Origin of the sequence: Microbulbifer sp. 2205BS26-8, from assembly GCF_030731025.1 — a bacterium.
Lineage (GTDB): Bacteria > Pseudomonadota > Gammaproteobacteria > Pseudomonadales > Cellvibrionaceae > Microbulbifer > Microbulbifer spongiae.
On the sequence record NZ_JAVAMR010000017.1, the window covers coordinates 1 to 57671 of the forward strand.

Here is a 57671-nt window from a genome sequence, read left to right on the forward strand (position 1 = left end):
GCAGGCCCTAGCACAGCGGATACCTGTGAGAGTTTACCTGACCAACACTCCTGCTTCCGTAAAACTTCGAGTCGGCTTTACCAACTCTGTGCTCGTGATGAGTGGTACCGCGGACGCCAGACAAGATGCAACGGTGCACACCCCCTAAGCGGGAGCATTGCGGGGCGCTGCGCCTCCCGTTACTCACCACTGTACTGGCAGTCATCGCCGGTTACGGTTGCACCCTCGGTCCGGACTACCAGCCTCCCCCGGTCAGTATCGAGCAAGAGTGGCTATACCAACACGACACACGCATAGAGAGCCTCAATGCCGTCAACCCCCTCTGGTGGCAGTCGGCCTTTTCCGATGCCGCCCTGGACGAACTGGTCGCCCTGGCGATAGATAACAATCTGGAATTGAGATCAGCCGCCTTGAGGGCATTGCAAGCCCAACAACTACTGGCCATTGCCATCGGGAATCAATACCCACAAGTACAGGAAATTGTCGGCGTCGCCGACCGTTCAAAAGGTTCATTTGAGCCCGGTGTTGTCCAGAGTGAATACACCCTGGATTTTAATCTGAGCTGGGAACTGGACATGTGGGGACAATTCAAACGCCTGGTGAAATCCGCAGCTGCGGATCTTGAAGCCAGTATGGCCGAATATGACGGTGTCCTGGTTTCCATCGTTGCCCAGGTAGCACAGACATATATCAATATCCGCACCGCCCAGAGACGCCTGGTGGTTGCGCGGGAAAATATTCGTTTACAGAGAGAGAGCCTCAGAATCGCCGAGGTAAAATTTCAAGCGGGAGAGGTCAGTGCACTCGATGCGGAACAGGCTCAGGCGCTGCTGAGCAATACCCAGGCCACTGTCCCGAGACTGGAAGTTACCCTGCAACAGCTTAAAAACACCCTCGCGGTACTGCTTGGCATGCCACCGCACAACCTCAATTATCTTTTGGGCGAATTTTCAATGATCCCCAGCGTTCCGGCCCGTATTGCGATTGGCATGCCACAGGACCTCCTGCGCCAGCGCCCCGATATCCGCCAGGCGGAGCGTCTGCTCGCTGCGCAGGGAGAACAAATTGGCGTTGCCAGAGCAGAACTCTACCCCGCTCTCTCGATCGGTGGTTCCGTTGGCACGATTAAGATACAGGACGGACCCTTTGAAGGTTCCAGCGGAGCCTGGGATTTATTTGTGCAATTTCACTGGAACATCTTCAACTATGGGCGCCTTAAAAGCAATGTGCGTTTACAGGATGCCACTTTCCAGCAGCTCCTCGCAGACTATCAACAGACAATGCTACTGGCGCAGGCCGATGTGGAAAATGCCATCGTTGCCTACCTGAAATCACAGGAGGAACTGACTTACTACGAAACCGCGGCACAGGCTTCCAAGGAATCGGTCAGACTCTCGCTGTCCCAGTACACCAATGGCCTGGTAGAATTTAATACCGTTATCAATACCCTGACTTCGGATGTCCAGCAGCAGGATCTACTGGCGTTTACACAGGGCGTAGTGGCCGCCAACCTGGTACAGGTTTATCTGTCACTGGGCGGTGGCTGGCAGATACGGGAAGATCGCCCGCCTGTTGATTTACTGCCAGAGGCCATAAAAGAGGAAATGCTCCGGCGCACGCACTATTGGGACAAGATCATCGAATAGCCTGCCCGCTCCCAACCGCACAAGTGGCGGCACTGTATTACAACAACTCAACCCTCAAGCTGCACCGCGGCACCGATCAGCGCCTGGTAACCGGTTTTGAGGGCATAGACGGGGACCGCCTCCATCCATTTGGCAACCCTTCCCTTGCTGAGAAAGCGGTGCTCGAAGGCACTCTCCGGCAGCAATTGTGCGATTCTGGGCAATATGCCCCCACCGAGGAAGACGCCACCACGGGCACCCAGGTATAACGCTGTGTCCCCGGCGGCACTGCCGAGGAAATTGAGAAAGTCCAGCAGGGTTTCCCGGCACAGGGGATCGGAGCCTTCCAGGCCTCGCGCACTCACATCCGGCGGCGTCAGATCTTCAGGGGATTGCCCATTCAGCACACACACGGCGCGATAGAGGTTGACCAACCCGCTGCCGGACAAGACCCACTCATTGAACACCGGGGTACGATTTTGCATCAGAATCTGCAGCAACTGCAGCTCCCTCTGGGTGGAAACGGTCAGGTTGGCGTGACCGCCCTCACCTGCGAGCACATGATAGCGGCCATCCGCCTCGGCGAGACCGGCTACGCCCAGACCGGTTCCCGGGCCCAGCACCGCCATTGGCGCGCCCGGTATACGGGGTACATCGCGCAGCACGGAGTAATCCGCGCAGGAGAGGCGCGGCAGGGACTGGGCCAGTGCCGCGAAATCATTGATCAGTTCCAGGTGCGTGAACGAGAACGCCTTTGCCAGCTCTCCCGCATCAATGCGCCAGCCCAGGTTGGTCATATACACACTGCTGCCGGAGGGGGTTCGCTCCAGGGGGCCGGCGGCGGCGATACAGGCTTTTTCAGGCCTGGGCTGTGCCAACCCTTCCAGCCAGTACCGCAAGGCGGCATCAAAGCCGTCAAACCGTTTGCAATCCACCACTTCAAGCGCCTCCAGGCGATAGCTTTCCGCCACGGGTTTGGCAATCGCAAAACGGGCGTTGGTGCCGCCGATGTCCGCTACGATACTCGTCATAGTTACCCCTGTGAGATCCCCAAAAAAAGGCGATATAAATTACGGTGTCTGAAACAATAATGCCAGCCCCAGGCCGGGGTGTAGGGAGAGAAGGCCATCACTGCCAGGCAGTCACGCCGGACAAGGGCGCACCCTGTGTTCACCCTGCAGGCACAATCCCCACCCGGGATACCGGGTAGGCGCCAGCGGCAATCGCCCCCCAGGGGTTCCTCACCATCAGCGCAACTGCGGGGCGATAGCCTGCAGGGTCGCAGCAAACGCCCGCATCTCCTCCCTGCTGTATTTTGAGTACACCCGTTTTTTGGCTGCAGGCTGGAAAGCAATGCTCACACCGGCACGCCTGGCTGTATGCGGGCGAATCGGACGGGGACAAAAACCGCCGCCGCAATTGGGACAGACATTCCGCAACACCTGCTCCACACAGGCACTGCAAAAAGTACATTCATAAGAGCAGATCATCGCTTCGGGCGAATTGGCCGGCAGATCCCTATCACAACACTCGCAATTTGGCCTCAGTGCCAACATCCGGAACCCTCCTTATGGCAATGTATCGGTCCTCCCGACATGCAGCCCGTTGCCGGGAGAAAGCAGTACAAGGGAGGGCCTGTCATTGCAGAGCGGCGGTGCTTATCCCGCTGCCCGCTCTCCCCTGAACCCGTTTTCGCAGGCTGCCGTGCATTAAAGGGCCACCTTACCCTGTAAATACAGTTTGCGGCGCTGCGCCAGGGCATCGATTGTGTAGAGTATGAGCCCGAGCCACACCAGCATAAAGGTGATGAGTTTGCCCTCGCGGAAGGGCTCACCCAGAACCTGGGTGGCAATCACTAGCATCAGCGTCGGGGCGATATACTGCAGAAAACCTACGGTGGACAGATTCAGCCTGCGCGCGGCAATGGTAAACAGGAGCAGGGGCATCAGAGTGACGGGGCCGGCCAACACCAGCAGACTATTCAGCGCCCAACTGTTGTGCAGCAGGTTACTGGTGGGGCTGTCGCTGCATACCAGATAAAGTAGCGCCACCGGCAGCATATACAGGGTTTCGACCGCAAGGCCAGTGAGACTCTCAACCGGGACGCGTTTGCGCACCAGCCCATACAGGGCAAAGCTTCCAGCCAGGAACAGGGCGATCACCGGTACCCGGCCAAACTGCCAGAGTTCATAGGCAATACCTGTCGTTGCCAGCGCTACCGCCAACCATTGCAGACGCCTTAACTTCTCACCCAAAAACAGCACACCAAGGATGATATTGAGCAGGGGATTGATGTAATAGCCGAGGCTGCTCTCCAGCAGATGACCGTTATTAATCGCCCAGATAAAGACCAGCCAGTTGCTGCCGATCAACAGCGCAGTCAGGGCCAGCATACGCATTTTCCCGCCATTGCGCAGAGTATTGGCCAGATCCGGCAGCCGGTGAACCAAAGCCAGAATCAGCAGGGCCAGAACCAGTGACCAGACACTGCGGTGTGCAAGGATTTCCGCTGCCGGAATCCCCTCCAACAGGTGGAAATAGAGTGGTGCCAGCCCCCAAATGAAAAAGGCAGCGACGCCGGCGAGCAGGCCGGTAGTGGCGGAATCCTGATGACGCAAGGGAACACTCGCAATGGAAAAGTGAAATGCCAAACCAGGGGATACACGGAAAGCGCAACGCCTGGTGCAGGACCAACAGAACAGGAAACCCTATTGTAGAGGTAGCTGCCAGGCGGGATCAATCACTTTGGTTGTTGGTTCACCTGGCAACCAAGTCTGGATTGTCGGGTAAACGGCTTAAAAAAGTCTTCGGCAGCGCAAGGTGCCGGGGATATTTTTCAGTTTCCCCAGGGCCAGGTTCGAGTACTCCGCATCCACGTCGATCACCACGTATCCCAGGGTCTCGTTGGTCTGCAGGAATTGGGCGGAGATATTAATGGCGTTTTCAGAAAACACCTGGTTGATGGCGCTCATTACACCGGGCACATTTTCGTGGATATGCAACAGTCGGTGCGCACCGGGATGGCTGGGCAGTGCCACTTCGGGAAAATTCACCGAACTGGTTGTGGTGCCATTGTCGGAGTAGTGTGCCAGCTTTTCCGATACTTCGGTGCCGATGTTTTCCTGGGCTTCCACGGTAGAACCACCCACATGGGGCGTCAGCAGGGCATTGTCGATGTGGCGCAGGGGAGAGATAAACTCTTCCGCATTACTGCGCGGCTCCAGCGGGAAAACATCGATGGCAGCGCCGGCCAAGTGCCTGCTGTTCAGCGCCTGCGCCAGTGCGTCAATGTCCACCACACTACCGCGGGAGGCATTGAGCAGAATAGCCCCTGGCTTCATCTGAGCGATCTGTTGTGCACCGATCATCATTCTGGTGGAAGGCAGTTCGGGCACATGCAGTGACACCACATCCGACTCCCGCAACAGCGCCTCCAGGGAAGCGACCTGAGTGGCATTGCCCAGGGGCAGCTTGGTGACGACATCGTGGAACTTCACCCGCATGCCCATGGCTTCCGCCATCACGGAAACCTGAGAACCAATGGCGCCGTAACCGATAATACCCAGCGTCTTGCCGCGGGCCTCAAAAGCGCCACTGGCAGACTTGAGCCAACCACCGCGGTGGCATACAGCGTTCTTCTCTGGAATGCCCCGCAGCATGAGAATGGCCTCAGCGATCATCAGTTCGGCCACACTGCGGGTATTGGAATAAGGGGCGTTAAATACGGCAATGCCCAGCGCCGTAGCAGCCTGCAGGTCCACCTGGTTGGTACCGATGCAGAAACAGCCAACGGCTACCAGTTTGGGAGCACCCTGCAGTACCTTGCGGGTGAGCTGGGTGCGGGAGCGGATACCGATAAAGTGCACATCGGCAATCTTTTCAATCAATTGCTCCTGGGGCAGCGCCGTTTTTACGTATTCCACATTGGTGTAGCCGCGGGAAGCGAGCAGATCCACAGCGGACTGGTGCACGCCCTCCAGCAGCAGGATACGAATCTTGTCTTTTTGCAGGGACTTTCTTTGATCGGGATTATGTGGAGCCATAAACTATCTCTTCACCGGGTGTGAATAGGGCGCGCACTCTTGTTGGGCGCTGCTTGATTGCCCGGCGCCAGGCAAAAGCGCGATCATAGCACAGGCGGCTTATATCGCTTTATTCGAAATTTCTATCCTAACTATTTTGTTTATCTATGTATCAACACCAGTTTACCTGTGGTCGCTCGATGCCATTCCCATTGGGCAAGATCGTGTGCGTAGGGCGCAATTACGCCAGCCACGCAGCGGAACTCAATAATCCTGTGCCCGAGGAACCCCTGCTGTTTATCAAGCCGGCCACCGCCGCTGTGGATATACGCCAACCTCTCCACCTGCCGGAGGGGCGCGGCAGCTGTCATTTTGAGGGGGAACTGGCGCTGCTGATCGGCCACCGGCTGTGCGGTGCCAATACCGATGAGGTCCCTGCGGCGGTGGCGGGGCTGGGGCTGGGGTTGGATCTGACACTGCGCACACTGCAGGCACAGTTGAAGAAGGCCGGGCATCCCTGGGAGAAGGCCAAGGGGTTTGATCACTCCTGCCCCCTGTCTCCCTTTGTCCGGCTGGACTCGCTACCGGACTGGGATGCACTCAACTACGCGCTCTGGCTGAACGGCGAGCTGCGCCAGCGCGGTCTGACCCGGCAAATGCTCACACCGATTCCCGACCTGGTGGCCTACATCAGCAGCCACTTTACCCTGGAGCCCGGCGATGTGGTGTTGACCGGTACCCCATCGGGGGTTGGTGCGCTGCATCGCGGTGACAGGATCACCATGCAGTTGCAGGAGAACTGGCTGCAGGTGGAAACCCGCGTGGCCTGAACCCCGGGGTGTCTGCCAGCAGATGCCCTTTGATTTGTGATCACATTTTCGATATAACCCGGACAAATTCCAACCCAAGCAAAAAGCAAGGTGTGCTGTGTCAGTGCAAAATACCAAACCCCAAAACCTGCAGGAATGGCAGGCCCTGGCGACCTCTCTGAAAATCGAGGGGCGTGCGTTTATCAATGGCCGCTATGTCGATGCCCTCTCCGGTAACACCCGCACAACCCACAATCCCGCCAATGGCGAGGCACTGGCTCAGATTGCCTGCTGTGGTCCCGAGGACGCGGATCTGGCGGTACGTGTGGCGCGCGAGACTTTTGAATCCGGTACCTGGTCGACAATGCCGCCTACAGAACGCAAGAAAGTGCTGGTGTGCTTCGCCGAACTGATCGAGGCGCACCGGGTGGAAATTGCCCTGCTGGAAAGCCTGGATGCGGGTAAACCCATTGCTGATGCCATGGCGGTGGATGTCCCCGGCGCAGCCACCACTATCCGCTGGAGTGGCGAAGCCATCGACAAACTCTACGACGAGGTGGCACCCACAGGCCCCGGTGCGCTGGGCCTGATTACCCGTATGCCCCTGGGGGTGGTGGCGGCAATTGTGCCCTGGAACTTCCCCCTGTCCACTACCGCCTGGAAGCTGGGCCCGGCACTGGCCACCGGCAATAGCGTGATCTTGAAGCCCGCCTCCAATACCCCGCTCACCGCCATCAAACTGGCCGGGCTGGCCAGGGCAGCGGGCCTGCCGGACGGCGTGCTGAATGTACTGCCGGGGTCGGGCAGCAGCCTGGGCAAGGCACTGGGCCTGCACATGGATATCGACTGCCTCACGTTTACCGGCTCCACCGCGGTGGGCAAGACCCTCACCGGGTACGCCGGCCAATCGAATCTGAAACGCACTTTTCTGGAACTGGGAGGCAAAAGCCCCAATATCGTTTTTGCCGATGCGGACCTGGACAGGGCCGCCGAAGCGGCGGCAATGGCCATCTTCTACAACCAGGGCGAAACCTGCACCGCCGGCTCGCGCCTGCTGGTGGAAAAGCGTATCGCTGAGGTGTTTACCGAAAAGGTATGCAAAGCCGCCCGGCACTTCAAACCCGGCCACCCCCAGGACCCGAATACCGCAATGGGGGCACTGATCGACCGCAGCCAGTCTGACACTGTGGCGTATTACGTTGCAAAAGGCCTGGAGCAGGGTGCCCAGTTGGTGTGTGGCGGCAGGCCCGTGGAAACGGTCGCGGGGGGGTACTATTTCGAGCCCACGGTTTTTCGCGGCGTGACTGGCGATATGACCATTGCCCGCGAGGAGATCTTCGGACCGGTGTTGTCGGTCATGGAGTTTGAGAGCGAAGCGGAAGCCCTCGCCATCGCCAATGACTCCATCTACGGACTGGCTGCGGGTATCTGGACCAACAACCTGGGCCGCGCCCACCGCCTGGCCCGCGATATCCGTGCGGGCTCCGTGTGGGTAAACAACTACTTTGGCGGCGATATCACTGTGCCCTTCGGCGGTTTCAAGCAGTCCGGCAACGGTCGCGACAAATCCCTGCACGCGCTGGACAAGTACTGCGAGCTGAAATCCACCTGGATTGATCTGGGCTGAAGCGCACCCCGATCAACCCAGTCCGGGCCGGGTTTTTGGCTATTGGCGCCACAGAGTGGTGGTGCCGCGGGCCGGTATAAGCCCGGCTTTACAGGCAAGATTGCGCCGCTGCCTCTGATAACAGAGGCGGTGCCCAACGGCCTATTGAAGGCCCGTTTCCCATCGCACGCGCAACCGGGCTCAGTCCTGTTGGCTTTTCCCGCATCCCCCCGCAAACGGCGTACGAACGCTTTTTCTGGCGTGAATTACCGAGTCAGCTATACCTAACATATTGCCCCTTGCAAAAAAGCGATGGCGACATGCCCAGTGGTGCGGGTTGTGATCCCGCGAAGTCAACTGCGTATGGGAGAACCAGGGTGAAAAGCATCCTCCTGTTTTTGATGGTCCTGAGCATCAGTGGTTTGACACCGGTACAGGCAGCGGAGACCCCAGCGCTCGGAGAGATAGCGGGTCTGCTGTTTAACGGGCAGGGCCACACGGGCACCTCCCGCACGGGTACCGCACAGATTCACCCCAGGGAGTGGGTTCAGCTATTGGTCAACCACGGCGACACCGTGGAAAAAGGCCAGCGCCTGGCGGTGTACAAAAGTTCCAAGGGCCGGGCTGTTATTGAATATATCGCCAGCCGCTCGGGCAGGGTCATGGTGCATAGCCGGGCCGCTCTCGACTCTCTGGATACCATTCTGGAAATTATCACGGTATCTCATGAGGATTACTGCGCAGTGGAGGACTGCACCCTGGCCGAACCGGAATAACAAGTCATTTTGTCTCGGTTTTCTGCCTGGCCCATCAATCTGGCAGGGTTACTTCAAGCGCCGTTTTGTTACACTGACAGCCAGACAGACAGCCGGGTTGTCAATCAGTACAGGCGGGCACCGCCCAGGGCCATGCCCCGGATGCTTCCTTAAAATACCGGTCACAGCACCTTCTGTAAGACCCTGTTTTTCGCAACAGCAATCCAGCCGTCCACACCAGCACTAGTTGATTGCCAAGGGCGCCGTGCCCTTTTTATGATGAAACTGATCTACACCCACGAAAACCGCCTGTTGGTCGAATTAGCAAAGAGCCGCCTTGAGGTGGCCGGTATCCCGGTATTCCTGAAAAACGCGTTTGCCCAGGGGGCATCCGGGGAACTGGCCCCCAACCAGGTCTGGCCGGAACTGTGGCTGGAACGGGATCGTGACTTCGAGCATGCAAGGCGTCTGCTGGAGGATGTCGAAACAGGCCAGGGCTGGCCCTGTCCGGTCTGTGGCGAAGAGAACGGAGCCGCATTTGACTTTTGCTGGCAATGTGGCGGCACCCGGCCGACAACACAAACACCACGCTAGAGGCGGGACCCTAAGCAGAGCCCCAGGTATGGGAGCCGGAAGTCACACCAGGGTCTGGCGGCGCGAGGGCGAATAGAATAACGGCGCAAACAACGCGCATGCCTATTGTTTAAATACCACCACCAAACAAGTTAAGTGCCCGCCTCTTTCTTATCGTTCCTGAAAGAGCACAGCCTCTACGCCGCGCCGCTGCCACCCCTCAGGGAATTGGGCCAACTTGTGCCTGCTGCGGCATTTCCCCCCGTTGTGCTAAGCTGGCCGCCGGCAAAATTACTAGCGATTCAGTCTCCGCATTCAAAAAAGGAACGCTTTTATGTTCGAGTGGGTAGTCAACCCGGAAGCCTGGGTTGCGTTGGGCACCCTGGCCGCGCTGGAAATAGTGCTGGGCATAGACAACATTATCTTTATCTCCATTCTCGTCGGCCGGCTGCCGGCAAGGCAGCGGGAATTTGCACGCTTTATTGGCCTGACCCTGGCTATGGTCACCCGCCTGGCACTGTTGTTCTCCATCGTTTGGATCATGGGGCTGGTGGAACCCCTGTTTAGCCTGTTTGGAATGGAAATATCCGGGCGCGATATCATTTTGGTTGGGGGTGGCCTGTTTTTGATCGGCAAGGCAACCCACGAAATCCACAACAGTCTTGAGGGAACAGAGACTGACGCCGCGGCCCTGGGCAGCGCCGGCTTTGGCATAGTGCTCTTGCAGATTGCGCTTTTGGATATTGTCTTCTCGCTGGATTCGGTCATCACCGCCGTGGGACTGGTGGATGAGATCTCCATTATGGCGATTGCCATTGTGCTGGCTGTTGCTGTGATGCTGGTTGCGGCCAAACCCATTGGCGATTTTGTCGATCGACATCCAACGGTGAAGATTCTGGCCCTGGCGTTTCTTATTATGGTAGGCCTGACCCTGGTGGTGGAAGGCTTTGATGTGCATGTACCCAAAGGGTATATTTATTTTGCCATGGCTTTTTCCATGATGGTGGAGATGCTCAACCTGCGTCTGCGCAGCAAGAAGGAGCGGCAGGCCCCGCCGGTCAGGCTACACCACAGGCTACGCAACGACAGCGGGGAATAAGGGGCAATGGTCTGCCACTGGCCATTGGGCGGGATCGCCGTTTGGCATCCCGCCCTGTGTCGGCAGCCTGGCTCTCTTTTATTTGACGAATTTACACTCCCAAATGGCAAAAAAATTGGCAGCATCCAAAAATCATGATGGTTTGGATCTGAGGTTTCTAGGAGATAGTGAGGTGTCTACTTTTTATGGGTAACTTGGAAACATAACGCCCGCGTCATTTGCCGCAGCGAAGCGGAGGTCAAATGCACGCATTTGTTAGGCCATTGTTAGATTTTTGCACGATACTTTTTAATCTGTTTAAGTATTTCTGCATCGCTTTCGGGTACCTTTTCCATACCTCTATAGATTAGATAAGCTCTCGTAGTACTTTTTAGCCTTAGCTCTATTTTATGTGGGCTAATTGGTTCAGCATAAGCATGACAAAGGTGATATTCTGATTCATATTGCCCAAGTGAAATAGCTCTTTTCCAAAACTCGATGGCTTGCTCTTTATTCTCTTTGATGCCATAGCCGAAGAACTTCAAGTAACCTAAGTTGTTTAAGACATCTATTTGAAGATCTTGAGACTCTGGGTTTACTTCCTTCATTACTACTAGGGCCTGTTAACACTAAATCTTGTATAATCGTGGGATGAAAATTTCTACACAAAAATTCAAAGTTATCGAAAAATTGCTGCCAATCCCGCGTAGCAACGTAAAAACATCTAATTTAGAAGTGCTAAACGCGATTCTCTATGTTGCCGAACATGGATGTAAGTGGCGCGGTCTTCCGCAGCGCTTTGGTCGTTGGCACAGCATTTATATGCGGGCGAATCGATGGGCCAAGCAGGGCGTATTGGATCGAGTGTTTCTCACACCGCAGGAAAATGATGTGATCAATATTCAAGTGGATCATGTATCTCTCGATTCTACCGCTGTAAAGGTGCATCCAGACGGCACAGGTGCGTTAAAAAAACGGTCCTCAACCTATCGGCAAATCACGAGGAGGCTGGGCCACCAAAATTTACATGGTTGCAGCGGGTCCCAACCAGGCCGTAGCTTTTTCCCTTTCTCCAGGGCAAGCAGGTGATGCACCTGAAGGTCGAAAGTTGCTGAAAAGCCAAGAGAACTGCGGTTGGGGGGCACTAAAGTGATCATGGACAAAGCCTATGAGGGCGATGAAACCAGACAGTTGGTATTTGATCTTGGCTTGAAACCCGTAGTGCCGCCCAAAAGTAACAGACTAAGCGCTTGGGAGTATGACCGAGAAGTGTACAAAAAACGAAATGAAGTAGAGAGGCTGTTCCGACGGCTCAAGGGTTTCAGGAGAGTATTCTCTCGTTTTGACAAACTGGATGTGATTTTCAAGTTCTTTGTTCACTTCGCACTGATTATCGATACATTAATTATGTGTGAACAGGCCCTAGTGAATAAACCAATACAATCCTTTAAAGCTTGGTGCAGCCAAGATATCAGTATGTCTGACTGACTTGGGATCTTCCAGCAAGCTTTTCTTCAGCTTACGCAGCTTGACAATACCTCTTATCGCCTGGGAAAGAATTAGCACTGCCAGTACAAAAATTACGGTATCGAACCCTATTCCAGCAAATAATGTAGATACCAGAGTAATAAGCGCAAGAGGCCCCATTAGGAAGGCGGTGATCCAGCAGCTCAGCAAGTTGGAATCGACCTCACCGTAGAGATCTACGGGCTTTTTCCTGTTTTTCCAACCTGCCATTCAAAAGGCCCTCTTATTATTGCTTGCGATAGTTCGCCATATAATCCAGGGTCAGCAGGGTCAGCGCTTCGGTGCCCTGGCGCAGTGCAGTTTCATCCACATAAAACAAGGGCGAATGATTGCTGGGGGCCTTGCTCGGGTCTTCACCTTGCGAGGTTATGCCGAGAAAATAATAAAAGCCGGGCACTGCATTGGCAAAGTAGGAAAAATCCTCCGCAACGGTAATTTTGGGGACCTCGATCACCTTTTTTTCACCAGCCACGGACCTGAGCACCGGCAGAGCCATTTGCGTGAGTTCTGTATTGTTTATCGTCACCGGATACCCTTCGAGGATATCCACTTGGGCCACGGCTCCGGAACTCTCCGCAACCAGTTCAGCGGTGGTTTTCAGGCGCTTGAAAATTTCCGCGCGGTTATTCATGTCAAAATTGCGGATGGTGCCGTTTAAGTACACGCTGTCGGGAATAATATTGTTGCGCACGCCGCCCTCGATCCGGCCATAGGAAATCACCGCCGGTTCCTTGGTGATGTCGATCTGGCGGCTGACAATAGCCTGAGTGCCCATCACCACCTGCGCGGCGGCAACAATGGGGTCAACCCCGCCCCAGGGGCGCGAACCGTGGGTCTGGCGGCCAGTAATGGTGATGCGGAACTCGTCAGTAGCGGCCATCAGCGGACCCGAACGGTAACCAAAAACCCCAGCGGGCAGAGAAGAGCTCACGTGCTGGCCGAAAGCCACATCCGGCTGGTATTTTTTGAACAGGCCCTCTTTCAGCATCAACTCGGCCCCGCCTTCCTCGCCATCCGGCGCACCCTCTTCGGCGGGCTGGAAAATAAACAATACATTACCGGCCAGCTGGTCGCGGAGATTGGCCAGGACTTCGGCGGCACCCATCAGCATCGCCACATGGGTGTCGTGACCACAGGCGTGCATAACGCCCACCTCCCTGCCCTGATAGGTGCTGCGCACCTTGGACGCGAAGGGAACATCCGTTCTCTCGGTGACCGGCAGGGCATCCATATCCGCGCGCAGCGCCACGGTAGGGCCGGGCCTGCCCCCCTTTAACAGACCAATAACGCCGGTGTGGGCCACCCCGCTCTCGGTTTCCATGCCCAGGGACTGGAGGTGCTTTTCGATGTATTTTGCCGTTTCAAATTCCCGGTTGCCCAACTCCGGGTTCCGGTGCAGATGCCGGCGCCATTCGATCACCCTGGACTCGGTCTGTTGCAACAGCTGTTGGGGATCGCTGCCTGAGGCGATCGCATGGGCGGCCAGTAGCGAAGCGCCGATGGCCAGGGGCAGAAACAGTTTTTTCACGGCATCTTTCCTTTATTCTCGTCAAGGTTATCGCCACTCATTCTACCCCCCTGCGCCCAAAGCCTCTATCCCTATTCACTGGGCCGGTCAATGGGTTGACCGGTTGATGGCCGCCTTTTCACAGCGCTGTGCGCTGATTTATCGTAGAATTTCTCTTTAGGGTCCGCTCTTCAAACATCCTGAATGGTTATTATTTAGCCATATCTTATCGAGACCCTTGGCCATTGCGGGGGGCTATCCCGATGATGGAGCCCCGTGTTGGCGATTATTCACTCCCATGAACGGACTGGGAACTTCTACAACCTGCTGATGTGCTGGCGCGACATTGTTCCTCGATCCCGGCTGTGAGATATTCGTATCCGGAACTCTGCACGCTCCACCACTAAAGACATAACGAGGATATTCACAAGCATGAGCGATATGTATAAAGCCCCCCAAGCGGAGCTGACCAACGGGGAAGAACACGACGATTTCGGTTCTGTTGAAAAGGGGATTGCCGGGGATTATTCGTTTTCCATCAGCGAGACCATCAGTGAGGGCTGGCGTCTTTCAAAGGGTAAAAAACGCACAGTCTGGCTGGGCATATTGTTGTATGTGATTGCACTCATTGCCATCACTGTGGTTGCGGGCTTTATCACCGGGGTCTTCACAGCGGAAGGTGATGCCTCCTTCACCCAAGGGCTCATTTACAACCTGATCACGACGATTATCGGGTTTCCCCTCGCCGCCGGATTGACAATGATCGGAATAAAGATTGCCCGTGGGGAAGACACCTCCGGCACAGAGGTATTGGCTTATTTCGACAAGATTGTCCCTCTGGTTATTGTCAATTTCCTGATGGCCATCTTTATTTTTATCGGACTTCTCCTGCTTGTCCTCCCGGGGATCTACCTGATGGTTGCCTATGTATTTGCCATCCCCCTGGTGGTCGATCAAAACCTGGGACCCTGGCAGGCCCTGGAAGCCTCGCGCAAGGCAGTGACAAAGCGCTGGTTTAGTTTCCTCGGCTTTTTGATCTTGCTCCTTTTGATAGGGCTTGCCGGCTTCTTAGCGGTGTTAATAGGTATGATCTGGGCCCTGCCGCTCTTATTTATCGCGATTGGCGTCGCCTATCGCAAAGTTTTTGGCAGTCCCCACAGGGCATAGTCCCTCCGACCTGACAGGAGCGCAGGCTTGCTGGATACCACCTATCACGTCGAAACCCCCGAAGGGATCGATCTGCATGCGCGGGCTGCGGGGCCTGTCCCGCGCATCCTCGCCTATGCGGTGGATGTGTTGTATCGCACCCTGGTGCTCATAGCGCTGGGCATTGGCCTGGCTGTTGCCGACACTGCCGGTATCGGCATCTGGCTGGTCTGCTCCTTCCTGCTGGAGTGGTTCTACCCGGTGTTCTTTGAAGTGCTGCGCGGCGGCCAGACACCGGGGAAAAAAGCCTTCGGCCTGATGGTGGTGAATGACAACCTGACCCCCATTTCCTGGGGAGCCTCCCTGGTGCGCAACCTGCTGCGCTTTGCCGACTTCCTGCCCTTCGCCTATGCCACCGGTGTGATCGCCATGACCCTCGGGCGGCACTTCCAGCGCCTCGGCGACCTGGCCGCAGGCACTCTGGTGGTCTACCGGGAGGCAGACAAAGCGCCGGTCACCCTGCCGGACAGCACCCCACTGCCGCCACCGCGCAACTTGAAACGACAGGACCAGCAGGCCCTGGTCAGCCTGTTTGAGCGCCACGACGACTTAAGTGAAGCGCGCCAACAGGAACTGGCCAATTTACTCGAGCCCATTACCCAAAAGAGAGACAGCGCCGCGCTGGGTTATCTGCGCTCGGTGGCCAGTTGGCTGCTGGGTGGCCGAGAATAACGAGTTATGCGACAGAGAGATTTCGAGAACCACTATCGCGATAGTTGGGCACAATTGGAGACCTGGTTAAAAGGGGGTGGAAAAAATGCGGATCCAGCCACACTGGACCTACCCGCAGCCTATCGCAACCTGTGCCAGCAGCTGGCAGTGGCCAAGGAGCGGCAATACACCAGCCGCCTGATCGATCACCTCAACCAGTTGGTGATGGCCGCCCACCACCGGGTCTATCGCCAGCAGACCCTGCGTCGCAGGGGCTGGCTGCACTACCTGCTGGCAGGCTTCCCCCAAGCGGTGCGGGCCAACGGCCGCGCTGTGGCACTGGCCAGCGCCCTGTTTTTGTTACCGGCTCTGGTGATGGGCATCGGTACCTACAACAACGATGCACTGATTTACGCCGTGATGTCGCCGGGAGACGTACTCTCACTGGAATCCATGTATGACCCCGGCAACCGCGTACTGGGCCGCGAGCGCGGCTCGGACACCGACCTGGCCATGTTCGGCTTCTATATCAAGAACAATATCGGCATCGCTTTCCGCACTTTTGCCGGTGGCATACTGTTTGGCCTCGGTTCCATTTTTTTTCTGGTTTTCAATGGCGTTTACCTCGGTGCGGTTTTTGGCCACATAACGCGGGTCGGGTTTGTCTCTACGTTTTATCCCTTTGTGATTGGCCACGGCGCTTTTGAGTTGACCGCCATTGTCCTGGCCGGTGCTGCCGGCCTATTGCTCGGGCGCTCTCTGGTGGACCCGGGGCAGCACCGGCGCTCGATAGCCCTGCGCCTGGCCAGTGTCGAGGCAATGAAAATCATGTATGGCACTTTTCTGATGCTGGTGATTGCCGCCTTCCTCGAGGCCTTCTGGTCTTCCAGCGCCGCCACTCCGATCAGTATCAAACTCGGTGTCGGCGGCCTGCTGTGGCTCGTGGTTTTCGCTTACTTCGCCCTGGCCGGGCGGCGGGAGGCCACAAGTGCACATTGAAAACCTGACCGTGCGCGCGCGCCTGCGCGCGCCCTGGGAGTCCATCGACCTGGGCACAGCCCTGGCACGACAATACTGGTTGCCCCTGTTTTTGGTGTGGCTGCTGCCTGCGGCCCTGCTGCTGGCCTCCCTCGCCTGGCTGCTGCCCGAACATCCCGGTTGGTCACTGTTTGCCGTGTGGTGGTTGAAACCGGTGTTTGACCGCCTGCCACTGTTTATGATCAGCCGCGCCCTGTTCGGGGCACCGGTATCGGCCCTGGCCGCCTTAAAGCAGTTTTTCGCACAGAACCGCCGCGACTGGCTGGCCTGGATTACCCTGCGCCGCCTGAACCCCACCCGCTCTTTCGATATGCCGGTCACCGTGTTGGAGCAATCCAGTGGCGCTGTGCGCAGCGCCCGTCTCGGCGTACTGCACCGAAAGCATGCCAGTGCCGCCACCTGGCTGACCCTGACGGGAATCCACCTGGAGGGGCTGTTCCTGATCGCTGCATTTATCCTGATCTACCTGTTTATTCCCGAGCAGGTGGCCGCCAACATCGACTGGCTGCCAATACTCAGGAACGATACCCTGGGGCTGGAGTGGCTCTCCAACGTGCTCTACCTGTTTATCATGGCGGCAGTGGCCCCGTTTTATATCGTCTCGGGTTTCTGTTTGTACATCGGCCGGCGCATTGAGTTGGAGGGCTGGGATATCGAAATCCAGTTCCGCGACCTGGCCGAGCGCCACCAGCGCAAGCAGCAGCCCCGGCGCGGCGTGGCCGGGGGCTCTGGCACCGTCTCGCTACTCCTGCTTTTTGCCCTCTTCTTCAGCCCCCTCGCCCCGGCACCGGAAAGCAGGGCGGATGCGCTGGAAACACCACAACAAGCACAGCAGCATATCGATGAAATTCTCGCGGGCGAAGACTTCCACCAAATAGAGCAGATCAACGGCTGGCGCCTGAAGGGATGGGAAAGCCAAGAGCAGAAAATTCCCGAGTGGCTGATCCAATTCATTGAGTGGTTGTTTAACCGTTCTTTCGATACCGATGATGCTTCCGATTCCAACTGGGGAGCCGTCATTGCCGGGTTAATCGAGATCCTGTTATGGATTGGAGTGATTGCAGGACTGATCTACCTGGGCTGGCGCCATCACGACACCATCCTGAAGCATCTGCGCTGGCAGCCCAGATCCAAGCCCAAAGCTGCCGTCCCGGAAACTCTGTTCGGACTTGATATACGCCAGTCGAGCCTGCCCGACGATGTGTGCGCAGAAGTACAACGCCTGTGGCAAGCTGGAGAAAAGCGCGCCAGTCTCAGCCTGCTGTATCGCGCTACCCTGTCCCACCTGATCGAGGACTTCCAGTTTCAATTCGGCGATCACCTGACTGAAAGTGAGTGTGCCCGGTTGGTGCACAGGCGCCAGCAGGAACCCGCGGAACACCTGCCCCCGGTCACGGTTCCATTGAGCCGGTTTGTACAACAGCTCACTACCGATTGGCAGCAACTGGCCTACGCCCATCGCAATCCGATCGACGCGCGGATACACGCATTGTGCCAAAAATGGCAGGAGGTATTCCGCAATGACCGTTAAACGCCTGCTGATCGGCGGCTCGCTGCTGTTCTGTGCACTGATGGTATGGGGGTTTTTGACCTTTTTCGAGCACTATACCGAAGAGCGGGATCGCGGTTGGGGCCCGGAGGCACGACGCAATTGGTTCCTGGCAGCGGAACAATACCTGGCCGCTGTGGGGCTGGAACCCCGCCGGGCGGAGAATCTTTCTGTAGTCAACGGGCTCTCTGCGGACGCCACCCTGTTTATTGCCAGTTCTTCTCTGGTCTACAATCCGCAGCGGGTGGCGGAACTGCTGGGCTGGGTACAGAGCGGTGGCCATGCCATTGTAGTGGCGCGTACCGAAGGCTTTGATGTTGAGGAGCAGCGCAGCGAGGCGCGCGACTGGCTGCTGGAAGCACTGGATGTCTCCATTATGCAGGGGCACGAGGAGTACGACTTCGCCCAACCCCTGCAGCAACTGCTCGGTGAAGATGCCGAACTGGGCCCGCAGCAGAGCCCCGGCGAGGCCCTGCGCGAGTACAACCGCAGGATTGGTAAAGGCGACTCCACACAGAAAGAGGCGCAAGCTGAGATCGCTCGGGAGAAACCTCGCAACCCGGAAGTGGAGCCACAGGATCTGGTCAGCCTGACCTCGGACAGTGGTGTGGAGTTCCAGTTGCATTTCAATGCCAGCCACCTGCTTTACCATCCCGGACTCGACGACAATACTGTCGCCGATGCACCGGTATTCTGGGCCAGGGTATGGCGCGACGACGAAGCCGTGCCCTTTATGCAATTTGAACGGGGCAGCGGTGTCATTACCCTGCTGACCGATAGCGAGATCTGGCACTCTCAGCGTATCGGACACTTCGACCATGCCTATTTCCTGCAACTGCTGGCCGGTAACGGCGAGTTTGTCTTCCTGACCCGGCCGCGTTTCGAATCGCTCAGTTACCTGGCGCGCAAATACGCCGCAGAGGGCTTCTTTGCCAGTGCTCTGGCCCTGCTCGGCTGGTTGTTGCTGCGCGCGCGCCGATTCGGTCCCCTGCAACCGGCCCCGGAAGTCAGGCGCCGATCCCTGCTGGAGCATATCTCCGCCTGCGGCCACTACTACTGGCAACAGGACCACTGCGAACAGCTACTGCGCGGCCAGCGCGCCGAACTGTTGCGCCGACTCAGCGCCACTGACGCCGACCCCGGATCCCGGCACAAGCTGGCTGAGAGGCTGAGTGCCGCAACAGGTCTCAGCGAACACGATATCATCGCCAGCCTGTGGGGAATACCGGCGGCCAGCGAAGAATCTTTTACTGAACACATGCGCACCCTGCAGCGAATCGAGGCAGTCCTATGAGCGATATCATCCTTCAACCAGAACAGCAAACCCACCACAATACGCCGGACTGGCAGGCCGCCTGTGCCCAATTGCAGTTGCTGCGCAACAATATCAACCGCCTGCTGATTGGCCAGGAACAAGTTGTCGACCAGGTTCTGGTAGCCCTGCTGGCCTCGGGCCACGTGCTCCTGGAGGGTGTGCCCGGCCTCGGCAAAACCCTGTTGGTGCGCACCCTGGCCAATTGTTTTGGTGGCAGCTTTCGCCGCATCCAGTTCACCCCGGACCTGATGCCGGCGGATGTTACCGGTCACGCCATGTACAACATGGGCGAGAGCCGTTTCGAGGTACGCCGCGGCCCGGTCTTCACCAACCTGCTGCTGGCAGACGAAATCAACCGCGCCCCGGCCAAAACCCAGGCGGCGCTGCTGGAAGTGATGCAGGAAAAGCAGGTCACTATTGACGGCGAGGCACTCTCAGTACCCAATCCCTTTATGGTGCTCGCCACCCAGAACCCTATTGAACAGGAAGGCACCTACCCGCTGCCGGAGGCGGAACTCGACCGCTTCCTGCTCAAGGTCCTGATCAACTACCCCAGCCTGGAGGCGGAGCGGCAACTGGCTGCCGCCGCCAGCAGCGGCCGCATCGAACAGCACCTGCAGGCTAAACCGGCTGGCGAAATCACCATCGAGCAGCTGCAGCAACTGCAGGCGCTGATACCCCAGGTCGCCCTGGACCAGCAGGTGCTGGACTACGCCGTGCGGCTGGTTCGAGCCACCCGCGAGGCCACCCAGCTGCGCAGCCCGGCAGGCCCGCGCGCCAGTATCGGCCTGCTGCAGGCGGCCCGTGCCAGCGCCCTGTTGCAGGACCGGGCCTTCGTTCTGCCCGACGATATCAAAGCCATGGCGATTCCGGTAATGCGCCACCGCGTGAGCCTGTCCCCGGATATGGAGATCGACGAAGAAACCGCAGACAGCGCCCTGGCACAGATTCTCGACAGTGTTGAGGCACCGCGACTGTGACCCAAAGCGCTGCCGCCACAGAGGTGCAAGCCACTCCGATCCAGAACGGCCGCCCAGGGCCCAGCCAACGCCTGGTAAAACTGCTCGGTTACTGGTGCCTGGCAACCCTGGCAATCAGCAGCGCGCGCATCTGGTTGCCCGCAGCCACAGGACTGCTCGAGACAGCCTGGTGGACAGGCGGGATTCTGCTGATCGGCGCGGCCCTGCTGGATTTCCTGACCGGTCGCCGTATTACCGACCTTGAGGGCGAACGCCGCTTGCCGGGCAACCTGGCGCTTGGTGTGCGCAACTGTGCCCGTTTAACTCTGCGCAACAGTGGTCCGCGCTTGCTGCAGCTCTCCGTCTGCGACAGTGTGCCGCAGCAACTGGCAAGCACCGGGCTACCACGCCGGGCACAGTTGCAGCCGGGGCAGGAAGTCTCTATTGAATACACCCTGGTGCCGCACCGCCGCGGCAGTGCCAATTTCGGTCGAATAGAGATCCTCACCGACTCCCCCTGGGGCCTGTGGCAAACGCGCGCCTGGCTGGGACAGGGGCAATCGGTAAAGGTCTACCCCAATTTCCTCGGCATCTCCTCACTGCAGGCGCTCTCCACCGAACAGACCCTGCGCAGGCTGGGCCTGCACCAGCAGCAGCGTCGCGGAGAGGGCATGGACTTTCGCCAGCTGCGCGAGTACCGCCGGGGTGACAGTCAACGCCAGGTAGATTGGCGTGCAAGTTCGCGCTTGCGCAAATTAATCAGCCGTGAATACCAGGACGAACGCGACCAGGAAATTCTCTATATGCTCGATTGCGGTCGACGCATGCGCGCCAAGGACGGAGAGCTGAGCCATTTCGACCACGCCCTCAACGGCCTGTTACTGTCCGCTTATGTAGCGATTAAACAGGGGGATGCTGTGGGTCTGCAGGCCTTTGCCGCCGGACAAGACAGTTCCGGCGGACAGCTGCCGCCAGTGAAAGGGGAAAGTGCCATCAACCTGCTGTTGAATAATGTCTACGACCTGCACTCCGGAACCGGCAGCGCGGACTACAGCGGTGCAGCACAGCAACTGCTGAGCCAGCACAAGCGCCGCAGCCTGGTGATCCTGATTACCAACCTGCGCGACGAAGACAGCGAGGAACTGCTCGCAGCAGTGCGCCTGCTCACCCGCAGCCACCTGGTGATGGTGGCGAGCCTGCGGGAAACAGCCGTGGACCACTTGGTACAGCAGCGGATCGGGGATTTTGCCGGTGCGGTGGATTACGCCGCGGCAAGGGATTTTTTGCACAGGCGCACGCGATTGCTGCAGCAACTGCAGGCACATAACGTGCTGGTGGTGGACTCCCGCCCGGAAAGCCTGCACCAGGCCCTGATTGAAGCCTACTGGTGCTTGAAACGCAGCGGTAGACTCTAACCGGACCACTCTCGTCGGAAGAGGACACAATTTTGATGCAATTTGTACCATCTCGGAGATAATAGAGGTGATATAAAAGAAGTGTCCCACAGTACAGGGAGAGCTGCCCGATCATGTCCCAACTTGCTATTGACCGGCTGCATGCCGCTGAGGTGCAATCCGCTCCATTCCCGCACTTTTATCTGGAGCAGTCCCTGCCCCCGGACGAGGCCACTACCCTGATTCGAAGTTTTCCTTCGCTGCACAAGGGCGGCAGCTTCAATATTGAGGATGTCAAGACCAGCGAACCGCTGCGCCGCTTTGTGGAGCAGTTCGACAGCGCGGAGGTACGACAAATTCTCGGGGAGAAGTTTCAACTGGACCTCACCGACAAACCGATGATGGCCACCCTGCGCGGTTATTCCCGGGCCAAGGATGGGCGTATCCACACCGATTCCAAAAGCAAACTGATCACCGTGCTGGTCTACCTGAATGAAACCTGGCCGGCACCCACCGGGCGGCTGCGTATCCTGCGCAGTGGTGACGACATGGAAGACTATGCCAATGAATTACTGCCCGGCCCCGGTGCACTGGTCGCTTTTAAGGTGACCAATAATTGCTGGCACGGCTACCGCAGCTTCAAAGGCAAACGGCAATCGATCCAGATCAATTTTCTCACCGGCGACCGGGCGAAAAGCAAACACCAGTTTTTCCACGGTATCAGTGCCCGCATAAAATCGCTTTTCCGGTAAGTTTTTCGACTACACTTTTTCCGCAGTGCATAGTGCGATACACCCGGAAACCTGACAGGCGCAAGGCGGTGCACAAGACATCACTGCCTGCACGGACAAGAAGACAACCCCGCAGTGAGAGTGGCACTGTTTCCTCGCCGGCCACTACTCTGGGGCCATTCTGGGTTGGCGGATAACAATGGACACCCGACAAGCAGCTGCGTAAGTTATGCGTCCCAGGCACACTATTCAAAGCTGTTCACACCTTCCCCGGTGGCAGGCATTGCTGCTTTTAGGGGTCTTTCTCAGCGTTCGCGGTCTGGTTCCCACGGGATTTATGCCTGCGTCCCTTGCCGCGGGGACACCCTACGGTCTCTGCCACGGCGACAACCGCAGTGCCCTGCTGCTCACTGTGTTAACCGGCCCTGCTGGCGAACACCATCACAGCGGACATGATCACGATACACTGACCGCCCACTCCTTTGCCGACACTCACTGTGCCTACTCCGCCGTTGCCGGTGTTGCCGGCACCCCGGCCACGGTATCGGATATCCTATCCGGTGGGGTCTCGAGCCCACCTACAATTCCCAAGGTCAGGATTGTGCTGCCCGGCCTGTTCGAGCGTCCCCTTATCCGCGCCCCACCCCACGGAGCCTTTCCCTTTAAACAACTCGCTGCACTTCTACTGTTGTAGTGATTCCCCGAGCCGCAAAGCGCGGTAAAGCTGCCCAACCGGGCAGCAGGTACTTTGTACCCATGCGCCAGCGCCTCCCAGGTACAAGTCCCCCGGCTGGCTCATGCGCTCAATCGGGAATCTCTGCACGCCATTGATTGACTGGCGACGCGCCTGCGACTGCGCCTGAAAACGCCACCCCAAAATGGATAAGTCAACATGCCAAGATCGACTAAAGACACCACAAAAGAAGAAATTGCCAACACATTGAAGGGTAAAGCCAGCCTGCGGATTCCCCTAAGCCTCATCATGCTTGCCGGCTGGGCCTGCCCCGCCAGCCTCCTCGCCAACGGAGGTGAAATGGAGGAGATGGTTGTCACGGGTGTAAGGACCGAACTGCCCCTCAACCTGGTCACCGATCCCAAACTGCCGCGCCAGCCGCTACCCGCCAATGACGGTGCTGACTATTTGAAAACCATCCCCGGGTTTTCGGTGGTGCGCAAAGGCGGCACCAGCGGCGATCCGCTGTTGCGCGGTATGGGCGGCTCGCGCCTGGGGCTGTTGCTGGACGGCGAGTCCATCGTGGGCAGCGGCTCCGGCCGTATGGACCCGCCCACAGCCTATTTATTTCCCGAGAGCCTGGATGAGATCGAAGTGATCAAGGGCCCTCAGACAGTGCTGTACGGACCGGGCAATTCCACGGGTGTGGCGTTGTTCAAGCAGCTGCGGGAACGCCCCACCGAGAGTGCATGGGATATGCATGCGAGCCTGCTTGGCGGCAACGCCGAGCGCACAGACGGTCTGTTCGATATCGCTTACAAATCACCGGTATTTTCCCTGCGCAGCTCGGCGGCCAGCGCCACTGCAAACGACTATAAGGATGGCGACGGCAATCACATCCACTCCCAATACTCACGCTGGAACGGTAAGGCCAGCCTGGCCTGGACACCGGATAGTGATACCCGCCTGGAGCTGGGCAGCACTTTCAGCGATGGCGAAGCCGCTTTTGCCGATCGCGGGCTCGACGGTACGAAATTTGCCCGGGAGAGTTACAGGGCAAGCTATTTCCGCAGGAGTCTCGGCGATTTGCTCAATACCATCGAGTTGCAGGGCTACTTCACTTACATCGACCACGTGATGGACAACAACAGTCTGCGCGCACTCTCCGCGATGCCCGGTAGGCCAATCGCCATGAACCTGGACAGTGAAACCTACGGCGCAAAGCTGAGCCTGCTGTTCACACCCCTGGACACTGTGGAATTGACGACCGGCCTGGACACCCGCAACAGCCGCCACAGCAGCCGCATGAGCATGAATCAGAATCAGGTGGACTACCGCCGGTTGCCCAGGAGAGAGGATGCGGAGTTTTCACAGGTGGGGATTTTTTCTGAAGCCCGATGGCAGTGGTCCTCTGGCCAACGCTGGATCGCCGGCGCCAGGCTGGACGACTGGAAAGTACGCGACCTGCGCAAGGCGATTTCGCTGGCTGGGATGTCTTCGGTGGATAATCCCACCGCCGGTGTCACCCGCAAGGAACTGCTGCACAGTGGCTTTTTGCGCTACGAACACTCATGGCAAAACGCTCCCGCATCATCGACCACCGTGTTTGCGGGACTGGGCTACAGCGAGCGCTCGCCGGATTACTGGGAAATCTTCGTACGGGAAGCCGAGGACTCCTTCAGTGCCCTGGATATCAATGCAGAAAAAACCACCCAGTTGGATGTCGGCGTTATCTATGACGGCGAAAACGCCTCCGCCAGCCTCTCCATTTTTGCCAACGATATCCGCGACTATCTGATAGTCCAGACCGGTTACCGGAAACCAGCAATCCCCTCTGATAGCCACTCCATGTCATCCATGGGCGAATCAGTGCCCATGGGAGCCCCCATGGACACCACCCGCACCACCATGGTGGTGCGCAATATCCAGGCGCGTTCCTGGGGGCTGGAACTGGATGCCAGCTATCAACTGGCAGACAGCTGGCGCACCATCTTCACTCTCACATCAGTACGCGGAGCCAACGACAGCGACAACACCACCCTGGCACAACTGCCTCCCCTGGAAGCGCGCCTGGGTCTCTATTACGAGATCCCCCAATGGTCGGCAGGTTTTCTGTGGCGGGCCATCGCCAGCCAGGATCGCGTGGATATCGGCAAAGGCACTATTATCGGTCAGGATTTTGGCCCAACCGACTCTGCCGATGTCGTGTCGATCAATGCCGGGTGGCGCCCCAACACCAACCTGCTGCTTACCGCCGGCATCGACAACCTGCTGAATAAAAGCTACGCAGAACATGTCAGCCGCGCCGGCGCGGGGATTGCGAATTTTCCACAGTTAACCCGTGTCAATGAACCCGGCCGCACCCTGTGGCTCAAAGGTATTTACCGCCTTTAGGCTACCCGCACGCCCGCCAGTGCAACCACTGGCGGGCACCTATGCCGACACACCTAAAACCGGTAGGAGAAGTTGACGGTGAGTGTACGCAGGTGGCCCAAATCCACCCGGTGAACGGAGCCGATATTGTTATAGTTGTATTCAATAGAGGTATCAAAATCCCGCGTCCACATAAAGCGGTAACCGATTCCCAAATTCCAGAAACTGTCACTGCCGCTGGGGTTGAGCAGATGGATATAGCGGCCATCGTAATACCAGTTTTCCACAGGATAGAGCCAGTCCTTCTTCCTGTGGTACCAGTAGCCGTGCTTGCGGACATCGTTGAGGTCGATATCAGCATAGTTCCAGCCGACCATCCAGTAGAGGCACTGTACATAGCAATTCAGGGTAAAATCCACCTTGAAGTTCAGCCCTACCTGGTTGACCCTTATGTGGCTGTCGTCAAAGCGCGAACCGCGCAACTCCACCTGCCAGACACCCACTGCCGGGGTAATGCCCACGCTGGCATAAGCGAAAAAATCCCGGTTGTTATTGATCTGTAGTTCCCCATTGCCCAGACCGAGAGTCGCGATAACCCGGTACTCACCGGTGCGTATACCCTCGAAGGGATTATTCCACTCCAGGGCATTCACCGTGGCGGGCAGCAACAGGGCCAGGGCTCCCAAAGTTCTCTTCATCACAGTCGCCCTTGCACAGATCCCATCCATTGCCCGCCGGCCCACAAACCCTAGGCACTCGCCACATCGATAATGGCCCAGATACCACCGGCAAATGCCGGGTTTTCCCGCAGGGTATCCACCGCCTGTGGCCTGGGCACTGGCTGCCCGGCCAGGCGCAGGTCCTCCAGGCGCTGAAACATGGTTTCCGCCATTTTTTGCAAGGTGTCATCCAGAGTTTCAGCATGGCAGTGACAATGCGGCAGGTCCGGTGCTATGGCACCAAAGCCGGCATGTTCAATATTGTGGAGCACGACCGGATAGCGCATTGAAAAATACCCTTGTATATTCACTTTCCAAAGGGTAGACGGGTTTCAATTGCGGGGACACAATCTGGTAAGAAAATCCACAGGTTCGCCGCAGGGATACATTCCCCCGGGTGCTTACAGGCATCCGCTCACTTTCACCGCTCTATCGACTGCACAGATCCCCGGTAGAAAATGTTTACGCGCACAGGTCCTGCAAATACCTTTAAAAAACCTCCGGCGATGATAAATCATGGTCAACACAGGCTTTGGAAAGGCAATGGCCACACTGTTGGGCAGCTTGGTTTCCCGACGCTTTCCAATGACAGATGGCGGCAATCACCACCGTGTGCTCCCGCCAGCAGACGGTATGACAATCCCCCTCGCCTGCGTCCGTTGCATGATCGCACTCTCGCGTTTTGGGTCGCCGATGCACACCGGCAGGCACCATCCCCGTGCAGCGATCGGGGAGACAGCGGATTCACGGATTTGGGTATCGTCAGAGAGTGCAGAGCAGCCAGACCGCTGTTGGGACTTTTACCGGCACAACGGGGGGTTCGCGGTGGACACCCCGCCGCCAACGGGCGGGGCTGGGCAACCCTAGTGCACCGGGGGGTCGGTCACGAGCAAATCCCGCCAGTCGAAAGACGTATCGCCGATCACAAAGAAAAACGGGTTGAGCAGTGAGTCCTTGCGATTGTAGCGCAGCAGTCGGAACTGGTCGTCGACTACAACACCACCGGCGGCCTCGACCACTGCCTGGGCTGCGGCGGTATCCCACTCGCAAGTGGGCGCCAGTCGCGGGTAGAGGTCCGCGGCACCTTCTGCCACCAGGCACAATTTCAGGGAGCTGCCCATATTTTTACACTCGACAGTGCCCAGCCTGGACTCGATACGCTCCACCAGTTGATCTACAACACCGGCGCCATGGCTGCGGCTGGCCACCAGCGCCACGGGCTCACCGGACTCCAGGCGAGGCCTAAGCGAGCGCACATGGATTGCCACATCACCGGACGCCGTGCGCTTAAAGGCGCCAATGTCACTGCAACCAGCATAGGTGATCCCCAGAACCGGCACATGTACCACACCCATCACCGGCTTGCCATTTTCAACAAGGGCCACATTCACGGTAAATTCCCCAGTGCGGCGAATAAACTCCTTGGTACCGTCGAGAGGGTCGACAATCCAATAGCGTTGCCACTGGCTGCGCTCTGCAAAAGGGGGGATGGCCTGCTCCTCCGACAGTACCGGCACGCCTTCGCGGATCTGTGCCAGGGCCGGGGCCAGGACCTTATGTGCGGCCAGGTCTGCCGCTGTTACCGGTGAATCATCCGGCTTGGTGTCCACTTGCAGCTCGGCACTGCTGTGATAGATATCCAGGATTGCCGCACCAGCATCGGTGCAGATAGCAATCACCTGTTCCAATATCGCCTTGTCCATGCAAGCTCCTTACTCTGACTGCGCGCTATTATAGGCCTCAGGCGGAGAAAAGATCTTTAACGGACAGGTAGCGCTCGCCACTATCGTAACTGAACACCAATACGCGGCTGCCGGGAGCAAACTCCCCTTCGCGCCGTTTCAACGCGGCCAAGCTGGCGCCGGAGGAGATGCCCACAAAAATGCCCTCCTTTACAGCACACTGGCGTGTCAGTTCGAAGCTTTCCTCCTCACTCACCAGAATGGTGCCGTCGAGAACTTCGGTGTTGAGTACCTCCGGAATAAAGCCGGCACCAATTCCCTGCAAACGATGCAACCCCTTCTCACCCCCACTGATCACCGGGGATTTTTCCGGCTCCACCGCATACACCTGCAATTTGGGAAAGGCCATCTTCAGCACTTCGCCACAACCGGTGATATGCCCGCCGGTACCGACCCCAGTGATCAGATAGTCGAGCCCTTCGGGAAAATCCGCCAGAATTTCCCTGGCGGTGGTTTCCCGGTGTACCTGGGCATTGGCGCGATTACTAAACTGCTGGGGCATCCAGCTATTATCATGCTGCGCTCTGAGCGCTTCGGCCTGCTCAATAGCGCCACCCATGCCCCGTTCCCTGGGTGTAAGCACCAGCTCCGCACCCATCGCCTTCATCACCTGGCGGCGCTCCAGAGACATGGACTCCGGCATGGTGAGAATCAGGCGGTAGCCCTTTACCGCTGCCACCATCGCCAGGCCGATCCCGGTGTTGCCGGAGGTCGGCTCAATAATAATGCCACCGGGGCGCAGGGCACCGCGACGCTCCGCATCCTCGATCATGGCGAGGGCAATACGATCCTTGATACTGCTGCCCGGGTTAAAACGCTCCACTTTCATCCACACCTCGATATCGGGGCGGAACAGATGGTTGATTCTTACATGCGGGGTATTGCCAATGGTTTCGAGAATATTCGCTGCTTTCATCGATAAAGCTCTCCGTCAATTGGGTGTCCGCAGGCGAGCGGCCTGTCTGGACAAGGGTTTTCTGTTGGGGAATAGTAACCCAGGAGGGTAATTGACCGGGGCGCGCGGGCCAGAATCCAAACCTGGCGGTAAAGCAGACCAGCGCCCCGGACAACAGCACAAATGCGAGATAACAATCACAACCAGGGTATCACCATGCCATCCAAAGTTCTCCCCACCACCCCTGCGGCACAACCGCAGCACTTTTTGCCCGCCGCGTTTATCGGCACTGCTGCGCTTTTTATATTGCTGGAGGGCCTCGGTATCCAAGGACTGTGGATGGCCTCCCTCAAAGCTTTGCCCATCGCCATCCTGGGGGCCTTCGCCCTGCGCCAGCTGCGGGGACCTACCCGCGCCCTGACCCTGGCGGCACTGGCGTTCTCGGCACTCGGTGATGTCCTGCTGGAGATGGATTTTCCCAACCAGTTTATTGCTGGACTCGGTGCCTTTTTGCTGGCTCAGCTGATTTATGCCGGCAACTTCCTGCGCAGCGCCGACTTTCGCAACCGGCGCAGTCTGTTGCGTGCCGTCCCTGTACTGGTCGCCGCATTCCTGCTGGCACGCCTGATCCTTCCCGCAAGTGCGGATCTGGCGCCGGCAGTGCTGTTGTACCTGCTGGCCATCGTGGTTATGGCACTGGGGGCCGCTGCCCACCGTGGGGATTCCGCCCTGCTTTTTGGCGGAGCCGTCACCTTTATGGTGTCCGATACCCTGATTGCACTGAACAGGTTTATTGCCCCCATGCCCTTTGCCGATACAGCGATTATGCTCACCTATTACAGTGCACAATTTTTCATCCTGTACGGCATCCGCCGCACCCAGGCATAATGTAACCCTTGGCAGACAGGGACAGCGAAGGACAACGACACCTTGGCTTCCCATACCTACCGCTGATAGTAGATAGGCTTCATGCTCGACTGGCGAAGTATCGATACCGTATTGCTGGATATGGACGGCACCCTGCTGGATTTACACTACGACAACCACTTCTGGTTCGACCACCTGCCCAAGCGCTATGCGCAGGTGCACGGTCTGGATTTACAGCGCGCGAGATACCAACTACAGCGGGAAATCGACGCGCGCCGCGGCACCCTAGAGTGGTACTGCCTGGATTTCTGGGCCAAGACTCTGGAGCTCGACATCCTGGCAATTCTGCGCGAGATCGAAGAGCGCATTGCCCTGCGCCCCCATACAGAAGCCTTTCTGCACTGCCTGCAGCAGTTGCACAAGCCCACCTTTCTGGTCACCAACGCCCACCGCCAGGGCCTCAGCCACAAGCTGGAAATTACCGGCATTGGCAGCTGGTTTGACGGCATCATCTCCTCCCACGACTACGGGTACGCCAAAGAGAGCAGCCGCTTCTGGCATACACTGCACAGAGCCCTGGACTTCGATCCACTGCGTACCCTGCTTGTGGATGATAACCAGAGTGTGCTGGCTGCCGCGCAGGCCTACGGTATCGCTCACTTGTTGTGTATCCGCCAGCCCGACAGCCGCAGACCCAGTCGGGAAATTACCGATTTTGAAGCCATTCACCACTTTGACGAGATTATGGCGGTGAGGCACAGCGCACAGCCCCGACAGCCAAAGTGCACGAAATACTGAACCTTCAAGCATACACTGCGATGGAAAAACTCCGCATCGACAAGTGGCTCTGGGCCGCGCGTTTTTTCAAGACACGCACTCTTGCCAAACAGGCCATTGAAGGCGGCAAGATCCACATCGGTGGCCAGCGAGTCAAGGCCAGCAGGGAAATTACCGTCGGCACCAGCCTGAGTATTCGTCAGGGTTGGGACCTGGTTGAAGTCGCCGTGACCGCCCTCTGCGACCGGCGTCGCGACGCTGAATTCGCCCGCACGCTGTACCGGGAAACCGAGCACAGCATCGCTCGACGCGGGCGGGAGCGCGCTGAACGCCAGGCCGCCAACGCGGATGTCCAGCGCCAGCGCCCCAATAAAAAACAGCGCCGCCAAATCCACCGTTTCCTGCGGGAGCAGGAATAGGTGCGGACAAACAAATTAGTGAAAATTCCGCCACCGCCCCCGATTGTTGCTACACTGGCCCCACTCAACCTGTTAGAAAACAGCCATGATGAAACAACTGATCGCCATCTCTCTGCTGATTCTGTCCGGCGTGCAGCCTGCAGCAGCCGACAGCCGCGAACACGAGCAGCTCAAACGTTCAATCATCAAAATCTACACCACGGCCGCTGCGCCGGATTACTTCAACCCCTGGGCCCTGCTCAACCCCAAGCAACTGTCCGGGTCCGGTGCGGTGATCCGCAACCAGCAGATCCTCACCAATGCCCACGTCGTAGCCAATGGCAGTTTTATACAAGTGCAGCGCCACGGTGACGCGAAGAAATACCGCGCTCGCGTGAAATTCGTCTCCCACGATGCAGACCTGGCCCTGCTCACCGTAGACAATGAGCATTTCTTTGCGGATACCCGCCCCCTGGCGCTGGGCAAATTGCCCGACCTGCAAGAGGAAGTCACAGTCTATGGCTATCCCATCGGCGGCAAATCCCTGTCCATCACTCGCGGCGTCCTGTCACGGGTAGAGCACCAGTACTACGCCCACGCAGAGAGTTACCTGATGGCCGGGCAAATAGACGCCGCGATCAATCCCGGTAACAGTGGCGGCCCGGTGATTTCCAACGGGCACATCGTCGGTGTGGCCATGCAAACCAACCAGAGTGCGGAAAACCTCGGCTACTTTGTACCGCCCAGTGTGATCACCCATGTCCTCGAAGACGCAGAAGATGGCATACACCAGGGTTTTCCTGAACTGGGCGCGGTGACACAGAGCCTGGAAAGCCCATCCATGAAAAAGGCCGCCGGTCTCAGTGAGGCTCAGGATGGCGCCATGATTGTGAAGGTATTCAGCGACTCCCCCGCAGCCAGGGTTTTCCGGCCCGGCGATGTATTGCTGGAAGTGGATGGCTTCAAGGTAGCCGAGGATCGCACCGTAGAGTGGCGTGAAAACCAACGCACTAACTACCATTACGCCGTGGACCGCCACCATGTGGGTGATCGCTTGCCGGTGCGTTTCTCCCGTAACGGCGAGGAGAAAACCGCCCGGGTTACCCTGGCCGCAGCGCCGCCCTCACGGGCACTGGTGTTGGGGGAACAGTTTGACCAGCAGCCGCGCTACTACATTTACGGCGGCGTAGTATTTGTGCCCCTCAATATGAACCTGATCAAGCGCTGGGGCAACAACTGGCATTCCAAGGCTCCTATTGACTACCTGTATGCGCGCAATCAGTGGAGTGAGGAGGGCCGCCGCGAATTGGTCGTGGCCCTGAAAGTGCTGCCGGCCAACGTCAACCTCGGCTATCACGACTGGAAAAACTGGATTATTGATTCGGTGAATGGCCACAGTGTCGAGGACTTCGATGGATTTGCCCAACTGATGGAGACCAACAAAGCCGATTTTATCGAACTGCGCGACCGCTCGGGCTACCGAATGGTGCTGGATGCCGCTGAAGCCCGGGAACAGGAACCCCTGATTCTGCAGACCTACCAAATTCCCCAGCGCCACTCGCGGGGGTTATTCAGCCAGTTGGCCAACAAGGTAGAATAAGGCTCCAAGCCTGTGAATCCGCAAGGCACCATGAACACTGCGCAATGGGGCATGGCCTGCGCCAGCCTGCTGCTGGCCATGGGTGCCGCTGCCGGTGAACTGTATCGCTGGGTCGACGAGGATGGCCGTGTGTATTTTAGCGACCAGCCACCAGTGGAGACACAGGCTCAGGATATCTCCGACAAACTCGAGCCCATCAACTCCATCGACGGCACCAGGACTCAGAGATCTGCCGAGGGCCGCCGGCCCCATGATATTGAGCGCGAGTACACACAGCGCCGACAGCAGCAACAGCAAGCGCGGCAGCGTGCACTCAAGCGTTTCTGCCAGCAGGCGCGCCAGCGCCTGAATGCCCTCAACGGGCGCGTGGCCTTTATCGATGAAAACGGTCGAGAAGTGCGCTACAGCGAGCGCGAACGCCAGCAAATGGCACAGAAACTCAGCCATGAGATCACGCACCGCTGCGACTAGAACCCGGAGGGTACACCCTCCACTCCTATCCGGCGTCTACCATTCAAGCAGGCCCGCCGCTAAAATCCCTCGGTTTTATACCGAGGCACTCGACCTATGTCCGACCAACTGGAGCGCTTTATCTTCTCCCAACACGATATTCGCGGGCAGGTGGTGACCCTTTCTGAGGCCTACCGAGCGGTACTGGAAAACAACCCCCTGCCGGCGCCGGTGGCAGGCCTGTTGGGGGAATTTCTCGCAGCCGCCTGCCTGCTCTCCACCACCCTGAAATTTGAGGGCTTGCTGAGCCTGCAGGCCCGCGGCAAGGGGCGAGTTTCACTGATCATGGCGGAGTGCACCCATCACAGCGATCTGCGCGGCATAGCGCGCATCACTGAGGGTGCACAGATCGGCGGTCAGGCCGACCTGCGGGAACTGATCGGTGCGCACAGCGCCCTGACCATAACTCTGGAACCCAAGCGTGGTGAGTGCTACCAGGGCGTGGTGCCCGTAGAGCAAGGGGATCTGGCCGGATGCCTGCAAGACTACTTCACCCAGTCGGAGCAACTGGACACGCGCTTCTGGCTGGAATGCGACGGAAACCAAGCAGGTGGTATTATGCTACAGGTACTGCCAGGTAATAATGCCGCCTCCGCCGAGGAGAACCGTGACGCTTGGGAAACCGCCCAGCATCTGGCCGACTCCGTGACTGCCCGTGAACTGTACACGCTCCCACACCGCGAACTGATCCACCGCCTGTTCCACCAATTAAAGCCCGCGAGCCTGGGCACGGACACAATTCGCTTCAAATGCAGCTGCTCACGGGAACGCAGCGCCCGGGCACTGGTATCTCTGGGCGCCGGGGATCTGTACAAGCTGTTGGATGAGCAGAACGGAGAAATTGTTACAAATTGTCAGTTTTGCAATGCCCGCTACCATTTTGACCGAGACCAGATCGAAGTGCTGCTCAATGCGCCACCCCATACCCTGCACTGAACGGGCCGGCCTTTACAGGAAGGCCACCCACAATGGGGTGGCATGTGCTGCAAGCGCGCCATCAAAATTCAAAAAACAAATAATGGGCAAGAAACTCATAAATAACAAGAATAGAAAGTGCTCATTTTTAGACAACAGCACCGCGAATCCGCAGAAAATACTGGCATTTGCTACCCGCCTATTTTGAATTTTGCCATAATGCGCCCCCCAAATTTTGCCTGGCTGTCCAAAATTCCTGGCGGCCCTTGTTTTTTAGTCTCCAACTTTCATGGGTAATCGACGCATGGCACAGATCGACGACACCGCGCTGGTTTTCAAGAACCTTTCGCCAGCACAACTGGTAGAGCAGGCTCTGACACGCGGCGAGGGCAAGCTATCCGACACAGGCGCACTGGTCACTGAAACCGGCACCCGCACCGGTCGCTCACCGGCGGACCGCTTTGTGGTGGAAGAGCCCTCCACTGCCGAGAGCATCGCCTGGGGCAATATCAACCGCCCTTTCCCTCAGGACAAATTCGACGCCCTCTGGGATCGTGTAGAGGCATTTGTTGCCGGCGGCAGCAGCTTTGTACAGCAGTTGCATGTGGGCCAGGACGAGGACCACTATCTGCCGGTTGTGGTCACCACCCAGACCGCCTGGCACAACCTGTTCGGCCGCAATATGTTTATCCGTACGCAGAAGTACAACCCCAAAGGCAAGGAAGAGTGGCTCATCCTGCACGCCCCCCATTTTTCCTGCGACCCCGAGCGCGACGGTACCAACTCAGAGGGCTGCGTGATCATCAACTTCGGTCAGCGCAAAGTGCTGCTGGCGGGCATGCGTTACGCAGGTGAAATGAAGAAAGCCATGTTTTCCGTACAGAATTTCCTGTTGCCGGAAAAAGACGTGATGCCCATGCACTGCGCCGCCAATGTGGGCAAAAACGGTGATACCTGCCTGTTCTTCGGTCTGTCCGGTACCGGCAAAACCACACTCTCCGCCGATCCGGCGCGCTACCTGATCGGCGACGATGAACACGGCTGGGCCAAGGGCGCCGTCTTCAATATGGAGGGAGGCTGCTACGCCAAGACTATCGACCTGAGCCGCAAAAACGAACCGGTCATCTGGAATGCCATCCGCTTCGGCGCCATTGTTGAGAATGTGGTCACCAACACGTCTGGCACCGCTGATTACAGCGACACCAGCCTTACTGAAAACGGCCGCTGTTCCTATCCGTTGGAGCATGTGGAAATGCGCCAGCTGGAAAACCGCGCCGGCGAGCCAGAGAATGTGATCTTCCTGACCTGCGATGTATCCGGCGTGCTGCCCCCTGTCGCTATCCTGTCCAAAGAGGCAGCGGCCTACCATTTCCTGTCCGGTTACACCGCTCGCGTCGGCTCTACCGAACTCGGTGCGGAAGCCGGGATCCACCCGACATTCTCCACCTGCTTTGGCGCCCCCTTTATGCCGCGCCCGCCGCGGGAATATGCCGATCTGTTGATGAAGCGCATCGAGGATTCCGGCGCCAGAGTATACCTGGTGAATACTGGTTGGACCGGCGGTTCTGGTGACAATGGTAAACGCTTCCCAATCCCCGTAACCCGTGCCGTCGTGGCCGCTATCCAGAGCGGTGCACTGGAAGGTGTCGCCACCGAGCACCTGGATATCCTGAATCTGGATATTCCGCTGGAAGTATCCGGTGTGGACAACGCCTACCTGAACCCACGCAAAGCCTGGGACGACTGGGCGGCCTACGACGACCAGGCGGGTAAACTGGCTCGGCTGTTCGCCGAAAACATCGAGAAATTCAGTGTCAGTGAGGAAGTCAAAAACGCCGGCCCCAAAGCCTGATCCCTCACCCTTAGGACCCCTCCAAACCACTGAGTGCGCAACACAGCCCCTGACTGCAAGGTCCGGGGCTTTTTTTGCCTGCCCCAATACCCCGGGTTGTTGAATTTTACGGCTATAGTGAGTAAAGAGGCGCCGAAGAGACGGGCGCCATTACCACTGACTCTGCCCCCTGGCACCGGAGCAGACACCAACTCCATGTCTACTGACAATGCTGTAACCCGTGTAAGGGCAACCTATCCATACCAGTCTCCGGGAAGACGGGTACACCCCGCAGTAGTGGGCTGCCTGAGTCTGGTGTTGGCCGCGGTTCTACTGGCCCTGTGGCTGTTCTTATATTTGAAATCCCAGGAGAAACCCTATGAACAGCTGAAAGGGCACCGTATCGCCACCTTGAAAAGCTTCAACAGCTTTCTGCAGAGCGGCAATAACCGGGAGCGGGTGAATGCCCTGGAGCATTTCCTCGCAACCCATGGCGTTGGCGATATTACCCCGATACACAATCTGTTGCGCCAGGGCAGTGGCTGGCTCGAGCTCAGGGAGCCGCCCTACGCCATACCCCCGCGGGAACAATGGCACAATATAGTGGGTACCCTGGCGCTGCTGCGAGACAAAGTGCAGCCTCTGATCGGCCCGGTGCACGTGATATCTGCCTTTCGCACCGATGACTACAATCGCAAACTGGAACACAGCGACAAAGCCCGACACCGGAACTTTTGCGGCCTCGACCTGATACCGAAATCCCATATCGGCCACCGTGAACTGGTGGAAGAGTTACGTACCCTGCACGCGCAGCTCGGGCCGGAAAGCCTTTTCGGTCTGGGCCTCGGTGACGGTATACGTTTTCATATCGACACCTGTGGCTACCGTATCTGGTAACTGGTGAGCGCCCTCCATGAATTTCCAAGAAAATAAGGACCGCAATCCGATTAATCGTCAGAGCCGGCGGCGCCGGATCATTCTCACCGGCGCCATTCTGATTGTCGTCACTATTATCCTGTTGTTTGCCACTTTTGACAGAATGCGCGAACTGGGAGATCGGGTGATCAACCCCATAGACCTACTGCCGCTACTTGAAATCCCGAATGTGTACGATATTCAGGGTTATCCAGCAGCCTCAGAAAGGGCCTTCACCCGCTTCCTCAAGCAGGACAACAATCGGCATCTGTTTTCCAGGCTGAAAGTTTTTCTGCAGGCAAATCAGGTACACAAGGTCGTATCGCCATTTGAGCTGTTGCGCCAGGGCAGTGACTGGCGGGATTTGAACGAACCCCCCTTCGCCATCCCTCCGGAGGAATACTGGAAAACCGTAGTGGATACCCTGAAAGTCATCCGGCAGGAAATAGTACCGCGTATCGGCCCGGTGACTGTACTGTCCGGATGGCGCACCGCCAGCTACAACCGCAAGGCGGGCGGTTCAAAGGGCAGTAAACACCTGCTCTTCTGCGGTCTGGATGTAGTCCCACAGAAAAATTTCTCGCGAGAGCAACTGGTGCCGGTACTCAGGGATATCCACCGGCGCAATGGCCGACCGTGGAAGATGGGCCTTGGCATCTATAAGAGCATCCGTTTTCACGTGGATACCTGTGGTTACAGACGCTGGTAAATCCCTCCCGCTTTTGATTATATAGAATACAAATCAGGCCCTGTAACCACAGGGCAACCACACAGGCTGAGGGATTTCCGGTGCAGGAAAAGCTCGAAAAACGTTCATTCATCTTGTCTTTGCTATTGGTGACAGTGGCTTTTCTGCTGCTTGTGAAACCCTTTTTCACACCGATTTTCTGGGCCTGCGCCATTGCCCTGATTTTTTATCCGGTGTACCGCTACCTGATGAGGCGTTTTCCCAATTCCCCCAATGCCATGGCATTGTTGACTCTGCTGATGTGTGTCGTCCTGCTGGTAATACCGGTGCTTGTGGTGGCCACCTCATTTATCAACGAGGCGGTTAGCCTGTACCAAAAGGTACAGGAAGGGCAGATTGATATCTCCAAATCCCTAGAGCAGATCCGCAGTGCCTTCCCGAGGCTGAACACCACACTCGAGAGCATCGGTGTGGATATCGAAGTGGCCAAACAGCGTTTGCTTGGCGGCATTATGAATGCCGGCAGCATCGTCGCCAAAAATGCTATTGAAGTGGGACAAAACACCGTCAACTTTTTTGTCATGCTGGGGTTAATGCTCTACTTGACCTTCTTCTTAATTCGCGATGGCGAAAGGCTGGTCAATCTGATTATCCACGCGCTGCCCCTGGGCGATGCGCGCGAACACCTGTTACTGGCCAAGTTCGCCGAAGTCACACGCGCTACAATCAAAGGGAATCTGGTTGTCGCCGTCACCCAGGGCACACTGGGTGGCATTATTTTCTGGGTACTCGGTCTCCCTGCACCTTTGTTGTGGGGTGTATTGATGACCCTGCTATCCCTGTTGCCGGCTGTTGGCGCTGCTCTTATCTGGTTTCCGGCGGCCATCTATCTTTATGCCATTGGCGAGCCGGTAAAAGCTACCATATTGCTCGCCTATGGACTCACCGTTATCAGCCTGGTGGACAATCTGCTGCGCCCGATTCTTGTGGGGCGGGATACCAAGCTTCCGGACTATCTCGTACTGTTCTCAACAGTGGGTGGCCTGTTTATGTTTGGCATCAGTGGCTTTGCCATAGGCCCGCTACTCGCGGCACTGTTTCTCGCCTTCTGGGAGATCTTTATGCGGGAGTTTGTCCACCCAGAAGAGTTTTTGGAACAGCCAAAACCGAAAGCCGATTAGTGTTTCACCGGGGCGTATCACCTTTACGTATTGGCATCCAGGGATGGCGTTGCTGCGCAAATTCTCCCTGGGAGAAGCCCTTGTATTGCCAGGTGGGGGCACCCTGAGCACTACAGAGCAATCGACGCCCTTCAAACCGTCTTCATCGGAGAATTTTTTCCGCCCTCTAAAAACAATGTAACGGTATGCACCCGTCTGTCGCTCAAGCGCTCGCACGGATCTGCCGTGAGTATCAGTGCCCACAATTCGACGTTAACCCGGTAAAAATCAGCCCGCGATCCCTTGCTCCATCAACAAGTGGACGACTGCGCATTCATTTTCATGTGCTGCACTGAAATGAACCCCTACATCGACAAACAGGGCTCTCATCTATCGCTAATTTCTTACCAAAGTCAGGGCACTACAAGCTGACTCAAAAACAATTTTAGAATATAAAGACTGCGCGCTAGACAGAAACCCCGTATCACAAGCTTCCTGGTAAGGATCGTGTGAGTAGTATCAAGCCATCCTGCTCTTTTGCGGATAGAAATCTGTGGTCTTGCAAAAAGTTCTGTGCATATCCGTTTTCTATCCCTCAAAGAAACAACCTATTCCATTTCCTATTTTGACCATCCCTCCCAGCCATCTGACGCTGTTGTCCGGAGCAAACGCCGACCAGAAAGGAAGCAAGAGAGACAAAAAGGGGCGCATAGCGCCCTTATACCGATAGAGCACCACTTCCCCAGTTAGGGTCGGCATCCGGCTGTGCTGCCCGGTATTTGGAAGGCCCTAGTCTGTGGCACCCCCTAGGGTACGGCATCGATTGCAGCATTGGCATCAATAATGCCTGCACCACAGCCACCGGTACAGGGGCCGGGCAGGGGGCGGGCGGTGAGCTGCAGGATATTTTCGACCTGCACTGGTGTGAGGCCACCATTCTTAGCGTACATAAGCGCAGCAGTACCGGATACATGGGGTGCCGCCATAGAGGTGCCCTGATAGTACACATAGTTCTCATTGCCTGGGCTGGTCTGACCGTCGTTCAGGGTTGAAGCGACTCCATGGGTAGGATTGAAAACCACATCCCCCCCTGGCGCACTGACATCTACGGCGGCACCAAAGTTAGAGTAGTAAGCGCGGGCTCCAAATCGCTCGGTCGCAGCAACGGCTATCACATTGGCACAGTTTGCCGGTCGAAAACCAGATGCATTCGCATTGCTGTTGCCCACACTGACTACCACGGTGGTGCCATTGGCCACGGCTGTATTGATGGCGCTTTGATAGGTGGAACCGCAAGCGCCGCCGCCCCCAAGGCTCATATTGATCACTTGGGCGGGGTTGGCATTAGCCGGTACACCACTTACACTGCCACCAGATGCCCAGACAATACCGTCGGCAATATCCGAGAGAAAACCACCGCACTTGCCCAGTACCCGCACCGGAACCACTTCTGCATCGAAGGCGACACCAGCCACACCCTGATTGTTGTTGGTCACAGCGGCGATGGTGCCGGAAACATGGGTACCATGCCAACTGCTGGGCCGAAATTGCGGCGGATTAAAAGGACCGCACTCGTTGGCGTTCACCCAATCCCCCGGGTCGCTGGCATCTGGATCACGCCCGTTGCCATCATTGGCCACAAAAACATCACTGATAAAATCGTAGCCTGGCAATATATTGGCGTGGAGGTCTGAGTGGAAGACATAACCGGTATCCAGCACAGCTACGGTGACACCGGCCCCCGTTTGTTTATCCCACGCTGGAGGAAGGTTGATACCGCCGACGGCCTCGAAGTAATGCCACTGCACATTGTAAAAAGTGTCATTCGGTATAAATTGTGGCTGCATCAGTACATCCTCTTCAACAGCAAGGACATTTGGATCCGCCTCCAATGTCAATTCCAGCTTTTTTAACTGGCCCGGCGTCATGCGCTTATTCAGCCGGTATACTTGGCGGTCCGCCAATGCCAAACTGCGCACGTATGTCATTCCATGGCCGCCCCGCTGTGCGAGCGCAGCCGCCTGGCCGGCCCAGTCACGAACCTTGGTGTCTTTATATTGCACAATGATACGCTGCGGCATATTGGAAAAATCGGTGCCCTCATCACGCTCAACCGCATAAGCACTATAAGAAAGAAGGCCGGTTGCCACTGCAGCCATCGTCAAACCAGCCCTGAGAGACTTCTTAGAGAGAATATTCATTATTTTCTTCTCCATGATCCATATTCTTATATGGAAAGATTTATGTTGAAGCGCGCTCTCCTGTAATGAACGCGACCAACATTTTTAGGATATTTGCACTAACTTAAATATCTTATTCAATATGACAATTCGACATTTGTGCAAAAAAGGCAAAATCACGCTGCAAACTTTTTGCCTGCGAAAACTTTAATGCATTTTAAGGAGGGATTAATTAGAGATAGTTCTCGTTTACTGAATGAATTTGCAGTCTTCAATTCCGAATAAAATCAACGCTCCCATCTTGAATACTGAATTACTGATTACATCCTTGGTTATCTTGTTAATAACCAGTCAGTTCTGACCAACTATCAATTTCAGGAGGTTCAAAAAACCAAGCATTCACTGTATTCAGGGGCGTTTACCAAAAATCCGGTTCACCATGTCAGCACCTATAGCGAAACGCGATAATCACCAAATCGGAAAATATGAAAAAATGCTGATAAAAAACCCTCCGATTGATAAAATTGACGGCAACCTATATATATCCCTGTTCAGACATATGGCGCACAACCAAACTCCAAGCTGCTTACTTGCCAATTACTGTAGAAAAACCAACCACTCTCTCTGTGTATCATCGACGGCAGAAAACCCGCTGCACAGATAAACTGAGACCGATTGCTGTCAGTTTAACAAGTTGCCGGTTGTTTTCAGAATGGGAACTGGCAAGAGGTTTCACATGGTCAGAATTGACAGAAAACACAGAAAAAAGCGATCAGCATGCTTGAGTACAATCAACTTCTTCACTTTCAACCGAGTAGGCCTCAGGCACCCCTTTTCATGATTGTCGGATAAACCAAACGATTTGCGCTGCCGGGGACACCCTTTACCAGAGTTACCAGTATCAGTAACAGGTTTGGACCGCAGTAAACTGCCCGGCTATTTCAGTTGGAAAAGTTGCTGAATACTGGAGAAATCCAGTTCTCCACTCCCTGCCAGGTTATGTATCCCGTACAGGTTGCGAGCCAGTGAACCCAGTGGTGTATAGCTTTTACTATCGGTTGCAGCACGCTGTGCCAGGCCCAGGTCCTTGCACATCAATTTCACCATAAACCCTCCCGCATACTGATTACTTGCGGGTACATTTTCCATCACCCCCGGATAGGGATTATAGGTTTGCAGAGACCAATTGGCCCCGGAGCTTTTTGATATAATCTCTGTGAGCACTTTGGGGTCCAGTCCGTTGTCCACCCCCAGTTGCAGGGCCTCAGCTGTGCCGATCATATGGATAGCCAGGAGCATGTTGTTGCAGATCTTGGCAGTCTGACCAGACCCGGCGGGGCCCGCATGGAAAATATTGACTCCCATATGCCGAAGGATTTCCCGCGCCCGCTCCACATCATGACTGTCACCACCACACATAAAACTCAATGTACCGGCCACGGCCCCGGCAACGCCACCGGATACGGGCGCCTCTATGGCGTGAAGCCCCTTGTCTCTGGCTGCAGCCAGAAGGTGCCTGGCACTGGTGGCAGAAATAGTGGAACAATCGATCACCAGGGTATCCGGTGCGATCTGGTCCAGTAATTTTTCCTCATGGAGATACAGGGACTCCACCGCGGCACTGTGAGGCAGCATACTGACAATAAAGTCTGCACCCACCACAGCCTGGTGCGGGGTGGTACATACCTCCACACCTCGACTACCCGCGCTGTCGAGCGAGGCGCCGACCGGATCGTATCCCTTGACCTGAAATCCCGCTTTCAGCAGGTTGTAGGACATGGGAGCGCCCATGTGCCCAAGTCCAAAGAAAGCAACTGTCTTTGTCATTGCACTCTCCGAATGTCAGTGCCCGGTTGGCTTCCCGGCAGGTGACTATTTGAGGTTTATTGTCATGTTTGCGTGCTGTGCATGTTCGATATCTGAATCAAACCAGCGCGCCGTTACTGTCTTGGTTTCTGTGTAAAAGCGCACTGCCTGCTTGCCGTAGGCATGCAGGTCGCCATAAAAGGAAGCGCGCCAGCCAGTGAAGCTGAAAAATGGCAAGGGTACCGGAATAGGTACATTAATCCCCACTTGGCCCACCAAAATTTCATGCTGGTACTTGCGCGCGGCGGCGCCACTGGCGGTAAATATGGATGTGCCATTGCCATAGGGGCATTGATTTACGAGGTCAATCGCATCCTCCAGAGTGTCCGCATTGACAAGACATAGAACGGGGCCGAAGATTTCGTCGGTGTAAATGGACATCTCCGGAGTGACATCGGCGAACAGGGTCGGCCTCACCCAGTTGCCATCGGGATATCCATCCACGGATACAACGGAGCCGTCCAACATACAATCGGCGCCCTCTGCCTTGCCCCTGGCGATATATTCCAGTACCCGCTCCCGCGCCGCGGCGGAAATCATTGGTCCGTAGTCAGATTGCGGATTCTTCCAATGACCGGGCTGCACCTTGGCCATACCATCGCGGATTTCACTTTTCCACTGTTGTGCCTCACCAACCAAAACGGCTACGGATATCGCCATACAGCGCTGCCCCGCTGCACCAACCGAAGAACCAACTAGATGGTGGATTGCAGCGCTCCTGTTGGCATCGGGCATCACCACCATATGGTTCTTGGCGCCGGCAAATGCCTGTACCCGCTTTAGGTACTCGGTACCGGTCTGATAAATATGCCGAGCTACAGGCACCGATCCCACAAAGGAAATCGCCCGGATATCCGGTGCCTTGAGCAGGAAATCCACCTGTTCCCCACCACCATGCACCACCTGCAATAGTCCTTTGGGCGCCCCCGCTTCTTCAAACAGTGCTGCAAGCTTGCAAGGCGTGACCGGGTCCTGCTCCGATGGTTTGAGGACAAAACTATTGCCACAGGCAATGGCCATGGGAAACATCCACAGCGGAATCATTGCGGGAAAGTTAAATGGCGTGATGCCGGCACATACACCCAACGGCTGCAGGTAGGAGTAACAGTCGACAGCATTTGCGACGTTTTCCACCGTTTCCCCCATCATCAGGCTGGCGACATTCGCCGCCTGTTCTACAACTTCAATACCGCGCCAGATGTCACCTTTGGCATCCTCAATAGTCTTGCCGGTCTCCTCGCAGAGAATTTCCGCCAGGCTTTGCTGGTGCTCCTTGAGGAGGGCCTGGTATTTGAGCATGACGCGCGCGCGGGTAGGTATGGGTGTGTCCCGCCATGTTAAAAATGCGTCCCGGGCAGAGGTGACGGCGTTTTGCAGCTCTTCGTGGGAGGCACAGGGCACCTGGGTCAGGACCTCCCCGGTGGCGGGATTGGTTACATCCAGCCAATGGTCGCTCTTGGATTGTATCCATTCACCGTTAATAAAGAGGGGGAGTCTGGGGGGGATGGACGTATTCATAGTAATTGTTGTGCTTGTTCTGGCTGAAATTCCCCAACCGTTTGGGTTATTTTTGTGGTAACCAAAGCGGTGCTTCAGGATTGATTGGGTGGTCCGCGGAAAATACTAGCACAATTGCACCGGACGGCTTAAATTACAGGAACCAATGACAACGACTCTCCGGCTCAAGTTCATCGGACTGAGATTTGATTACTTGCCGAAAAAATGGCATTCCCCGGAAATGTGAGCAGAAAAACAGGCATCAGTGGACTCTCCATCCAACTACCCCCAACAAGTGATTATCGAGTTCACTCGGTGGTGTAGCCCTGCGGATTCCGGGATTGCCAGCGCCAGGCATCCTCAACCATTCTCTGCAAACCATACTCGGCTTTCCACCCCAGTTCTCTCTCGGCCAGGGCTGGATCAGCGTAGCACTGTGCGATATCGCCGGGCCTGCGCGGTACAATGGTATAGGGAATCTCCCTGCCACTTGCAATTTCAAATGCACGTACAACTTCCAGTACTGAACACCCCCGACCCGTCCCAAGGTTATGGGTATAGCAGACGGCGTTTCCTGTCTTCTGCAGCAACAGTTTCAGTGCGGCCAGATGACCGCGGACCAAGTCAACCACATGGATATAGTCTCTCACGCCAGTACCATCTGCCGTATCGTAATCATTGCCAAATATCCGCAGATAGGGGCGGCGACCGACTGCCACCTGAGACACATAAGGCAATAAATTATTGGGGATGCCCCGTGGGTCTTCACCAATCATGCCACTTTTATGGGCGCCGATGGGATTAAAATAGCGCAGCAGGCTCACCTTCCAGTGACTTTCAGGAGCAGCGCAGATATCCCGAAGTATACCCTCCACCATCAGCTTGCTGGCTCCATAGGGATTGGTGGCCCCGGTAGGAAAATCCTCCCGGATCGGCACAATCTCTGGATCACCATACACGGTAGCCGAGGAGCTGCAGACCAGGCAGTTTACGCCGAATTCTTCCATCAACTCAATCAGGACCAGCGCACCGACCAGGTTGGTTTGATAGTAACGCAGGGGTTTGGTAACAGATTCACCGACAGCTTTCAGCCCGGCAAAATGCATTACCGCAACAATTTCATATTCACAAAAGACCCGACGTAATCCCTGTTGATCGCCGATATTCAGGGGGTAAAAAGGCACCGTCCTGCCAGTGATAGAAGCCACCCTGTGCAGGGACTCTTCACAGCTGTTGGACAAATTGTCCACTACAACCGGCTGAAAACCTGCATTCAGTAATTCAATGCAGGTATGGCTACCAATATAACCCGCTCCGCCAGTCACCAGAATTGCCATAATGACACGCTCAAATTTGTTTATCCTGCCAAAAAGCAGATGGCAAAAGGTAAAATGCCGCTATTTTCAACCTATAAAGATGCTATTCCAGTATCGCAATAAGACGGAAAGCTATGCTGGAAAAGCAGGGGTTATTTAACATTCTGTAGCAAAGAGGAAGCCTGGTCACCCCAACGCACTGATCACAGGGTGAACAACACGGCACGGGAGATACCGTGGGTCGATGCCAGCCTTTGCCGTACAGGTAACATGCAGTTGTTGCGAAGGGCGGCGATTTTAACCGCGTTTCACGCCAAATACACCTCCGCGAAGGCAAAAAGTGTGCTACAGCCACCCATACAGATCGCCCCGGATGGACAGGTCGCGCTGCCACGGAGTAACCGGTGCACTGATTCCGAACGATAAGCCGGATACGGTGTTTCCCGGTAAACTACAGGGAGGTAAATATCGTGACAATTTTCAACCACTATCTGGAGAGATACGAGTCTATCCAGAACGAAGAACTCAGCATTCAGGAATACCTGGAGCTATGTAAAACGGATCGCGGCGCCTACGCCTCCCCCGCCGAGAGAATGCTCATGGCGATCGGCGATGCAGAACTGATCGACACCTCTCACGATCCCCGCCTGTCCAGAATATTCTGTAACAAGGTAATCAAGCGCTACAAGGCCTTTAGCGGATTCTTCGGTATGGAAGAGGCGATTGAACAAATCGTCTCCTTCTTTCGACATGCCGCCCAAGGACTGGAGGAGAAAAAGCAAATTCTGTACCTGTTGGGCCCAGTAGGTGGCGGCAAATCCTCTCTGGCCGAACGCCTCAAGGCACTCATGGAACAAGTGCCGATTTACGCAATAAAGGGCTCACCTGTTTTCGAATCACCCTTGAGCCTTTTTTCACCGGGGGAGGATGGACGCATTCTGGAGGAGGATTACGGCATTGCCAGGCGTTATGTCAATACCATCATGTCACCCTGGGCGGTCAAGCGGCTACACGAATTCAACGGGGACATCAGCAAGTTCCGTGTAGTGAAGATTCATCCCTCCATCCTCGATCAGATAGCGATCTCCAAGACGGAACCCGGCGATGAAAATAATCAGGATATTTCCTCTCTGGTTGGCAAGATAGATATTCGAAAACTGGAAGAATTCCCGCAAAACGATCCCGATGCCTACAGTTTTTCCGGCAGTCTGTGTCGTGCCAATCAAGGATTGATGGAATTCGTGGAAATGTTTAAAGCTCCTATCAAGGTGCTGCATCCACTACTGACAGCCACCCAAGAGGGCAATTACAACAGTACAGAGGGGCTTGGTTCAATACCATTTAACGGCACGGTACTTGCGCACTCCAACGAATCGGAGTGGCAGAGCTTTCGCAACAATCGCAACAATGAGGCATTCCTCGACCGTATTTATATTGTCAAGGTACCCTACTGTGTACGTGTCCAGGAGGAAATCAGGATCTATCGGAAGTTACTGGAAAACAGCTCCCTCTCAAAGGCACCCTGCGCACCGGATACTTTGCGCATGCTGGCGCAGTTCTCTGTATTGTCCAGGATCAAGGCTCCGGAAAATTCCAACCTCTATTCAAAAATGCGCATTTATGATGGAGAAAATCTTAAGGATACCGACCCCAAGGCAAAGACTATACAGGAGTACCGGGACAATGCCGGCGTCGATGAAGGCATGACGGGCCTGTCTACACGCTTTGCATTTAAGATACTGTCCAAGGTTTTCAATTTTGATGCAACAGAAGTGGCTGCCAACCCGGTTCATCTTTTATATGTACTGGAACAACAAATAGAACAGGAGCAGTTTCAATCGGAAATACAGGAAACCTATCTAGGTTTTATCAAAGAATATCTGGCACCGAGATATGTGGAATTTATCGGCAAGGAAATCCAGACTGCCTATCTGGAATCCTATGCAGAGTACGGCCAGAACCTCTTCGATCGCTATGTCACTTATGCTGATTTCTGGATACAGGATCAGGAGTACCGGGATCCAGAAACCGGTGAGATACTGGATCGGGGCGCGCTCAATGAAGAATTGGAAAAGACCGAGAAACCCGCCGGTATTTCCAACCCGAAAGACTTTCGCAATGAGATTGTTAACTTCGTGCTGCGGGCCAGGGCCAATAATCAGGGTAAAAACCCGGATTGGAGATCCTACGAAAAACTGCGCGCTGTGATTGAAAAGAAAATGTTCTCGAATACCGAGGATCTTCTGCCGGTTATTTCCTTCAACACCAAGGCATCCGCTGACGACAAACGCAAGCATGCGGACTTTGTAGCGCGCATGGTAGAGCGCGGCTACACCGAGAAACAGGTTCGTCTGCTGTCTGAATGGTATCTCCGTGTACGGAAGTCACAGTAACTTTCCCGCTTGCAGGGAAGGGGCAGTCTATGGGTTACTGCAATGCAGAACGCTGCCCTCCTCAATCACCCACCGGCACAAGGAATTGACATCCAAGCAGCCTCACTCTATTGGGAGAGTATTTCACAGCCATTCATTCCGTTCAGGTGAAACCTGCCTGATTGCCGGTTTGCAGGCGCAGGGATTTGCACTCTTCTCTCTCGCTCAAGCTATAAAGACTTGTATGACAAGCAGCACCGATTGAGTTTGTTCAGGGGCAGGACAGCAATATGAGCTACATCATCGACCGCCGCTTGAATGGGAAAAAGAAGAGCACTGTTAATCGCCAGCGTTTTCTCAGGCGTTACAAGGCTCATATTAAAAAAGCGGTTGGCGATGCCATGAACAGCCGTTCAATCATGGACATGGACAAAGGTGAGCGAATCAGCATCCCCACCCGTGATATCAATGAGCCCCTGTTTTCCCATGGCACCGGCGGGCATGTCGACCACATTCTGCCGGGAAACAGGGAGTTCACGACCGGCGATAGAATTCCACGCCAGAAACAAAGCAGCGGGGACAGTGGCAGTGGGGCCAGCGACAGCGGTGAGGGCGTCGACGATTTTGTTTTCCAGATCTCCCAGGAGGAATTCCTCGACTTTATGTTCGAGGGACTGCAGCTGCCCAATATGGTCAAGCAGCAACTGGCCGGTAACGAAGCCTTTCGAGTCATTCGCGCCGGTATCAGCAACGAAGGTATCCCGGGCCGCCTGAATGTGATCCGCTCCCTCAGAGCGGCCCACGCGCGCCGAATCGCCCTGACCAGCAACAAGCGGCGCAAGCTCCGCGAATTGGAAATAACCCTTGCACAAGAGGAAAACAAAGACTCCACACTGCGGGACCAACGGCAAATTGACACGTTAAAAAGTCATATCCTAGAACTGCGCAATCGCATTGGCCGCGTCCCCTTCCTGGATGATTTTGACCTGAAATATAATCTCCTGATTCGTCAGCCAAAGCCCCGCTCCCGCGCAGTGATGTTCTGTTTGATGGATGTATCTGGCTCCATGAACCAGGCCACCAAGGACATGGCCAAGCGCTTCTTCCTGCTCCTCTACCTGTTTCTCCAACGCAGCTACGAATACACCGAAGTCGTATTTATCCGCCACCACACCAGTGCCAAGGAGGTAGATGAAGAAGAATTTTTCTACTCTCGTGAAACCGGGGGTACCATCGTTTCCAGCGCACTCAAGTTGATGCGCCGGATTATGCATGAGCGCTACCCCGACAATGAATGGAATATCTATGGTGCCCAAGCGTCCGACGGAGACAATTGGAATGATGATTCCAGCACCTGCCACAAAATCCTGATTGACGACATCATGCCCCACATGCAGTACTACTCCTATGTAGAAATCACACCGCGCGATCACCAGGCCCTGTGGGACGAGTACGAAAGTGTACGCGCGCTGTTTCCAAGCCACTTTGCTATGGAACAGATTGTCGGGGTGCAGGATATTTACCCGGTCTTCCGGCAACTGTTTGGCCAGAAGGGAACAGCCCGATGCTAGACACCTATGCCAATAGCAGCGACTCACCAAAAACCGATTCACAAGACCCCATCTCCACCACCTCCGAGTGGACTTTCGAATTGATTCAACACTATGATCGCGCCATTGGCGAACTGGCGGAAGGGTTTGGCCTCGACACCTACCCCAACCAGATTGAAGTGATCAGTTCGGAACAGATGATGGATGCCTATTCCTCGGTTGGAATGCCGGTAGGGTATCACCACTGGTCCTACGGCAAACAATTCATCAGCGTCGAAAACAGCTACCAGCGCGGCCTGATGGGGCTGGCCTACGAAATAGTGATCAATGCCAACCCCTGCATCGCCTATCTCATGGAGGAAAACACCATGATGATGCAGGCGTTGGTTATCGCCCATGCCGCCTATGGGCATAATTCTTTCTTCAAGGGCAACTATCTTTTTCGCACCTGGACCGATGCCAGCAGTATTATCGATTATTTGATTTTCGCCAAGAACTACATCTCCCGCTGTGAGGAGCGTTATGGCCTGGATAAAGTAGAAGGAATCCTGGATTCCTGTCATGCCCTGATGAACTACGGAGTCGATCGCTACAAAAGACCCTATCCCATCTCGGCCGTTGAAGAAGAGCGCCAGCAGCAGGAGCGGGAGGAATACCGCCAGCGGCAGCTCAATGATTTGTGGCGAACCATTCCCAAGCTGGGCGAAAGTTCAGAGAGCACCAAGAAGAAACGTTTTCCCGATGAGCCCCAGGAAAATATCCTCTATTTTATTGAAAAGAACGCCCCATTACTGGAAAACTGGCAGCGGGAACTGGTGCGTATCGTGCGCAAACTCGCGCAGTACTTTTACCCCCAGCGCCAGACACAAGTCATGAACGAAGGCTGGGCCACTTTCTGGCACTACACTCTGCTGACCGAACTCTACCGCCGTGGTCGGGTCACCGAAGGCTTTATGATGGAATTTCTGCAAAGCCACACCAATGTGATCTACCAGCCAGGCTTTGACAACCCCCACTATAGCGGCATTAACCCCTACACGTTAGGTTTCAGTATTTTCACTGATTTAAAACGCATCTGTGAGAATCCAACAGAAGAAGACCGCCGCTGGTTTCCGGATATCGCTGGGAGCAATTGGCGGGAAACACTCCAATTCGCCATGCGCGACTTCAAAGACGAGAGTTTTATCTTGCAGTTTCTCTCGCCAAAAGTCATGCGCGATATGAAACTCTTCTGTATCAGCGACAACGACAAAGAGAAAGACATTGTTGTCAGCGCCATTCACGATGAGTGCGGTTACCAGCAGCTGAGAGAAAACCTGGCAGGCCAATACAACCTCGGCAACCGCGAGCCCAATATTCAAGTTTATGCGGTGGACACCCGCGGGGATCGTTCCCTGACTCTGCATCACACCCAGTACCGGCGCCGACCTCTGGGCAAAGACACCGCGGAGGTACTGAAACACCTACACCGGCTCTGGGGTTTTGATGTGCATCTCAATAGTCTCAATGGCAAAGAAATCACAGCCAGCTACCACTGCCCTGAGCAAGGCCGCGACCGCCAGGAGCGGGAAGAGGAGCCCATGTTAATCCCGAAGCCCATCTGAATGTCAATGCGCCAACCATTCAGCGCCGCCCGACAGGGGAGATACTGCCTGCGGATAGCTCCCCAGTGTATATCGTCGGATTAATCTTCGGCTTCCAGCAATAATTTGGCCTTTGCTGCCAACTCGCCACGTTCCTCCCGCTGTCTCAATAAAGCATCGGCACCGGCATCCAGCCAGCGGGTTGTATCACGATCTTCTCCAGAGGGGGCAACGAGAATACGCAGGTTGGCATACTCGCTACGGGACCTCAGGTAATCAAGTATCTGGAAACCACCGTCACCCACTAAATTTGCATCGATCACCAACAGAACAGGCTTGATATGGGCCAACAAAATACCGGCAGAGAAGCTGTCGCCTGTCACCTCTGTTTCACAGCCGATGTTTTCCAATGTTTGGCATCCCACAGAAGTCAGATCCGAATCCGTGGTCAGCAGCAACACCTTACGGCTGGGTACGGCCAGATTATTCGGTACCGGCATGGCGTTATCGCGCAAAAAACCCACAAAATCCTCTACACAAATGCGATGGTCGCCACGACCAGGTAACTTGTAAGCTTTGAGTTGTCCCCGCTCTATCCAGCGGATGACCGTTCGGAAGTTAACACCGCAATACCTGGCCGCTTCCCCGGTCGTTAGCACATGTATTTCACTCATATTGTTAGTCTCCCCAACAACTGCGATCTCTGATGGTCAAGTCAACTTCCCGCAACAAAACTCCATCCCCCAGAGCCCGGCGCGAAATTATCCTGCCCAGTGTAATCGCTCCTTTAAATTATGCTGTTCAATGCTGTATAGCCAGCCCGAAATTCGGTCCATGCAACTTATTAACGAACGGCACAACAACCCCCTCAAAAAATACTATAAGGTACATTTGACAGGTAAGATATCTTTGTTAATATGATCACAAATTGGCATCGACCAATCCCTGCGCCGGATCGTCGGCACGCACTCTTTGGCAGTCGCACGCATTGCCAATGCGAATACCCTAAGACCCTGAGCCCCCTTGTTTTTTCGGGGCCTTTTTTTTATCTTGCCAACATCCCAGACTTTTCCGCCCTGTCATCCTGTCCCTCATTCTGGAGATTGAACGGCGTCGGAAGCAATGGATTTATGGTAGTGCAACCCCCTGTCGGGCAACCGCTTTCCCCAGCTTTGGAGCTATCCCATTGAGGATCTATCTCGTTGGCGGCGCAGTGCGCGACAAACTGCTGCACCGCCCTGTACATGAGCGCGACTGGGTGGTTGTGGGTGCCGATGAACGGCAGATGTTAGAGCGCGGCTTCAAACCTGTTGGGCGGGATTTTCCCGTGTTTCTGCACCCCGACACAGGCGACGAGTATGCCCTTGCCCGCACAGAGCGCAAAAGCGGACATGGATATGGCGGTTTTTCTGTCAATACCGCCTCCAGTATCACCCTTGAAGAAGATCTGCTGCGCCGTGACCTGACGATCAATGCGATTGCCGAATCCAGCGACGGCAGGCTGATCGACCCTTACGGAGGCCGGCAAGACCTGCAGGCCCATATCTTGCGCCACGTATCCCCAGCTTTTGCCGAAGACCCTCTGCGCATCCTGCGCGTAGCACGCTTCGCGGCACGCTATCACCATCTGGGCTTTACCGTTGCACCGGAGACTGCGGCACTGATGCGCCGGATGGTGGAGGCCGGTGAGGTGGAATATCTGGTAGCGGAGAGAATCTGGAAGGAGGTCAGCCGTGCTCTCACGGAACCGGACCCCGATATCTTTATCCGGGTGCTGCGGGAGTGTGGTGCCCTGGCGGTACTTCTGCCTGAATTGGAGCAGCTGTTCGGGGTACCTCAGCCCCCTGTATACCACCCCGAGGTAGATACCGGCGAGCATGTATTGATGGCACTGCGCGCCGCCCCCGCCGAGCTGCCTGTGCGTTTCGCGGTCCTGCTGCACGATCTGGGCAAGGGCTTAACCCCGGAAGAGGTTTTACCCAGTCATCACGGTCACGAATCTGCCGGCGTACCCCTGGTACGCGCCGTCTGCGAACGCTGGCGCACGCCCAAGGAAATGACCGCGTTGGCTATTGGTGTCTGCGCATACCATTTGCACTGCCACAGGGCATTCGAGCTGCGCCCACAGACCATTATGAAAATGATGCGCAGTCTGGATGCATTGCGACGCCCCGAGAGGTTTGAGAACTTCCTGCGCGCCTGTGAAGCAGACGCCCGCGGCCGCCGGGGACTCGAGCACCGGGACTATCCCCAGACTCACTTCCTGCGCGCCGCCCGCGAAGCGGCAGCCGCAGTGACCGCCGACACGCTGATCGCACAGGGCTACGAGGGTACGAAGCTGGGCCGGGCACTGGACCGGGCGCGTATTGGGGCGATTGCCAAGGTAAAGGAAGCCTATCGTGCGTAATGTGTTGATCACAGGTGCTGCCGCTCGCCTCGGTCGCGCCATCGCCAAAGAACTGCACGGGGATCACCGTATTGTCATCCACTATCGCAGCTCGACCGATGCGGCACACGCCCTCGCAAACGCCTTCAACGCAGTCCGCCGGGATTCCGCCGTAGCACTGCAGAGCGCGCTGGATAGCGCCGATGCCTGTGCCGACCTCGCCCGGCGCGCGGAAGAAGCATGGGGCGGCATTGATGTCCTGGTCAATAACGCCTCGGCTTTCTACCCAACGCCAGTCGGCAGTGCCACCGAGGAGGACTGGGACCAACTGGTAGGCAGCAATCTCAAGGCGCCGTTTTTCCTCAGTCAGGCCCTGGCCGGAAGCCTCGCCCGCAATAGGGGCTGCATTGTCAATATGGCGGATATCCATGCCGAACGTCCGATGCCCGAACACACAATTTACTGCGCCGCCAAGGCCGGGCTGGTAATGCTCACCAAAAGCCTTGCCCTGGAATTATCCCCCCGGGTACGCGTCAATGCAGTCGCTCCCGGTGCCATCCTGTGGCCCGAGCAGGAGACCACTAACGCGGCCGAGAAAGCGCGCATTGTCCAGCGTATACCCCTGGCCCGTACCGGTAGCGCGAATGATATCGCCAGGACCGTGCGCTTCCTCACTTGCGACGCGCCCTACATCAACGGTCAGATCCTCGCAGTCGACGGCGGTCGCAACCTCACTATCTGAACTCAGAGTATCCTTCCATCCTGACCCAAAGCCTTCCGGCGGTGAAACTTCACTTCTATTTCACCACCACCCTGTCAGAATATTTGCCGACTTTCTCGGCCACAAGAAATACTCCCGTACACCCACTGAAAATCCTGCTGATAGAAGACAACCCTGCCATAACCCGACAGGTTGCCGAGTTTCTGCAAGCCGAAGGCTGGCAAATGGATTTTTCCCGCTGTGGCCGCCAGGGGGTGCAGCTGGCGCTTGAGCAGATCTTTGACCTGGTGCTTCTCGATCTAGGTCTTCCCGATATGGATGGCCTGGAGGTGTGTCAGAGGATTAAAGCGGAAGCGCCAGTCAATATACCGGTATTGATGCTCACCGCTCGCGATGCCATCTCTGATAAAGAGCAGGGCTTTGGACTGGGCACTGACGACTACTTATGCAAGCCGTTCGACCCGCGGGAGTTGATCCTGCGCTGCCGTGCCCTGGCCCGCAGGCACCAGTTGCATAGCAAGGATACCTTTCAGATCGGCGATCTGCAGATATGCCGTCGCCAACAAATCGCCTGCAGAGACAAAAAACCACTGGCGCTGACCGCTATCGGATTTCGCATTCTCGCCCTGCTCGCCCAGGCCTCACCGGCCCCCGTGAGCCGCTCGGCAATGATTCACCATATCTGGGGCGACGACCCGCCGGAAACTGACGCCCTTAAATCCCATATCTACAGCCTGCGCCAGGCATTGGACAAACCATTCAAGACCCCCATGCTGAAAACCATCACCAACCTGGGATACCAATTGGCAACCTCAAATGCGCAGAACCAGTAAACTGCAAAAAAAAGTCTTTGCGATATTTGGCAGTTTTACCCTGCTGCTCTGCCTGGTCTTTTTCGCCATCTGCCTGTTGGCCGCCTATGTGATTGAAGACCACATTGTCGATAATTTACTCGAAGGTGAGGTCCGTTATATTGAACAGCAGGCACAAATCACCGGTTTTCCACCGGAACCACGCCTGCCCTATCTCAAGCTGTACAGCAAAGGGCAGCCCATTCCCCTACAATTGCGCAGCGCACTGCCAGACCACGCCGAAAAAGCCGAGTGGTTTAGTGATTCAGACCATCACTTTCACCTGCAGAGAGTACATTTCCCCGATAACAGCTCCGCAATTCTCGCCGCAGAAGTCAGTGAACTGATCACTGTCACGCGACAATCTGCCCGGTTACTCTGGCTCTTTGGCAGCGCATGTGCCTTCACAGTCTTATTGGCACTTTACTGTGCCTACGGTATTTCCCGAAAAACAATCGCCCCGGTTATTGCCCTGGCGGAAGCGGTCAAACAGCAACGAAGCTGCGATGCCCAGGTATCCCTGCCCCACAGTGGTGACAAGGATGAAATTGGCTATCTGGCCTACACCCTGGAAAGCACCATCAATCAGCTCAAACAGGCACTGCAGAGGGAAGCCGAATTCACCCGCGACACCAGTCACGAATTCCGCACGGCCCTGACCATTCTCAAAGGTACCCTGACTCTGAGCCAAAACAGGACCATGACAGCTTCTGAAAAGACAGAGCTTTTACAAACGGTGACCGGGATGGAGGAAACAGTAATGACCCTGCTGGCCCTGGCCCGTTCGGAATCCCTGCAGCCGGAACCCTTTTGGTTACGCCCGTTATTGGAAGAGCGCCTCCTGAAACAGCACCAAATCCTTATTCACAAAAACTTCCAGATACAGCTTGAAGTAGAAAGCGACCGGGAGATCCTGGCCAACCGCCATCTCGTGTCATTACTATTCGACAACCTGATCGGCAATGCCCTGCAACATGCATCCAGAGCCGAACTGAGGATTCACACCAAGAGAAGTGCCATATTTTTTGAAAACCCCATAGAGACTGCACTCGATACAAAAAAGACACTGCTGTCCGGACAAAAAAGAGAGGGCAGCAAAGGCATCGGTCAGGGATTGTTTCTGGCAACAAGAATCTGTACAGCCCTGGGCTGGACAATAGCGCTTCAGTGCCAGCAAAACACTTATCAATGTGAACTACGCTTAAGAACCGAGAGATCAATTCAACAATCGATCTGTTGAGTAGCGATCTCACCCGGATTTCACCTGCCGCACTTTATGCTTTCAAGGGCTAACTGGATAACCCGCAAGGTTCACCATTTTCGCTACGTTTTTGGAGATCGGCATGTTGAAGAAACTCCTTATTGCGCTCGCTGTCATTTGTGGCACCTGCCTCACTTTTATTGTCTGGATTCAGAGCCTGGTTCCCCCACTGGAACAGGACTTTTCCAATACAACACGCAGTGAACTGCACTATTTGCAACAAAGGCCCGATATCAAACGGGGCAAAGTGCTGGCTGTAGTCACGAGCACAGGGGTGATGGGTGACTCCACCAAACCCACCGGCTATGAGTTGACCGAACTGGCCCGTCCTTACTACGTATTTACAGCCAATGGGTTTACTGTGGATATTGCCAGCCCCAAAGGGGGCAAACCACCTGCGGTCATTGATCAAGACGATATGGGGCCTTTCGATTACGCCTTTCTCAATGATCGGGAAGCACAGCAAAAGGCAAATCACAGTCTTCCCATTGATCAGGTATCCGCCGGGGACTACCAGGCCATATTTTTTGTCGGCGGCAAGGGCACCATGTTTGATTTTCCCGATAATACCGATATCCAGGCTCTGGTTCGGGACTTCCATAAAAACGGCAAGGTCATTGGTGCCGTTTGTCATGGACCGGCAGCGCTCGCCAACGTCACCCTGGACAGTGGCGAGCCACTGATTGCCGGCCGCCAAATCAGCGCTTTCACCAATGAAGAAGAGCTGTTTCTAATTCCCGACGCCGCACAGCGGTTTCCCTTTCTGCTGGAAGATCGCCTGCGCGAGCAGGGTGCAGTTTTTCAAGGCGGACCCGCCTATCTGGCGCAGGTCAGTGTGGATGGCCAACTCATTACCGGCCAGAACCCCTGGTCCACCTGGCTGGCAGCTGAGAGTATGGTAAAAGCCATGGGGTATACACCGGTTCCCCGCCAGGTAACCCCAGCGGAGCAAACTGTCTCGTTGCTGCTGGCCTATGAACAGCAGGGCTATAAAAAGGCCAGAGAAAAATTGCGGCAGCTTCGCGATAGGGGGGATCTCGACCGGCGCCTGCTGGCTATGCATGGCATGGTATCCGCCATGCGCTGGGAGCCCGGCAAGACCCTGGACATTATCCGGCTATTATCCAACAGTCAGGAATAGAAAAAACCAGCCAAGGGCGTTATGGCCAACCCTACCGATCGAGGCGAGTTGACTCGGTGCATGGACAATCAGGGTTTCGAGCGGGACGCTGTTGGCCGCGCACCACTAGACCAAAGATATTTAGGATGCCTACAAAAATAAAAAAGCACCCTGCGGCTGCTTTTTAAGTTTCTCTGGCAAGCTCACCATTCAGGCCAAGTAAACTCCACCGGCCACAGCCTCTGCGAAGCCCGATCGTATTCGTCCCATAACTGGCGAAAGGTCTTCTCCTCGATCGGGTGAACGGCTTGCGGGGCTATCTCTGCCAAAGGCTGTAATACAAAGGCATTTTTTACGATCTCACCCCGCGGCAGCTTTACCCCATCGACGGTGCCTGCGAGGTTATCGTAGGTGAGAATATCGATATCCAGGGTGCGCGCACTGAACTTCGGCCCCGCGCGCAGGCGGCCATTGGCATCCTCCATGCCGCGCAGGCAGAGTGCCAGCTGCCCCACCGGCAGACTTGTACGCAGACCCACCACCAGGTTGTAAAAGTTATC

The 57671-nt window shown here is 56.0% G+C and carries 51 protein-coding genes and 2 pseudogenes (1 of these 53 running past the window's edge); 36 read left to right on the plus strand and 17 right to left on the minus strand.

Annotated elements, in window-relative coordinates; translation table 11 throughout:
• Nucleotides 1–125 precede the first annotated feature (125 nt).
• Nucleotides 126–1646 carry an efflux transporter outer membrane subunit gene (locus Q5Y71_RS07895; RefSeq protein WP_306041425.1) on the plus strand — a complete coding sequence of 507 codons (1521 nt, stop codon included), beginning with the start codon at nucleotides 126–128 and terminating at the stop codon, nucleotides 1644–1646.
• A gap of 47 nt (nucleotides 1647–1693) precedes the next feature.
• Here the strand turns inward: Q5Y71_RS07895 and glk are convergent, their stop codons facing one another.
• The 4 genes and pseudogenes from glk to serA form a co-directional block, all read right to left on the minus strand.
• Nucleotides 1694–2656 (minus strand): glucokinase, encoded by a 963-nt coding sequence (gene glk, locus Q5Y71_RS07900; RefSeq protein ID WP_306041427.1) that lies wholly within the window; start codon nucleotides 2654–2656, stop codon nucleotides 1694–1696.
• A gap of 366 nt (nucleotides 2657–3022) precedes the next feature.
• Nucleotides 3023–3181 (minus strand): annotated as a pseudogene (locus Q5Y71_RS07905) (DUF1272 domain-containing protein); the annotation flags it as partial.
• Between the two features lie 153 nt (nucleotides 3182–3334).
• Nucleotides 3335–4243: an EamA family transporter RarD gene (rarD, locus tag Q5Y71_RS07910; protein WP_306041429.1), complete on the minus strand. Its 909-nt coding sequence runs from the start codon at nucleotides 4241–4243 to the stop codon at nucleotides 3335–3337.
• A 177-nt stretch (nucleotides 4244–4420) separates the two neighbouring features.
• Nucleotides 4421–5668 carry a phosphoglycerate dehydrogenase gene (serA, locus tag Q5Y71_RS07915; RefSeq protein WP_306041431.1) on the minus strand — a complete coding sequence of 416 codons (1248 nt, stop codon included), beginning with the start codon at nucleotides 5666–5668 and terminating at the stop codon, nucleotides 4421–4423.
• A gap of 146 nt (nucleotides 5669–5814) precedes the next feature.
• Between serA and Q5Y71_RS07920 the strand changes: the two genes are divergently transcribed.
• From Q5Y71_RS07920 to Q5Y71_RS07940, 5 genes are all read left to right on the plus strand, one after another.
• Nucleotides 5815–6477 carry a fumarylacetoacetate hydrolase family protein gene (locus Q5Y71_RS07920; protein WP_306041433.1) on the plus strand — a complete coding sequence of 221 codons (663 nt, stop codon included), beginning with the start codon at nucleotides 5815–5817 and terminating at the stop codon, nucleotides 6475–6477.
• 97 nt (nucleotides 6478–6574) lie between these two features.
• A complete protein-coding gene (locus Q5Y71_RS07925; RefSeq protein WP_306041435.1) occupies nucleotides 6575–8083 on the plus strand; it encodes an aldehyde dehydrogenase in 1509 nt (502 codons plus the stop codon).
• Between the two features lie 356 nt (nucleotides 8084–8439).
• A complete protein-coding gene (locus Q5Y71_RS07930; RefSeq protein WP_306041437.1) occupies nucleotides 8440–8838 on the plus strand; it encodes a hypothetical protein in 399 nt (132 codons plus the stop codon).
• 255 nt (nucleotides 8839–9093) lie between these two features.
• Nucleotides 9094–9411 carry a DUF2007 domain-containing protein gene (locus Q5Y71_RS07935; RefSeq protein WP_301416365.1) on the plus strand — a complete coding sequence of 106 codons (318 nt, stop codon included), beginning with the start codon at nucleotides 9094–9096 and terminating at the stop codon, nucleotides 9409–9411.
• Nucleotides 9412–9724: 313 nt separating this feature from the next.
• Complete coding sequence (locus Q5Y71_RS07940; protein WP_301416363.1) at nucleotides 9725–10489, plus strand: TerC family protein; 765 nt, start codon at nucleotides 9725–9727, stop codon at nucleotides 10487–10489.
• Nucleotides 10490–10755: 266 nt separating this feature from the next.
• On the opposite strand, the gene Q5Y71_RS07945 is transcribed toward Q5Y71_RS07940, so the two are convergent.
• Nucleotides 10756–11076: a hypothetical protein gene (locus Q5Y71_RS07945; RefSeq protein WP_306041441.1), complete on the minus strand. Its 321-nt coding sequence runs from the start codon at nucleotides 11074–11076 to the stop codon at nucleotides 10756–10758.
• 43 nt (nucleotides 11077–11119) lie between these two features.
• Here Q5Y71_RS07945 and Q5Y71_RS07950 point away from each other — a divergent pair.
• Nucleotides 11120–11872: pseudogene (locus Q5Y71_RS07950) on the plus strand (IS5 family transposase); the annotation flags it as partial.
• Nucleotides 11873–11890: 18 nt separating this feature from the next.
• Here the strand turns inward: Q5Y71_RS07950 and Q5Y71_RS07955 are convergent.
• Entirely contained in the window at nucleotides 11891–12205 is a 315-nt protein-coding gene (locus Q5Y71_RS07955) for a hypothetical protein (protein ID WP_306041538.1), read from the minus strand.
• Between the two features lie 16 nt (nucleotides 12206–12221).
• The gene (locus Q5Y71_RS07960; protein WP_306041443.1) at nucleotides 12222–13523 is read right to left on the minus strand and encodes an amidohydrolase; all 1302 of its coding nucleotides are present in this window, start codon (nucleotides 13521–13523) and stop codon (nucleotides 12222–12224) included.
• Nucleotides 13524–13934: 411 nt separating this feature from the next.
• Here Q5Y71_RS07960 and Q5Y71_RS07965 point away from each other — a divergent pair, with 411 nt between their 5' ends.
• The 10 genes from Q5Y71_RS07965 to Q5Y71_RS08010 all read left to right on the plus strand — a co-directional run bounded on the left by Q5Y71_RS07965 (nucleotide 13935) and on the right by Q5Y71_RS08010 (nucleotide 25412).
• The gene (locus Q5Y71_RS07965) at nucleotides 13935–14669 is read left to right on the plus strand and encodes a hypothetical protein (protein ID WP_306041445.1); all 735 of its coding nucleotides are present in this window, start codon (nucleotides 13935–13937) and stop codon (nucleotides 14667–14669) included.
• Nucleotides 14670–14696: 27 nt separating this feature from the next.
• Nucleotides 14697–15380: an RDD family protein gene (locus Q5Y71_RS07970; RefSeq protein ID WP_306041447.1), complete on the plus strand. Its 684-nt coding sequence runs from the start codon at nucleotides 14697–14699 to the stop codon at nucleotides 15378–15380.
• A gap of 6 nt (nucleotides 15381–15386) precedes the next feature.
• On the plus strand, nucleotides 15387–16358 hold the full coding sequence (locus Q5Y71_RS07975; RefSeq protein ID WP_306041449.1) for a stage II sporulation protein M: 972 nt from the start codon (nucleotides 15387–15389) through the stop codon (nucleotides 16356–16358).
• Nucleotides 16348–17928 carry a hypothetical protein gene (locus Q5Y71_RS07980; protein ID WP_306041451.1) on the plus strand — a complete coding sequence of 527 codons (1581 nt, stop codon included), beginning with the start codon at nucleotides 16348–16350 and terminating at the stop codon, nucleotides 17926–17928. Before Q5Y71_RS07975 ends, Q5Y71_RS07980 begins: the two co-directional genes overlap by 11 nt.
• A complete protein-coding gene (locus tag Q5Y71_RS07985; protein ID WP_306041454.1) occupies nucleotides 17918–19240 on the plus strand; it encodes a DUF4350 domain-containing protein in 1323 nt (440 codons plus the stop codon). The genes Q5Y71_RS07980 and Q5Y71_RS07985 overlap by 11 nt, the downstream gene beginning before the upstream one ends.
• Nucleotides 19237–20241: a MoxR family ATPase gene (locus tag Q5Y71_RS07990; protein WP_306041458.1), complete on the plus strand. Its 1005-nt coding sequence runs from the start codon at nucleotides 19237–19239 to the stop codon at nucleotides 20239–20241. Before Q5Y71_RS07985 ends, Q5Y71_RS07990 begins: the two co-directional genes overlap by 4 nt.
• Nucleotides 20238–21635, plus strand: a complete 1398-nt coding sequence (locus Q5Y71_RS07995) for a DUF58 domain-containing protein (protein ID WP_306041460.1) — start codon at nucleotides 20238–20240, stop codon at nucleotides 21633–21635. Before Q5Y71_RS07990 ends, Q5Y71_RS07995 begins: the two co-directional genes overlap by 4 nt.
• Before the next feature lie 113 nt (nucleotides 21636–21748).
• Nucleotides 21749–22366, plus strand: coding sequence for a 2OG-Fe(II) oxygenase (locus tag Q5Y71_RS08000; protein WP_301416335.1), 618 nt, complete (start codon nucleotides 21749–21751; stop codon nucleotides 22364–22366).
• 316 nt (nucleotides 22367–22682) lie between these two features.
• Nucleotides 22683–23039 carry a hypothetical protein gene (locus tag Q5Y71_RS08005; RefSeq protein WP_306041464.1) on the plus strand — a complete coding sequence of 119 codons (357 nt, stop codon included), beginning with the start codon at nucleotides 22683–22685 and terminating at the stop codon, nucleotides 23037–23039.
• A gap of 198 nt (nucleotides 23040–23237) precedes the next feature.
• Nucleotides 23238–25412: a TonB-dependent copper receptor gene (locus tag Q5Y71_RS08010; RefSeq protein WP_306041466.1), complete on the plus strand. Its 2175-nt coding sequence runs from the start codon at nucleotides 23238–23240 to the stop codon at nucleotides 25410–25412.
• A gap of 53 nt (nucleotides 25413–25465) precedes the next feature.
• Here Q5Y71_RS08010 and Q5Y71_RS08015 read toward each other — a convergent pair whose 3' ends face one another.
• Both Q5Y71_RS08015 and Q5Y71_RS08020 read right to left on the minus strand, forming a co-directional pair.
• The gene (locus tag Q5Y71_RS08015; protein WP_306041468.1) at nucleotides 25466–26089 is read right to left on the minus strand and encodes an outer membrane beta-barrel protein; all 624 of its coding nucleotides are present in this window, start codon (nucleotides 26087–26089) and stop codon (nucleotides 25466–25468) included.
• A gap of 50 nt (nucleotides 26090–26139) precedes the next feature.
• The gene (locus Q5Y71_RS08020; RefSeq protein WP_306041470.1) at nucleotides 26140–26397 is read right to left on the minus strand and encodes a type II toxin-antitoxin system HicB family antitoxin; all 258 of its coding nucleotides are present in this window, start codon (nucleotides 26395–26397) and stop codon (nucleotides 26140–26142) included.
• A gap of 256 nt (nucleotides 26398–26653) precedes the next feature.
• Here Q5Y71_RS08020 and Q5Y71_RS08025 point away from each other — a divergent pair, with 256 nt between their 5' ends.
• Entirely contained in the window at nucleotides 26654–26977 is a 324-nt protein-coding gene (locus Q5Y71_RS08025; RefSeq protein ID WP_306041472.1) for a hypothetical protein, read from the plus strand.
• Here Q5Y71_RS08025 and cysQ read toward each other — a convergent pair.
• Together cysQ and cysK are read right to left on the minus strand one after the other, a co-directional pair.
• The gene (cysQ, locus tag Q5Y71_RS08030; RefSeq protein ID WP_306041474.1) at nucleotides 26974–27813 is read right to left on the minus strand and encodes a 3'(2'),5'-bisphosphate nucleotidase CysQ; all 840 of its coding nucleotides are present in this window, start codon (nucleotides 27811–27813) and stop codon (nucleotides 26974–26976) included. The two genes, Q5Y71_RS08025 and cysQ, sit on opposite strands and share 4 nt — an antisense overlap.
• 37 nt (nucleotides 27814–27850) lie before the next feature.
• Complete coding sequence (cysK, locus tag Q5Y71_RS08035) at nucleotides 27851–28768, minus strand: cysteine synthase A (protein WP_306041476.1); 918 nt, start codon at nucleotides 28766–28768, stop codon at nucleotides 27851–27853.
• Nucleotides 28769–28930: 162 nt separating this feature from the next.
• Between cysK and Q5Y71_RS08040 the strand changes: the two genes are divergently transcribed.
• The 10 genes from Q5Y71_RS08040 to Q5Y71_RS08085 all read left to right on the plus strand — a co-directional run bounded on the left by Q5Y71_RS08040 (nucleotide 28931) and on the right by Q5Y71_RS08085 (nucleotide 38429).
• Nucleotides 28931–29635, plus strand: coding sequence for a lysoplasmalogenase (locus Q5Y71_RS08040; RefSeq protein WP_306041479.1), 705 nt, complete (start codon nucleotides 28931–28933; stop codon nucleotides 29633–29635).
• 81 nt (nucleotides 29636–29716) lie between these two features.
• Complete coding sequence (yrfG, locus tag Q5Y71_RS08045) at nucleotides 29717–30412, plus strand: GMP/IMP nucleotidase (RefSeq protein WP_301416321.1); 696 nt, start codon at nucleotides 29717–29719, stop codon at nucleotides 30410–30412.
• 20 nt (nucleotides 30413–30432) lie between these two features.
• On the plus strand, nucleotides 30433–30810 hold the full coding sequence (locus tag Q5Y71_RS08050) for an RNA-binding S4 domain-containing protein (RefSeq protein WP_306041482.1): 378 nt from the start codon (nucleotides 30433–30435) through the stop codon (nucleotides 30808–30810).
• A gap of 85 nt (nucleotides 30811–30895) precedes the next feature.
• Complete coding sequence (locus Q5Y71_RS08055; RefSeq protein WP_306041484.1) at nucleotides 30896–32389, plus strand: serine protease; 1494 nt, start codon at nucleotides 30896–30898, stop codon at nucleotides 32387–32389.
• A gap of 30 nt (nucleotides 32390–32419) precedes the next feature.
• Nucleotides 32420–32860, plus strand: coding sequence for a DUF4124 domain-containing protein (locus Q5Y71_RS08060; RefSeq protein ID WP_306041486.1), 441 nt, complete (start codon nucleotides 32420–32422; stop codon nucleotides 32858–32860).
• A 96-nt stretch (nucleotides 32861–32956) separates the two neighbouring features.
• Nucleotides 32957–33835: an Hsp33 family molecular chaperone HslO gene (hslO, locus tag Q5Y71_RS08065; protein WP_306041488.1), complete on the plus strand. Its 879-nt coding sequence runs from the start codon at nucleotides 32957–32959 to the stop codon at nucleotides 33833–33835.
• 283 nt (nucleotides 33836–34118) lie between these two features.
• Nucleotides 34119–35666: a phosphoenolpyruvate carboxykinase gene (locus Q5Y71_RS08070; protein WP_306041489.1), complete on the plus strand. Its 1548-nt coding sequence runs from the start codon at nucleotides 34119–34121 to the stop codon at nucleotides 35664–35666.
• 195 nt (nucleotides 35667–35861) lie between these two features.
• Entirely contained in the window at nucleotides 35862–36542 is a 681-nt protein-coding gene (locus Q5Y71_RS08075) for a hypothetical protein (RefSeq protein WP_306041490.1), read from the plus strand.
• Nucleotides 36543–36558: 16 nt separating this feature from the next.
• Nucleotides 36559–37269 (plus strand): D-Ala-D-Ala carboxypeptidase family metallohydrolase, encoded by a 711-nt coding sequence (locus Q5Y71_RS08080; protein ID WP_306041491.1) that lies wholly within the window; start codon nucleotides 36559–36561, stop codon nucleotides 37267–37269.
• Between the two features lie 80 nt (nucleotides 37270–37349).
• Entirely contained in the window at nucleotides 37350–38429 is a 1080-nt protein-coding gene (locus tag Q5Y71_RS08085; protein WP_306041492.1) for an AI-2E family transporter, read from the plus strand.
• Nucleotides 38430–39214: 785 nt separating this feature from the next.
• Here the strand turns inward: Q5Y71_RS08085 and Q5Y71_RS08090 are convergent.
• The 4 genes from Q5Y71_RS08090 to galE form a co-directional block, all read right to left on the minus strand.
• Entirely contained in the window at nucleotides 39215–40609 is a 1395-nt protein-coding gene (locus Q5Y71_RS08090) for a S8 family peptidase (protein ID WP_306041493.1), read from the minus strand.
• A gap of 915 nt (nucleotides 40610–41524) precedes the next feature.
• Nucleotides 41525–42415, minus strand: a complete 891-nt coding sequence (mmsB, locus tag Q5Y71_RS08095; RefSeq protein ID WP_306041495.1) for a 3-hydroxyisobutyrate dehydrogenase — start codon at nucleotides 42413–42415, stop codon at nucleotides 41525–41527.
• Between the two features lie 45 nt (nucleotides 42416–42460).
• Nucleotides 42461–43972: a CoA-acylating methylmalonate-semialdehyde dehydrogenase gene (locus Q5Y71_RS08100; protein WP_306041497.1), complete on the minus strand. Its 1512-nt coding sequence runs from the start codon at nucleotides 43970–43972 to the stop codon at nucleotides 42461–42463.
• A gap of 287 nt (nucleotides 43973–44259) precedes the next feature.
• Nucleotides 44260–45288, minus strand: a complete 1029-nt coding sequence (gene galE, locus Q5Y71_RS08105) for a UDP-glucose 4-epimerase GalE (RefSeq protein WP_306041499.1) — start codon at nucleotides 45286–45288, stop codon at nucleotides 44260–44262.
• Between the two features lie 449 nt (nucleotides 45289–45737).
• Here galE and Q5Y71_RS08110 point away from each other — a divergent pair, with 449 nt between their 5' ends.
• From Q5Y71_RS08110 to Q5Y71_RS08120, 3 genes are all read left to right on the plus strand, one after another.
• Complete coding sequence (locus Q5Y71_RS08110) at nucleotides 45738–47660, plus strand: PrkA family serine protein kinase (protein WP_306041500.1); 1923 nt, start codon at nucleotides 45738–45740, stop codon at nucleotides 47658–47660.
• Between the two features lie 269 nt (nucleotides 47661–47929).
• Nucleotides 47930–49210: a YeaH/YhbH family protein gene (locus tag Q5Y71_RS08115; RefSeq protein WP_306041502.1), complete on the plus strand. Its 1281-nt coding sequence runs from the start codon at nucleotides 47930–47932 to the stop codon at nucleotides 49208–49210.
• A complete protein-coding gene (locus Q5Y71_RS08120; RefSeq protein ID WP_306041504.1) occupies nucleotides 49204–50793 on the plus strand; it encodes a SpoVR family protein in 1590 nt (529 codons plus the stop codon). Before Q5Y71_RS08115 ends, Q5Y71_RS08120 begins: the two co-directional genes overlap by 7 nt.
• An 80-nt stretch (nucleotides 50794–50873) precedes the next feature.
• On the opposite strand, the gene Q5Y71_RS08125 is transcribed toward Q5Y71_RS08120, so the two are convergent.
• Nucleotides 50874–51446: a helix-turn-helix domain-containing protein gene (locus Q5Y71_RS08125; RefSeq protein WP_306041506.1), complete on the minus strand. Its 573-nt coding sequence runs from the start codon at nucleotides 51444–51446 to the stop codon at nucleotides 50874–50876.
• Between the two features lie 512 nt (nucleotides 51447–51958).
• On the opposite strand from Q5Y71_RS08125, the gene Q5Y71_RS08130 reads away from it, so the two are divergent.
• The 5 genes from Q5Y71_RS08130 (at nucleotide 51959) to Q5Y71_RS08150 (ending at nucleotide 57132) form a co-directional block, all read left to right on the plus strand.
• A complete protein-coding gene (locus Q5Y71_RS08130) occupies nucleotides 51959–53179 on the plus strand; it encodes a multifunctional CCA addition/repair protein (RefSeq protein ID WP_306041507.1) in 1221 nt (406 codons plus the stop codon).
• Nucleotides 53172–53900 (plus strand): pteridine reductase, encoded by a 729-nt coding sequence (locus tag Q5Y71_RS08135; RefSeq protein ID WP_306041508.1) that lies wholly within the window; start codon nucleotides 53172–53174, stop codon nucleotides 53898–53900. The genes Q5Y71_RS08130 and Q5Y71_RS08135 overlap by 8 nt, the downstream gene beginning before the upstream one ends.
• A gap of 41 nt (nucleotides 53901–53941) precedes the next feature.
• Entirely contained in the window at nucleotides 53942–54712 is a 771-nt protein-coding gene (locus Q5Y71_RS08140) for a response regulator transcription factor (RefSeq protein WP_306041509.1), read from the plus strand.
• Nucleotides 54696–55970, plus strand: a complete 1275-nt coding sequence (locus Q5Y71_RS08145; protein ID WP_306041510.1) for a HAMP domain-containing sensor histidine kinase — start codon at nucleotides 54696–54698, stop codon at nucleotides 55968–55970. Before Q5Y71_RS08140 ends, Q5Y71_RS08145 begins: the two co-directional genes overlap by 17 nt.
• A gap of 103 nt (nucleotides 55971–56073) precedes the next feature.
• Complete coding sequence (locus Q5Y71_RS08150) at nucleotides 56074–57132, plus strand: type 1 glutamine amidotransferase domain-containing protein (RefSeq protein WP_306041512.1); 1059 nt, start codon at nucleotides 56074–56076, stop codon at nucleotides 57130–57132.
• Between the two features lie 182 nt (nucleotides 57133–57314).
• On the opposite strand, the gene folK is transcribed toward Q5Y71_RS08150, so the two are convergent.
• A protein-coding gene (gene folK / locus Q5Y71_RS08155) for a 2-amino-4-hydroxy-6-hydroxymethyldihydropteridine diphosphokinase (protein WP_306041513.1) crosses the window boundary here: on the minus strand, nucleotides 57315–57671 show its 3' portion. It continues 141 nt past the right edge of the window; the window shows 357 of its 498 coding nt (coding positions 142–498); its start codon lies beyond the right edge, outside the window; its stop codon occupies nucleotides 57315–57317.

Coding starts and splice junctions, on each gene's coding strand:
- Q5Y71_RS07895 (WP_306041425.1), top strand. CDS start 126: ATGCAACGGTGCACACCCCCTAAGCGGGAGCATTGCGGGGCGCTGCGC.
- glk (WP_306041427.1), bottom strand. CDS start 2,656: ATGACGAGTATCGTAGCGGACATCGGCGGCACCAACGCCCGTTTTGCG.
- serA (WP_306041431.1), bottom strand. CDS start 5,668: ATGGCTCCACATAATCCCGATCAAAGAAAGTCCCTGCAAAAAGACAAG.
- Q5Y71_RS07920 (WP_306041433.1), top strand. CDS start 5,815: ATGTATCAACACCAGTTTACCTGTGGTCGCTCGATGCCATTCCCATTG.
- Q5Y71_RS07935 (WP_301416365.1), top strand. CDS start 9,094: ATGATGAAACTGATCTACACCCACGAAAACCGCCTGTTGGTCGAATTA.
- Q5Y71_RS07940 (WP_301416363.1), top strand. CDS start 9,725: ATGTTCGAGTGGGTAGTCAACCCGGAAGCCTGGGTTGCGTTGGGCACC.
- Q5Y71_RS07945 (WP_306041441.1), bottom strand. CDS start 11,076: ATGAAGGAAGTAAACCCAGAGTCTCAAGATCTTCAAATAGATGTCTTA.
- Q5Y71_RS07955 (WP_306041538.1), bottom strand. CDS start 12,205: ATGGCAGGTTGGAAAAACAGGAAAAAGCCCGTAGATCTCTACGGTGAG.
- Q5Y71_RS07965 (WP_306041445.1), top strand. CDS start 13,935: ATGAGCGATATGTATAAAGCCCCCCAAGCGGAGCTGACCAACGGGGAA.
- Q5Y71_RS07975 (WP_306041449.1), top strand. CDS start 15,387: ATGCGACAGAGAGATTTCGAGAACCACTATCGCGATAGTTGGGCACAA.
- Q5Y71_RS07985 (WP_306041454.1), top strand. CDS start 17,918: ATGACCGTTAAACGCCTGCTGATCGGCGGCTCGCTGCTGTTCTGTGCA.
- Q5Y71_RS07990 (WP_306041458.1), top strand. CDS start 19,237: ATGAGCGATATCATCCTTCAACCAGAACAGCAAACCCACCACAATACG.
- Q5Y71_RS08000 (WP_301416335.1), top strand. CDS start 21,749: ATGTCCCAACTTGCTATTGACCGGCTGCATGCCGCTGAGGTGCAATCC.
- Q5Y71_RS08005 (WP_306041464.1), top strand. CDS start 22,683: ATGCCTGCGTCCCTTGCCGCGGGGACACCCTACGGTCTCTGCCACGGC.
- Q5Y71_RS08010 (WP_306041466.1), top strand. CDS start 23,238: ATGCCAAGATCGACTAAAGACACCACAAAAGAAGAAATTGCCAACACA.
- Q5Y71_RS08015 (WP_306041468.1), bottom strand. CDS start 26,089: ATGAAGAGAACTTTGGGAGCCCTGGCCCTGTTGCTGCCCGCCACGGTG.
- Q5Y71_RS08020 (WP_306041470.1), bottom strand. CDS start 26,397: ATGCGCTATCCGGTCGTGCTCCACAATATTGAACATGCCGGCTTTGGT.
- Q5Y71_RS08025 (WP_306041472.1), top strand. CDS start 26,654: ATGGCCACACTGTTGGGCAGCTTGGTTTCCCGACGCTTTCCAATGACA.
- cysQ (WP_306041474.1), bottom strand. CDS start 27,813: ATGGACAAGGCGATATTGGAACAGGTGATTGCTATCTGCACCGATGCT.
- cysK (WP_306041476.1), bottom strand. CDS start 28,768: ATGAAAGCAGCGAATATTCTCGAAACCATTGGCAATACCCCGCATGTA.
- Q5Y71_RS08040 (WP_306041479.1), top strand. CDS start 28,931: ATGCGAGATAACAATCACAACCAGGGTATCACCATGCCATCCAAAGTT.
- yrfG (WP_301416321.1), top strand. CDS start 29,717: ATGCTCGACTGGCGAAGTATCGATACCGTATTGCTGGATATGGACGGC.
- Q5Y71_RS08050 (WP_306041482.1), top strand. CDS start 30,433: ATGGAAAAACTCCGCATCGACAAGTGGCTCTGGGCCGCGCGTTTTTTC.
- Q5Y71_RS08055 (WP_306041484.1), top strand. CDS start 30,896: ATGATGAAACAACTGATCGCCATCTCTCTGCTGATTCTGTCCGGCGTG.
- Q5Y71_RS08060 (WP_306041486.1), top strand. CDS start 32,420: ATGAACACTGCGCAATGGGGCATGGCCTGCGCCAGCCTGCTGCTGGCC.
- hslO (WP_306041488.1), top strand. CDS start 32,957: ATGTCCGACCAACTGGAGCGCTTTATCTTCTCCCAACACGATATTCGC.
- Q5Y71_RS08070 (WP_306041489.1), top strand. CDS start 34,119: ATGGCACAGATCGACGACACCGCGCTGGTTTTCAAGAACCTTTCGCCA.
- Q5Y71_RS08075 (WP_306041490.1), top strand. CDS start 35,862: ATGTCTACTGACAATGCTGTAACCCGTGTAAGGGCAACCTATCCATAC.
- Q5Y71_RS08080 (WP_306041491.1), top strand. CDS start 36,559: ATGAATTTCCAAGAAAATAAGGACCGCAATCCGATTAATCGTCAGAGC.
- Q5Y71_RS08090 (WP_306041493.1), bottom strand. CDS start 40,609: ATGAATATTCTCTCTAAGAAGTCTCTCAGGGCTGGTTTGACGATGGCT.
- mmsB (WP_306041495.1), bottom strand. CDS start 42,415: ATGACAAAGACAGTTGCTTTCTTTGGACTTGGGCACATGGGCGCTCCC.
- Q5Y71_RS08100 (WP_306041497.1), bottom strand. CDS start 43,972: ATGAATACGTCCATCCCCCCCAGACTCCCCCTCTTTATTAACGGTGAA.
- galE (WP_306041499.1), bottom strand. CDS start 45,288: ATGGCAATTCTGGTGACTGGCGGAGCGGGTTATATTGGTAGCCATACC.
- Q5Y71_RS08115 (WP_306041502.1), top strand. CDS start 47,930: ATGAGCTACATCATCGACCGCCGCTTGAATGGGAAAAAGAAGAGCACT.
- Q5Y71_RS08120 (WP_306041504.1), top strand. CDS start 49,204: ATGCTAGACACCTATGCCAATAGCAGCGACTCACCAAAAACCGATTCA.
- Q5Y71_RS08125 (WP_306041506.1), bottom strand. CDS start 51,446: ATGAGTGAAATACATGTGCTAACGACCGGGGAAGCGGCCAGGTATTGC.
- Q5Y71_RS08145 (WP_306041510.1), top strand. CDS start 54,696: ATGCGCAGAACCAGTAAACTGCAAAAAAAAGTCTTTGCGATATTTGGC.
- Q5Y71_RS08150 (WP_306041512.1), top strand. CDS start 56,074: ATGTTGAAGAAACTCCTTATTGCGCTCGCTGTCATTTGTGGCACCTGC.